Genomic DNA, 57671 nt, shown 5'->3' on the forward strand with positions numbered 1-57671 from the left:
GCGCAGACACTTGGCGCTGCGAGCGACCGCTCGCAATGACCATATAATCAGCGATGCTGGATTTACCTGCCAGATTGATGGAAGTGATTTCTTCAGCCTTGTTGTCGTCAAGGTTGGAAACCGCTATTTTCAAGATGTCCTCGGCCACTAGGGCCTGGTGAGGTTCAGTGACGCCAAGCGTCTCCGATGATGCCTGCAACTAATTTTCCTTTCTATCAAAACCCGACAGCCATTTTTTACCGAGAAGCTGACGAGCCTGCGTGGCCGAGGCGGGGTGACGTGGCATTGTCACGAACGCCCAAGCCGGTGACCGGGAAGCCTTAAGTTCCTGAGGTGTTTTACGAAACTGAGCAAAACACTTGGCGAACCGGCTGTTTAACCCACGGACAGCATACCCCGGACGGTCAAAAACCGCAATGGGAAGCGACGTGGCAATGTCTTTCCAGCGGTGCCAGCTATGGAAGGCGGCAAGATTATCTGCCCCCATCACCCAGATAAACCGGGTTTTCGGCATGGCGCGCTGGAGCGCCGTTATTGTGTCTGCGCTGTAACGTGTGCCGAGACGTTTCTCGACATCGGTTACAATCATGCGTGGATGATGGCCTACCATCATACTCACGCTTTCGCATCGGCGGTTGAAAGCCGCCATGGTATCGTCGGCCTTTTGCGGGTTGCCGGGGCTGATCATGAACCAGATCGCGTCTACCTCCAGCCGCTTCAGGCACTCGCGGGCGACGCGCCGATGTCCTTTATGCGCCGGGTTGAAGCTGCCGCCGTAAAGCGCCACTGTACGCCCGCGCCAGCGCGCGGCTTCAGGCAAAAGCGTATATGAGGGCCGGGAGGTCAAATCTCAAGGTCTTGTCTGGCCGTCACCACGGACCTGATATTTGAAGCTGGTGAGTTGTTCCAGCCCCACCGGGCCGCGCGCATGAATGCGTCCGGTGGCGATGCCGATTTCGGCGCCCATACCAAACTCGCCACCGTCGGCGAACTGTGTTGAGGCATTGTGCATCACGATTGCACTGTCGACCTCGCTCAGGAACTGAGCGGCGGCGCGGGCATCTTCGGTGATAATGCTTTCGGTGTGGCCTGAGGAATGCTCCGCGATATGCGTGATGGCACCCTCGACACCGTCGACAAAGCGGGCTGAAATGATGGCATCCAGATATTCGGTGTTCCAGTCGTCGTCTGATGCGGGCTTCACCCGATCATCCAGCATCTGCATGTCAGCGTCACCGCGGACCTCACAGCCTGCGTCAAGAAGCGCGCCTATCACAAAAATCGCAATGGCTTCGGCGCCCCGGTCTACCAGCAGGGTTTCTGCCGCGCCACAAATGCCGGTGCGCCGCATTTTGGCGTTGACGGCAATGTCTTTGGCCTTGCTCGGGTCGGCAGCACCGTCGATATAAACGTGGCAGATGCCTTCAAGGTGCGCGAAGACCGGGACGCGGCTCTCGTTTTGTACACGCTCGACAAGGGATCGCCCACCCCGTGGCACGATAATATCAATCACGCCAGACATTGTAAGCATCTCTCCCACGGCCGCGCGGTCGCGTGTGGGTACAAGCTGGATGGCGTCTTCGGGCAGTCCGGCTTCCTTTAGTCCCGCCACAAGGCAGTCATGGATCGCACGGCTTGAATTCAGGCTTTCACTGCCACCGCGCAGGATGACGGCATTGCCAGCCTTGAGGCACAGGGCACCTGCATCCGCAGTCACATTGGGACGGCTTTCGTATATGACACCAATCACACCCAGTGGCACGCGCACACGGGCGATGTTCAGGCCGTTGGGGCGGTCCCACGCGCCGATCACGTCCCCGACCGGGTCCTTGAGTGCTGCTATATCCTCAAGGCCCTTGGCAATGGCCTTGATGCGGTCCTTGTTCAGCACAAGGCGGTCAATCATGGCGTCGGAAATGCCTTTATTCCTGGCAAATTCAATATCGTCAGCATTTGCTTTTATAATATCTTTTGCATTTGTTCTGAGCTTGGCGGCGGCCGTGCGCAGGGCCGTGTTTTTGGCGTCCGTACTGGCAAGGGCAAGCTCCCGCGCGGCGGCTTTGGCTTTCCTGCCCATCTCGGCCATCATTTCGGGAATGTTTTGTGTGTCGTCCATGATGGTCTCCTTAAAGTAAAACGAGGTCGTCGCGGTGGATGAGCGCGGAGCGGCCCACATGGCCAAGCACCTCATAAGCGTCCTGCATCGTACGGCCCTGCATTAAAAATGCGTGCGCGGCGCTATAGGATGCGAGGCCTTGTCCGACAATGTGGCCGTCGGGGCCAATAAATGCAACAAGGTCCCCCCGTTCGAAGGCACCGTCTACTTCTTTCACACCCGCAGGCAACAGGCTTGCCCCTTGTTTGAGCGCCTTCACAGCACCGGCGTCTACATGAAGGAAACCTTTGGGTGCCATCAGGGAGGCGATCCACTGCTTGCGCACGGTCAACGGGTCGGTGGTCGCCGGGAAAAGAGTTGAGCGTTCGCCGGCTTCAAGTCGGGTAATTGGCTGGTTCGCATGGCCGTTCATGATGATCATGGAACAACCTCCCGCGAGGGCGATCTTGGCCGCTTTTAGTTTGGTGATCATGCCGCCGGTGCCGGGGGTGATGGCGGCGGGAGGGCCTGCCATGGCTTCAACTTCCGGTGTGATGGCATCAACACGGTCGAGGAAGCGCGCGTGATCGTTTGTGCGCGGATCACTTTCGTAAAGTCCGTCAATGTCGCTAAGCAGGATGAGCGTATCAGCGTTTGCCATTTGGGCCACACGGGCGGCCAGGCGGTCATTATCACCGAAACGGATTTCTGCCGTGGCAACCGTGTCATTTTCGTTGATGACAGGAATAACACCACGTTCCACCAGTGCTTCCACGGTATTGCGGGCGTTAAGGTAACTGGGGCGGTTCTCAAGGTCATGAATGGTCAGCAAAATCTGGCCAATGACCATGCCTTCGGCACCAAAAAGGCTTTGATATGCCTGGGCAAGGCGAATTTGACCGACCGCAGCCGCAGCCTGCGCTTCTTCAAGACGGGCAGGACGGCGACTAAAACCAAGAGGCTCAAGGCCCATGGCAATCGCACCCGAGGATACGAGAAGAACCTGTATGCCGCGCGCTTTCAGCCGTGCGACATCTTTTGCCAGCGCTTCCAGCCACGCTGTGCGCAGTTGCCCGGTCTCGCTGTCCACAAGGAGGGCCGAGCCGATCTTGATCACAAGGCGGCGGGATTTCTCAACAGTTGCAGGGGCCGAAAGCGGGGTCATGACGGACAAGCCTTAGATGGGGGACCACTCGTCGCCGGTTGCCGGGCTGTCGTCGTCATTGCTTGTGTGGCCTTCGTCTTCAGTGGCACGCTTGACTTTGTCTTCCCTGACTACATCCCACAGGGCAGACAGCACTTCTTTGACACCTTCGCGGGTCACGCCGGAAAGGGTCATCACCGGCTGGCCGGAGGCGTTCTGCAGCGCGAGGCGCTTTTCCTCAAGCTCTTCCTCTTCCACGGCGTCGCATTTGTTAAGGCCGATGATTATCGGTTTATCAATCAGGTCGCCGCCGTATTGCTCAAGCTCAGCCATAATGGTCTCATAGGCGCCGACAACATCCTCTTGTGTGCCGTCGATGAGGTGCAATAGCACGCCGCAGCGCTCCACATGGCCAAGGAACCGCGTGCCAAGGCCAACACCTTCGCTTGCGCCTTCGATCAGGCCGGGGATGTCCGCAAGGACAAATTCGCTTTCGCCAACACCCACCACACCAAGCTGCGGTGCGATCGTTGTGAAGGGGTAATCGGCGATTTTTGGTTTGGCGCGGGAGACAACGCTGAGGAAAGTGGATTTACCAGCATTTGGCATGCCGAGAAGACCAGCGTCAGCGATCAGTTTCAGGCGGAAGACAACGTACATTTCTTCGGCTTCGCCGCCTGGTGTGGTGCGGCGCGGTGCCCGGTTGGTACTCGATTTGAAGTGCGTATTACCAAGCCCGCCATGACCACCCTTGGCCAGGATCACACGGTCGCCAACCTTGGCGAGGTCCGCGATCAGGAATTCCTTGTCTTCGTCAAAAATCTGTGTGCCGACAGGTACCTTGAGTACAAGGTCCTGACCATTAGCGCCGGTCATGTTTTTGCCCATGCCGTGCTGGCCCTTTTGCGCCTTGTGGTGGCGCTTGTAGCGGTAGTCCACAAGGGTATTCAGACCAGTGACAGCTTCCACGATGACATCGCCACCTTTGCCGCCGTCACCGCCGTTTGGCCCGCCGAATTCGACAAACTTTTCCCGTCGGAAGGAAACACAGCCGTTGCCGCCCTTACCGCTTTGGATGAAAATTCTGGTCTGGTCTACAAATTTCATGGGCCGCTTTTATCAGATCACAAGGATGTGGGAAAGGCACATGGCGCCTGGTACCCGCAATAATTTCTAGAGTTTGGTGCAATGTTTTTGCACCGGCTTGTTGTTCTTAGTTTGGCATTTTCACGGAAAAAGGCGGACCCGAGAGCCCGCCTTCTCCAAAATCAACGGCATGTATGCCGGGGATTAATTCTCGATGGAGACGAAGGCGCGACCGCCCCGGCCTTTGGAGAATTTTACGTGGCCTTCGGTCAATGCGAAGAGGGTGTGGTCTTTACCCATGCCTACGTTTTCACCCGGATATACTTTGGTGCCGCGCTGACGAACAATGATATTGCCCGCAAGAACCGCTTCACCACCGAATTTTTTTACACCCAAACGGCGACCAGCACTGTCACGACCGTTACGGGAACTACCACCAGCTTTTTTATGAGCCATCAGAGTACTCCTTTATCTAATCGGGCCGTGTCTTACTCAGCCGCTGCTTCTTCAGTCTTCTTCTTCGGCGCTGCTTTCTTGGCAGCTGCGCCAGCGATCTTCGTCACACGCAGAACCGTAATTTCCTGGCGATGGCCTTTTTTACGGCGATAGTTCTGACGGCGCTTCTTTTTGAAGACGATGATCTTCTTGTCTTTCTTTTGCTCCAGTACCTCGAAGGTCACTTTGGCGCCTTTTACAAGTGGCTCACCAACTTTGATGCCCTTGTCGTCGCCAACCATAAGGATTTCGTCGAGGCTAATGTTTTTGCCAACTTCGCCATCAAGCTTTTCAACCTTGATAACGTCGCCTTCGGCAACACGGTACTGCTTACCGCCTGTCTTTACGACTGCGAACATAAATGTTCCTTTCTAATGTACGCCGCAGACAACCGGGTGGACCAAACCCTTTGAAACGTCCCACACTTTGGGCGGTTTCCGCTGGCTTTTTTCAAAGCAAAAGCGGCGGAAAGGAATCGATGCCTTCCGCCAACTCGCGCGCAATATACGGATATGAGCGAATGAGTCAATAAATTAAGCGGCTGAGGGCTTGGCTGGCTACGCTGAAGCTGCGCCATGTTTCATTGGACAACCCCCACTTGGCGATACAGGTTATAGATAAGAGCCGAGGAGATAAACAATGGATACGGTAGTTGGGGCGGTGGTGCAGGCTGGCACCCCGCTGTTTGACAAGAAGAAGACCTTTGAGAAGCTTGCTGATCTGGTCGGGGATGCAGCGCGACGGGGCGCAAAGCTGGTGGTATTGCCGGAGGCTTTTGTTGGCGGCTATCCGAAGGGGCTTGATTTTGGTGTGCATCTTGGCTCCCGCAGCGCCGAGGGCCGGGATATGTTCAAGCGCTATGCCGAACAGGCGATCACTGTACCCGGGCCCGATGCAGACGCCATCGGCAAAATTGTTGCCGCGTCAGGTGTATTTCTTGTTGTTGGTGTGGTGGAGCGCGATGGCGGCACGCTATATTGTTCGTCACTCTATTATGCGCCAAGCGGTGCGCTGATAGGTAAACACCGGAAACTGATGCCGACAGCGCTGGAGCGGGTGGTCTGGGGTTTTGGAGACGGCTCCACCCTAGCGGCACCGAAAACGGATATCGGCACACTGGGTGGTGCCATCTGCTGGGAGAACTACATGCCGCAACTGAGGCTGGCGATGTACGGCAAGGGTGTTGAGTTTTACTGTGCGCCCACCGTGGATGACCGGGCGGTGTGGTTGCCCACCATGCAGACCATCGCGCTTGAGGGACGCTGTTTTGTGCTTTCCGCGTGCCAGTATCTTGTGAGGGCTGACGGCCCGGCAGACTATCATCCCGTTCAGGGCGATGCGCCCGACACGGTGCTGATCGCGGGCGGTAGTTGCATCATCTCCCCGATGGGCGAGGTGCTGGCCGCGCCTGTTTTTGGCCGGGAGATTATTCAACTCGCCGAGATGGACCGGGGCGAGATCATCCGGGGAAAATATGACCTTGATGTAGTGGGGCACTATGCGCGCCCCGATGTCTTCCACCTTTCGGTCAATGAAAAGCCATTAAAGGTGGTGGATTAAACCTTAACCAGAGCAAATGGTCAGCCCAGTGTGTCCCGGAACAGCCGCATCCAGTTCTGGCCCAGCAGTTTTTCCATATCGCCCGTGGAATAGCCCCGCCGCTCCAGAATAGGTAGCACGTTGCGGAAGCGGTCAGGTGTGTCCAGCTCAGGGATCCATGACGGCCACTGCACGTCATACACTGGCTTGAAGCTTTTGAGCCGGGGCTCATACCAGTTCTCGCGGGTGGCCCAACTGGCGATACCGCGCACCGGGAAGTCGGTGGCAAGGCCAACATGGTCAATGCCCATAACCTTCACCGCATGGTCGATGTGGTCGGCATAGGTTTCAATCGTGGTCTCAGTGCCTGGCTTTTTGCCAAGAAAATAGCCGAGCGCCGCGATGCCTGCCACACCGCCTTTATCGGCAAGTTTTTTCAGCGCGTCATCTTCTTTGGCGCGCGGATGGCCGGGGCGCAGGCTTTCACACATAGTGTGGGTGAAGGCGATGGGCTTTTGCGAGACAGCAATGGCGTCAAGGGTGGTCTGTTTGCCTGAGTGCGAGACGTCAACCAGAATGCCCAGCTTGTTCATGCGCTCAACGACGGCGACACCAAAGTCGGATAAGCCGACGTTGGTGCGTTCTGTACTGCCATCGCCGACAAGGTTCCGGCTATTGTAGGTCAATTGAAAACAACGCATGCCCATCTCGTAAAGGATATCGATATTATCGACATCTCCTTCGAGCATGGTGGCGTTCTGGAAATTCATCATCACCGCCAGACGGCCGGTTTTTTTGGCTTCCAGAAAATCGTCGGCCTTGAGCGCGAACATATAGCGCTCCGGGTGCTCATCCACGCGCTGGTGCCATGCCAGCAGTTCATCCAGAGCGACCTTGAGCGACTTCCGGTTCAGGCTGGTAATAATGCCCGTGTAGCCCGACTGTTCGACAGCGGCATATTCTTCATCATCCCACTTGCGCGCAAAACTCAGGGTGTCTACGACAATGGCATTGTCATAGAGCGCCTTGAAGTCGGTTCCTGCGGCTGCAAAGGCTGCCCGCGGCGTGAGTGCAGCAGCGCTGGCGGCTGCGGCACTGGCTAAAAAAGTGCGGCGATCAAACTGCATTATCGTCTACCCCCTAGTGTGTTTCCCTCGTCAGGTTCGGCGGCAGGCTGCTGTGTGTCAAGGGGTATGAAACAAGGGCGACTCATGCCGCCCTCTTTGTCTTGTCTCTTGTTAAGTTTATTCAGCCGCTTTGGCGAAGCCTGTGAGGCGTTCCTTGGCGGCGAAATATTCGTTCGCCAAGCGCTCAACCATCTTGGCGGCAGGCACAATTTCCTTCACAGCGCCAATACCCTGGCCACAGCCCCAGATATCTTTCCAGGCCTTGGATTTTTCACTGCCGCCGGAGCCAAAGCTCATCTTGGACGGATCGCTTTCCGGCAGGTTGCGGGGGTCAAGGCCCGCAGCCTCAATGGAAGGCGCAAGATAGTTGCCATGCACCCCGGTGAAGAGGTTCGAATAGATGATGTCATCGGCGCCATAGTCAACAATCGCCTGCTTGTAACGCTCATCCGCGTTGGCTTCTTCCGTCGCGATAAAGGCGGAGCCGATATAGCCGAAGTCTGCGCCCATGGCTTGGGCTGCAAGCACAGCACCGCCCGTGGCGATGGAGCCCGAGAGCGCGAGCGGGCCATCAAACCACTCACGAATTTCCTGAATGAGTGCGAAAGGCGACAGGGTGCCTGCGTGCCCACCAGCGCCAGCAGCTACGGCGATCAGGCCATCCGCGCCTTTTTCGATGGCCTTTTTGGCGAAGCGGTTGTTGATGACGTCATGCATAACGATACCACCATAGGAATGCGCCGCGTCGTTGACTTCCTTAACCGCGCCAAGCGAGGTGATGATCAGCGGCACTTTATATTTCACGCACATCTCAACGTCATGCATCAGGCGTTCGTTTGACTTGTGCACAATCTGGTTCACGGCGAAAGGGGCGGCCGGTTTGTCAGGGTTGGCCTGATTATAGGCGTCCAGCTCCTCGGTGATGCGCTTAAGCCATTCCTCAAGCACATGCGCCGGGCGCGCGTTGAGCGCGGGGAACGAGCCGACGATACCGGCTTTACATTGCGCAATCACCAGATCGGGGTTCGAAATGATAAAAAGCGGGGACCCGATCACCGGAATCCGCAAATTTGAAAACTGTTTCGGTAGCGCCATGTCTGTGCCGTCCCTTACCTTTGAAATAACCTTGTCTTGAGCGTGACGGTAGCGTGATTGCCGCGTACGTCAACTTGCCTCAGGGCGAAAATAGTTTCTTGGACTATATAGTCCAGTAAATAATGACAGTATCGGGCGGATATAGCTCCTTCTGGCCAAGGGCAGAATGCCATGCTAGGCAGAATGCTGACACGTAACCGGGGTTGGCAACAGGGTTGGGTATATGGTCAGCAACAGGCTAAGGGGTTGGCAGCGGAAGCTATTTGCGCCGGTTGACGGTGCATCGCTCGCCGCCTTTCGTATCCTGTTTGGTGCAGTTATCCTCTATGAAGCCTGGCGTTATGACGCCCATAACTGGATAGCGGATAAGTTTCTCTTTCCGGCCTTTCGCTTTAGCTATCATGGTTTTGGTTGGGTCGACCCATTGCCGCCACTCCTGATGTTTTGGGTAACCAAGCTGTTGGCAGTATGCGCCTTTCTGGTCATGGTCGGGCTTTTTTACCGTGTCGCCGCGACAGGTCTTTTGATACTGTTCAGCTATATCTTCCTGCTCGATAAAGCGCAGTATCTGAACCATTTTTATTTCACCATCCTGCTGGCTTTCATTCTTGTTGTTGTGCCCGCCCACCGCACTTGGTCGCTTGACCGTATGCTAGGGCGCGTGGTGGGGTCTGACGCCATGCCCGCATGGGCCTTGTGGCTCGCACGCGGGCAGATGGAAATCATGCTTTTGTGGGCCGGGCTCGTGAAACTGAATGGCGACTGGCTGCGCGGTCTGCCGCTGCATGACTGGCTGGCAAAAGACGCGGAAGATTTTTCCGGCATTATCGCAGACCTTCTGCGGTCCGCTGATTTTGGGGTCGCTGCGGCGTGGGCCGCTGCATTGTTGCACATCGTCGGCGCACCGCTTCTTTTGGTGCCGCGCGTGCGGGTGTTGGTATTTTTCATCTATGCTGGTTTCCATGTTTCCAACCATTTTTTATGGCAGATCGGTATTTTCCCATGGCTCACTATTGCGGGCACGCTTTTGTTCCTGGATGCGTCATGGCCGCGAAAGCTATTTGGCCTTGCAGGCCATCAAGCCGCGCGCCTGCCAGAACTTGGCGCGCCGTTTCATGTGCGGCCGGTGGTGACCGTATTCTTCTGTTTGTGGCTGACCTCGCAGGCACTGCTGCCGCTCAGGCCCTATATATATGACGGCACTGTGGCGTGGAACGAGCAGGGGCACCGCTTTTCATGGCGCATGAAGCTGAGGGACAAGGAGGGCGAGATCGCATTCATTTTGGTGGACCCGCGGTCGGAGAAGCGCTGGCACGTTGACCTTGACGACTTTCTCGACAACAGGCAGGTGCGCAAGATGGTGGCCAGACCTGATATGATCCTTGAGTTTGCCCATTATCTCCGGGACTATTGGCACCAACATCATGCTGTGCAGGATGTGCAGGTTTTTGTGCAGTCCTTTGTGTCAGTAAATGGTCGGCCGATGGAGCGTTTCATTGCGCCTGACCGTGACCTCGCGGGGGTGAAGCGCACCTTCCTGCGGCAGGATGACTGGATTGAACCTTATTCAGAGGACCGCACACAGAGGGTGATTCCATGAGCGAGGCGCCCGTTATGCTTTATGACGGTGTGTGCAATCTGTGCAATGACAGTGTGCGCTTTGTGCTCGCCCGTGACACGGACAACAAACTGCGTTTTGCGTCCATCCAGTCCACCGTTGCGGCGCGCCTTTTAGCTGGGTTTGGCGTTCAGTCCAAGCTTGATACCATATATCTGATTGCGGATGGCAAGCTTCATGACCGATCAAGTGCTGCGCTGCGCATATGCGGATACCTGGGCTTCCCCTGGCGGTTGATGACGGTTTTCCTTATTTTGCCAAAGCCACTGAGGGACGCAGTGTATAATTGTATCGGCCGCAATCGCTACCGCTGGTTTGGCCGTACTGACGCCTGCCAGATACCGACTGAGAGTGTGCGAAAATATTTCCTCGACCTTTCGGAAGATTAGCGCTTGAAAGGGGTAGGGGCTTGGAGTAGGGTGCGCGCCGCTGCCGCACCCATGGTGCGGCCATGCCCCTTATGCGGAGAGTTGCCAGAGCGGTCGAATGGGGCGGTCTCGAAAACCGTTGTGCGTGCAAGCGTACCGAGGGTTCGAATCCCTCACTCTCCGCCATTATTTTCAGCTAAGAAATTTTAGAAATGCCCAGAATCCGCAGATTTCTGCGGTTTATTTTCTAGCGTTTGCCAAGACACTTCAATAAACCTCACTCAGGCCAACACATTTGTGGGTCTGGAAAATGCCTGTTTTTGCGATCTTGCATGAAAATCTAGGGAGGTAGAAGGGCGGCCGTTCCATGGGTTGACTGGCACTTGGAAAGTGGAAGCATTAATCGCAGGGTGGTTAAGAAGCCCGATTGCATTTAACATGAGTGTTATATGAAGCATCATTTCGTACCGCAGTTTCTCCTGCGCTCGTGGGTTGGCGAAGCCGCCGACAGCAAGCTTGAGGTGTTTAGGTTGGACCTTCCTCGATATCCTTCGAAACGTACAGGTACTAAATTTACAGGATACGAAGACGATCTTTACGCTCTATCAAAGAACGAAATTGCGGGGATGCAAAAGCAGGACCTCGAAACGCGCTTTCATATGGCAATTGACGATAAAGCTGCAAAAATTCACCAGAAACTGATTGAACAAGGTTTCAAGTCGCTTTCGTCGGAAGATAGAATAGAGTGGGTGCGTTTCCTTACCTGCCTATTGGCGCGGCAACCAGACATTATACACGCCCTAAAGGCACAGGCTGCTGATGTGTTGATCGGCTCATTACAAAATGCACCCGAAGAATACGACGAGTTGGCACTCGAGAATGCCCCGGCTTGCTTGCTGGATTTCACCGAACAAAATTTTCCGGGCCTAATTGAGAACTTTGGGCTTTCCTTTTATCACGAAATCGCTGGTAGTGTGAAAGCGGGGCAGGCGATCTGTGACATGAAATGGTGGCTGTGGGATTTTTCAGGAGTAGGTTTTGATCTCGTGTTATCGGACCGGCCTTGTATTCTTACAAAGGGTATATCGGAGCCTGACACAATTCTGGCGCTTCCCATTTCTCCTCAAAAAGCCTTCATTGCGGCGAAGTCTGATAAAGTTGCTGGCCTATTGAGGAAACAGGACCCCAAAGGACTGGCTTCGCTGCTAAATGAGTCCTCTTTCTATCAGGCTAGAAAAAGGGTCTACGCGAGAAATGACCGGCCGCGGCGCTTTTTTCTAAATCGGTCACAAGGACGCACAGCTACGGGCAACGGCTAAGAATATGACTGAGGGGCCCAAAAGAGTGCGATTCCTAGAATGGAGTTCGAAAAGCCTTTAATATCAATATATTATAATGCGCGCATGCTCTGCCAGGCTGTGGGTCTAAATGTGGGGCTAAAAATCTAAATCATTGATAATATTTGGCGTGCTAAAAGCCTCACTCTCCGCCGTTTATTCCTTTTATTACTTGCCGCGTGCCGGCCGAACAGCTGCCGGCCGCTTTTTCGCCGTTTCTGCGCCGGATGTTGGTCGGTTTATGGCCGTTATCTCGCCTTACTTTCCGTGTTTTCCGGCGTCTTTCGTCCGTCTTTATGCTTTCTTAGCATTCGCCCATATCTGTTCCCATCGAATTCTGACTCTGTCGCCGATAGCTTTAACTCAGCTCACGTGCTCATGGCATATACCACCGAAGACGATGAGCGCGTGAATGACAGAAGGAGAAAAGCGATGCTTTATAAATCTACAACTGCTCTTGTAACTGCCGGTTTCATGTTTGCTGCATCTGGTGCGGCGTTGGCTGGTGACAAAGAATATTCGATGATCGAGCAACTGCCTGAGAAGGGCAAGGTGATGATCACAGCCACTGTAGACGACGTAGACAGTAACACCGAGTTCACGATCCGTGATGGTCACGGTAAAACTATCGATGTTGAGGCAATGACTGCCCTCACCATCAAGGAAGGTGACCGGGTTACTATCGTCGGCATGATGGACGATGAGCTCGCAGGTTTCGGTCAGGAAATCGACGCGACCAGTGTGACTGTAATTGATGCCGCCGATGAAATGGCCCATGCTGCTGATGACAGGCATACCAGCCTTGAGGCATCGCTGGAAAGTACCGTTAACTTCAGTTCATCCGAGACTGAGTTCGATACGGTCGATGCTCTTCCGGATGAAGGTATGGTAACCATCTCTGGCACGGTTGACGAAGTCGACATCGAAGATAACAGCTTCAAGCTGCGTGGTCGTAGTGGTGAGACCATTGATGTACACCCTTCGCAGCCACTGACGGTAAAGCAGGGTCAGAAGGTTACGGTTACCGGCGTGATGGACGATGAAGTTGCTGGTATCGGCGAACAGATCGTCTCTGCTAAAATCACGGTTCTGACCCAAGGGTAGGCTTGGAGCATAACCATCTCATAGGTGCCGGGCAGCGTTGCTGTCCGGCATCTTTTGGCGCCCCGGTACAGGGAATTCGGGCGCATTATGCTATCCACTTTCGGCCGGATGTGGATGATGGGAAACACACCAACGCAAGGGGGCGAGTGTGGCGGAAGAATCTTCAACCGGGGGGGTGATCGGTAAATATTCACCCATTTGGGCACCCATTTTTGTGGTGTTTATCGTGGCCGCGTTTTTCCTCAAGGTTAACCTTGAGCCCAAGATCACACCGGATTTCTTTTTTTCGTCCGATAGCGAGATTTTCCAGAAAAACCAGACCATCAGGGATGTCTTCCCGGCGCAGCAGCAGATTTTGCTGAATGTCACCACGGCGGGCAGCATTGCCGACCCCAATTTCATTGAAAAAATAGGTAGCATTACCAACAGGGTCAAGGCGATTGAGGGCGTTACAGATGTGCAGAGCATTACAAGCGGCCCTGATGACCTTGAGGCCGCCCGCGAAAATCCGCTTTGGCGTCGCTTGCTGATTGGTGAGGAAGAGAAGTCCAGCTTTGTAATTGCTTTTGTCGATACAGAAGAGTTTGCTCCTCTGGTCCGCCAGGTGGAAAAAATCGCGGACGAAGAAAAGAACCGGTGGTTCGATATCCGCATCTCCGGTTTGCCTTACATTGTGGAGCAGATTCGCCGCAATCTCACCCGGGATATGAAAAACTTCACCTCAGGCGCCATTTTGTTGAGCGCCCTTGTCCTCTTTGCAATTTTTCGGTCCATCAGGGTTGTGGTAGGGGCACTAGTTGCGTGTGCCTCTGCTGCAATGCTGACGCTGACAATACAAAGCCTAATGGGAATTTCCATCGGCATCCTGACCGCGAACCTCGGTATTATTGTCTTTGTGTTAACCTTGTCGCATGTGATTTTTCTCACATCAAACTGGCAAAACGAGGAGGGGGAAAACACGGCCCAAAGGCGGTGGGGTACAATTGCACACACCTTGCCCGCATCTGGCTGGGCGGCACTGACAACACTGCTCGGCTTTTTCAGCCTCGTGTTCGTGGAGGCCAAGCCTCTTAACCAACTGGGTGTCGGCGGCACCATCGGAGCGCTTTCGGCTCTCATGTGCGCATATCTCATCTTCCCGGCGTTCCTGCATGAGGGCGTTAAAGATAAAGATACATCGCCAAAGGTGATAAAAAAAGCGAGGTCGTTCAAACGTGCCCCTGTTGTAATTTCCCTAGTGACATTTGCTGCGGCGATCGGCCTTGGCGTGCCCGGATTTACGGCCCTGGATACAGACCCAAGTCTGCTGTCCTACTTCAAGGAAGATTCGGAGCTGCATGAAGGTATATTTTATGTCGACGAAAATGGTGGCAGTAACCCGCTCCTTGTTGTCGTGCGCAGTGAAAACCTGGAAAAGCTTGACGAAAGTGAAGCCTATGACCGCATGTGGCGTTTGCAGACAGCCTTCTCGGAGCATCCTTCTGTTGGTTCGGTGATTTCCCTGCCGGTGATCATGGCTGAGGGTGATGAGCATTGGCTGGGGAGCCTGCTGCCATGGAATGTGCTGCTGGACATACTGTCAAAACCTGAATACGGCGCGGTTGCCAAAAGCTTTGTCACAGAAGACAGGACGCAGGCGCTGTTTATGTTGCGGATGAAAGAAAACGGCAGGAACAGAGATCGACTGCCCATCGTGGCGGATATTGAAGAAATTCCTCTCAAATACGGTTTCGAAGTAACTGCAACGGGCGGCACCTACTATCTGCAGGGTGAATTGGCAGAGTCTGTTGCACGCAGCATGACAGTGGGTGTTGTTACGCTCATTATTATGTTTGGGATTATCGGGTTCGTTGTGTCCGGATCGTTCATGGTCTGTTTAGGCGTGGTTATATGTGCGCTTTGCGTGTCCGCTATTGTACTGGGCACACTGGGCGTATTCGGCATCCCGGTGGATATCATATCTTCGCCGGCGATCAACATATGTCTCGGGCTTATAGTGGATGACATGATTCACCTGACTGTTACCGCAAAACGGCACCTCAAGGAAATGGGAGGCAGTATGCGACAGGCTGGAGTGTGGCAAAAAGCCTTGTCCACACAGGCTCGCCCCGCGATGGTTTCAACGCTGGCGATTATGATCGGGTTTTCAGTCTTTGCCTTGTCAGATTTCCCGCCGTCGCAGCGGTTCGGACTTGAAATCGCCTATGGTGCAGTGCTCGCGGTTGTGATGGCGCTGGTGGTGTTTCCCTACATTGTGCAGTTTGGCTATAAGCGCAAAAAGGAGGGTTAGGCAGAGGTGTCGTCTGCCTTTCCTTCTTCGTCGGTATTATTTGGGGAGCCATTCTGCTTTTCCCTGGGGGCGCTTTGAGCTTCCTTAGAAGCTTCCCTGTAGGCGTCGTTGAAGTTTACCGTGCCGTCTTCATCCTTACTAAAGGCTTTTCCAAAGGCGTTTTTGAAGATGCTGAAGAAAGCTGCCCACATATCTTGATCGGGGTCTCCGAGATCACCCTCAATAGGCACGCGTGCTGCAAATTGATCCTGCGGTTGATTTTCGAACAGTTCAATAAAAAGCGACGCCACTGCCTCCCACAAAATATTGAACGGGTTCTGATCCTGATCAAGGTCGATGAGGGCAATATCAGTCGCGACCGGTTTTACGTAACCAACAACATGACCATCGGCTGCCGCTAATTCTGCAAATATACCGACTGTGCCCTTACTGAAATCCAGAAGGGCATATTCGCGCGCATAATCATTAAACGCTGTGAGGTCCGCGCCGCGCAGCTCAAGACCAAAATCAAAATCGGGGGTGTCTTTGAGGAAGTTCATATTGCCGCCCATGCGCAAATCACCACCTCCTACTGAGGTGCCATAGGCGTCCACTCGCGAGGGAAGTCTGTTTTCTCCATCCCTGACGTTGCGCAGGTTGGTAATGGAAAGCACGATATCTTCGATATAGAGGTTAATGGTTGGCTCGGCGGTATAATCAATGTAGGCGATGCGGCCACCATGGACCGTCAGCCTGTTAACATCCAGCGGTGATATAACATCTACAAAGGCTGGCCAGCCTGCGCCCTGACCGGTTTGGTTTTTGGCAAAGTTCAACTTAATGTCATATATATCGACCTCGGCCACCACTCGCCCCCTGATCAGAGAGCCCCAGTCGAGCGCCAGATCAATGCTTGAGGTGGAAAGGAAAGGTTTATCGATGCCCCCCGTTGTTTTCGAGATATCCATGCCGTGAATCTGATATGCCCCACGCCAAAGTGATACTCCCACGCTTTCTACCGAGCCGCTGTAGTTTTCCAGCTGGGAGATTTCCGCGTTGATATAATCTCGCAGCCAAAAGGGAAGATAGATGCGAGAGGCTATCGAAGCGAAGGCAAAACCAATGATCACACCTGCGAGAATTTTGTGTCGCAAGACAAACTGCAAGGGGTTGGCAGACACAGTGAGGCCCTCATTCTTGTTCATTGAATTAAAGCTTTACCAAACGCGAAACCTCCTTGTTTCTCCATTCGAAATGATAGTCCGGGACATAAAGGTCGCATCAAAAGCCTATCTCGCGCGCGTCGTTTATTGCCTTTTTATGCCTCAGCCCAGCGACGGTATCGGATACTGATCCGTTCATGTGTATCAAAGGATTTCAACTTGTCCGGTACCACGCCATGCCGGGCGTTCAGCTTACTGTTCCGCAGGCTTCCAGCCGCATTAATACAAAGGGCGGAATGATAGAGAGGAGAAGTTCTGATGATGACAAGAGACCAAGCCCAAGAAATATGGGACTATATCAAAGGTACAAAGGTTGCCATGATCACCAGCCACGATGAAGGCATGCTCCGCGCGCGCCCCATGCGGCACGAGCAGGATGAATTTGATGGCGTGTTATGGTTTTTTACTGCCAAATCATCCGACAAGGTGAGCGAGTTTGCCAGCGATGATCGCGTATGTGTGACCTACGCCGACCCATCAAGTTCAACCTATGTTTCCCTTTCCGGTTTTGTCCAATTCTCAGATGACAAGGCGCTTATCGACAAGTTCTGGAATACAGAAGCCTCTGCATGGTTTCCTGAGGGGAAAGAGGACCCGAATGTCATGTTGATGGGCGTGCAAGTGACACAAGCTGAGGTCTGGGACTCTGCAAGCAACGTGATGGTCAAGCTTTATGAGCTTGCAAAGGCGAAATTGACCGGCGAGACACCGGACATGCACGATAACCGTAAATACGGATAACCCAAACGATTGGAGGTAAGAATGACAAATGCTGACAAACTTAAAGGCAAAAAGATTGCGTTTCTGGCTACTGATGGTTTTGAACAGGTTGAGCTGACGCGCCCGTGGGAAGACCTGCAGGAAGCCGGTGCTGAGGTTGAACTGGTTTCAATAAAGGACGGTAAAATTCAGGGCATGCATCATGACAAGTTTGGCGACGAGTTCAGCGTTGATAAACTGGTGAAGGATGCAAAAGCCGGTGACTATAACGGCCTTGTATTGCCGGGCGGTGTGCACAACCCTGACAGCCTGCGCGTGGATGAGCAGGCTGTAGCCTTCGTCAAAGAGTTTTTTAAACAGTCCAAACCTGTGGCTGCAGTGTGCCATGGCCCATGGGTGTTGGTTGAGGCAGACGTCGTGCGTGGCCGCAAGCTAACATCCTGGCCTAGCCTGCGCACGGACATCAAAAACGCTGGCGGCCAATGGGTCGATGAGGAAGTTGTGGTTGATAGTGGCCTGGTCACCAGCCGTAAGCCCGATGACCTCGATGCTTTTTGCGCCAAGGCGGTTGAAGAGTTCTGCGAAGGCAAACATGACGGGCAGACGGCGTAAGCAATTGCGGCAAAACCGAAACGACAAAAGGCCCCGTCACGGGGCCTTTTTTATTGGCAGGCTCAGGCAGCTTTGTCGTTTTCTTCACCTGCAGGGGTGTCGTCTGCCGCAGGGTTTTCATCTTCATCTTCATCTTCATCTTCATCTTCGGACTTGGGCGCTCTTGCCTTGTCGCCAAAATCGATTTTGGCATCCTTGATGTGCAGGTCGCGCTGTGGGAAGGGGATCTCGATACCTGCATCTTTCAGGTTATTCCAGACAGCAAACATGACGTCGCTTTGCGCGCGCCATCGCCCGGAATGCACGTCGTCAATCCAGAAGGTCAGCAGGAAATTCACCGAACTGTCACCGAACGAGCGCAGGAAACATTGTGGCTGCAGATCGTCGTCTTTTGACGCGCCGTCATACTCTGTGGCTGCGGCCAGAATACAGTCATGCGCTTCCGCCAAATCGGCACCATAGGAGACACCCACAGGTACATCGACCCGGCCTGTATTCGCCGTGTGGGTGAGGTTGGCAACCCGGGAAGTGATGAAATCCTCGTTAGGCACCATGACCTCCTTACCGTCGAAGGTCTCTATGACGCTGGCCCGCGCGCCCAGCTTGCGCATGTAACCGAAGGTGCCATTGTCCATTTCGACAAGGTTGCCCAGTGTTACAGATTTTTCGCTCAGCAGTATGATGCCGCTGATGAAATTGGAGGCGATTTTCTGCAGGCCAAAACCAAGGCCGACACCAAGCGCACCACTGAACACGGTCAATGCCGTGAGGTCGATACCGATCAGGTCCAGCGATACGATAAACAGGATGATGTAGAGTGCGATATCGAACAGCTTTACCAGCAGTTCCTGCGTCGAGACGGTCAGGCCGTCTTTTCGGCGGATATATTCCCCGCCGGACTGACTTAGGAACTTACCCATCCAGAACAGAACGCTGAAGAAGACAATACCTTTGACGATTGTGTAGGCGGATATCTCCACCTTGCCCACGTCAAAGCTGGCTGCCTCCAGAGCCTCAATCACCTGCCCGAGTTCGTTGAAGGCATGCAGGAAAGCGGCGGGCACGAGAATCCACATGCCAATGGTGCGGATTAGCGGGCTGTTCACCAGCGAACGAATGGCCGTCCACATCAACCAGATGGTGGCGAGACGGGTTGCCGTCTCCAGTATATCTGCGGTCTCCATGAACCGTAGTGCGAGACGGGCGGCCGCAATCAGCAGGATCACGCTGATTGCCGGTGCGATAAGGGCGGCAAGCCTTGGCGCGATCTTGCGGATGGTGCGGATATTGGAACGATCACCCTCGATAGGTTCCGCGATCTTTTTCTGCGCCAGCCTGCCAATCAGCAGGGCCAGTGCAAGGATGCCGACAATGATCGCGAACTGGGTATAGGTGTGGGGTTGCTGTATGTATGCCAAAAGCCATGCCTGAGCGTCGCTTGTGTGGTTGCTCATTTCGGCTATGTAGGAATTGATACTGCTGCTGTCTGCTTGTGCCATGGGTGTCTCCTCTGGCGCGAAAGTATAGAGTTCAAGTCATCAGAGCGGGAGACGGGGCTTCTGGGCAGGGCATCAAGAACCCATAAAATTCAGCAGTTCGTTGCCGTATCCCGGCATGGGGTATGCCACGCCGGGAGAAGAGAAAGACGTTAAGTCTAGGCGGACTGAAACGCTGCGACAGCCTTGCGGCGTTTCAGGCCCACGATCTGTGCACCGGCAAAGCCAAGGACCACAACGGCCTGTACTGTGATAAAAGCAGACCCCAGCAAGGTGGGCGCGGGGTCTATGCTGGCGAGTAGTAAAAAACTGTCTGCCCCCCACACAAGGTTAAGCACAGCAATGGGCCAAACGGCGGCTGGTTTGATGTCCCTGCGGGTGGCAACAAATGCCAGCACTGCGGCCCAGGGAATGAAAAACAGGCCGCAGTATAACAGCAGGTCGGAGGGCAGCCCCAGAAGGCTGGCCAACGTGTTTGCTGCAAATACCAGCAATAAACCGGTTGCGGCGCTTGTAGCGGCGTCGACAAGCAACGCCCATTTCAGAAGGGAAAAGTTTTGTGCTATCTGGCTCATGTCAAGCTCCTTTGGTTTGAATTTGAGCCATCTTCCCCTGCGCAAAACCGTGTGTCGATTAACCCGGAGGTAATTGAACGCAAAATAAATACCCGTTACCACTGGAACTACGGGAGAAAACCGGGTCACAGACGCGAGGACGGCCATGAGCACGACAGAGAACAAACAACAGCGATTTGGCGGGCAACTCAAGGTATGGCGCAACCGTCGTCGCCTGAGCCAGCTTGAATTCTCCCTCGACGCAGAAATATCGCAAAAACACCTGAGCTTTATCGAGACCGGGCGCTCAACCCCCAGCAGGGATATGGTTATCCGCCTGACCGAATGCCTTGATATACCGCTCAGGGAGCGGAACACTTTGTTGCTTGCCGCCGGATACGCACCGCTTTATCTGGCACGGGAACTGGACGATCCATCGCTTAAGGCTGCGCGGGAAGCAATCGACCTTCTGCTGACCAGCCATGAGCCTTATCCGGCAATTGCGGTGGACCGTCACTGGAACATGGTGGCCTCCAATGCCGCAATCACCCCCTTCCTGTCGGTGGTGCGAGAGGCTTCGCTTTTACAGCCGCCTGTCAATGTGCTGAGACTTTCGCTGCACCCCGGCGGGCTGGCACCCTTTATCAGCAACCTCGGCAGTTGGAAGCGCCATCTGCTTGACCGCCTTGGGCACCAGATAGAAGTCACCGCAGACCCGGCTCTGTCGGAGTTGTGTGCTGAGCTGGAGACATATCCGGCGGGAGATGGTGCCAGTGATGATGCCAGTGGTGATACCAGTGGTGAGGCGCTGGAATACAGTGATGTATTTGTGCCGTTTGAGCTTGATATGCCCTCCGGCAAGCTGGCTTTTTTCTCAACAATTACTGTCTTTGGTACGCCTGTAGATGTCACCTTGTCGGAGATCGCCATCGAATCTTTTTTCCCCGCAGACGCAGCAACCCGCAGTGCTTTAGCGGGAGCCCAAGCTTGATCCGATTTTATTGTTGAATAATTGTTCAATTTCACGCGGGCTGACAAAAAAGCGTCATGGCTTTACCGCACAGTGACATCTGCTAATGGTAATAAGGCTCGCCTTTTTGTGCGGGTATTGCAGGGAGAGCGCTGTGCGTGTGATTGTGTCGATTATTTTATGTATTGTGTTGGCTCATCAGGCTTGGTCGGATGACCGCAAGACCGAGACGGTTATCCTCATCACCATTGACGGCATGCGCTGGCAGGAAGTCTTTCGTGGTGTTGATAATGCCTTTTTTGACCAGCAGGAGTTCATCGCCTATAAAAAGCATCATGGCGACTTCAAACAACAGTATTGGCGTGACAGTTTAAACGAGCGCCGCGCGGCTCTGATGCCCTTTTTCTGGGGTACCATCGCGCAGGACGGCCAGCTTTATGGCAACCGGGACAAGGGCAGCAAGGGTGAGCTTGGCAACCGCTATCATTTCTCCTACCCCGGTTATAGCGAGATTTTGACAGGTATTGCCGACGATGATCGCATCACCAGCAATGACAAGATTTTAAACCCGAACCGGACCATCCTTGAATGGTTGAACCACATGCCTGAAAACAACGGCAAGGTGGAAGCCTTTGGCTCTTGGGATGTGTTTCCCTACATCGTGAATGAAAAGCGGGCAGGTGTGCCGGTTAATGCGGGTTTTGAGGCCTATAGTGGCAGCGGTGCGGAAGTCGCCTTCCTGAACAAGTTGCAGACTGAGGTGCCCAGCCCGTGGGATACAGTGCGGCTGGACGCTTTCACCATGGGCTTTGCCCGCGCGGCACTTGCCCGTGAGAAAATGAAGTTCCTTTATATCGCGCTGGGCGAAACCGATGATTTTGCCCACGAAGGGCTATATGACCAATATATCCGCGCGGCACACCGTAGCGACACCGCAATCGCTGAACTGTGGGCATGGGTGCAATCCGACCCGCGCTATGCCGGTAAAACCACCCTCCTGATCACCACAGACCATGGCCGGGGCAGTGATAGCCTTGCTGCGTGGAAACACCACGGGCGTTTCCCCTATACCAAAGAAGACGGCACACAGGCGGTGAGCGACTTCAAGGGTGATGACCAGATTTGGATGGCGGCGCTGGGGCCAGATACGCCCGCGCTGGGTGAACTATCCGGCGGGGAGACCGTGAAGCTCAATCAGGTTGCAGCCACGGCTGCAAAACTGCTTGGCTACCGCTTTGAAGACAGCCATGAAAAGCTTGAGGCAGGCGAGCCCATCAGTGCGATGATTGGCAAATGAAAAAAAGCGGAGCCCCCATGCCCGGTGGCTCCGCCTCACCCCTGTGGCACAAGGCCGATACTAGAGGCGTCCCTGGGGAGAGAGTTGATCCAGCAACAGGGATTTTTCAAACACCGGCTTGCCGTCCACGTCGCGTGCCTGCAGCACGATATGCGGGTTGGGTACACGCCAGTCTATTTCAATAATGCCAAAGTTGGCTTTGGTGAACATGCAACCGGGCAAGCGGTATGCGTTCGGGCTCATGTTATACCATGTCTCGGTCAGGCCGCTTGAGGTGAAGTCATACAAGGGGTAGGGCACATGCATGTCATCCTGCCGTGATATTTCCGCCCAGTGGGTGTCTCCGCTGATAAACAGCACGCCGTTTGCTTTCGTGTCGCTGATCAGGTTAATCATGCGCTGGCGCTCATTCGGGAACAGGCTCCAGGCTTCCCAGCCGGGGAAGGTGGAGATGAACTGCAGGCTTGAGCCGATGATACGCAGCCTTGCAGGCTTTTTCAGTTCACCCTCAAGCCAGGCCCATTGTTTTTCCCCCAGCATGGTAGCACCTGCGCGGGTTGTTGGCAGGTAGGGGCCAAACGCCATCTGGTCCCGACGCTTGAATTCTTCTTTCGTGACGTGGGTCAACTCTGTCCGGTTCCAGCGCAGGTCCAAAAGGATCACCTGCACTCGCTGGTCTTCGGGGCCATACATGTGGGAGGTATAGATGCCGTCGTTATCGCGGCGGCGCAGGCTGTCTGCGGGTTCGTTCCAGAAGTCCAGAAACAACTCCCTTGAGCGCTCCTTTTCCGGGTATTCTTTGCCTGCATCGTTTTCGCCATAGTCATGGTCGTCCCATGTAGCGATGAGCGGGGTCTTCGCCTTGAGGGTTTTAAACCCGTCAATCTCGCCAAACTTTTTATATTTGTCGGCCAGCACTGCCATATCGCGGGTGTCGCCGTATATATTGTCGCCGAGAAAGATAAAAAGATCGGGGTCAAGTGCATTGATCGGTGCCCAGATGGGCTGGGGTTTATCCTGATTGGCACACGAGCCAAACAGTATGCGGGATACACCCTTTTCAGTGATCTCTGCGTCCGGCGTTGCTGCCTGAGCAAAACCAAGCGGCGCCATGGCGGCGGCGCCTGCTGCTGCACTCATTAGTTTAAGGCTGGTTCGCCGTGTGATCATAAAATCCTCCCGGTTTTGGATGAAGTGGGCGCCCCGGCCTTAAGGCCAGGGCGCCCCCAAGTCGCTGGATGTTAGAACTTGAGCGTGAGGTTGGCGATAACCTGACGGTCGGAACCGATGAAGTAGGAACCCGGCGTGCCGCCACCGAGATAGTTCTTGTCGGTCAGGTTTGATACATTCAGGCTGATATCAATGGTCTGGATGCCAGGAATGACATTCTCGTCCACGGTATAGCCGATCCATGCATCAACAAGGGTGAAGGACGGCAGTTCCTGCGTGTTGGCGAAATCGCCGTAACGCTCGCCCACATGCTTGGCGGAAACACCCGCGCGCACACCTTCGTTGTAGTAGCTCAGTGTACCGACAAGCTGGAACTCGGGCGCGAGCGCGACCTTGTTGCCTTCTATGACCTCCGCTGTCGTTTCGGTGTATTCAGAGTCGTTGAGCGTCAACGAGCTATAGATGTTCCAGTGTTCGGCAAAGTCAGCGGAAATGCTTGCCTCGACGCCCTTGGATTCGATACCGCCCACGTTCAGGTAGGTGCCTTCACCTTCTTCAAGATAGTCAATGCCGCCAACCGGGTCACCGGCCGACACAAAGGTGATGCGGTTGTTGAACTTTGTATAGTAACCGGTAACCGTCGCGCGCAGCCAGTTGTTGCTGAAACGCACACCGAAGTCATAGTTGTCGGCTGTTTCGCCTTCGAGTTGTGGCACGTCAGGGTTGGTTTCGCTGGCGCGGCCTTCAATGACACCGTCTTTGATCGCCGCAAAGTTCTGCGAGAAGCCGGCAAAAAGCTCAAGATCGTCGGTGACATTATAGATAGCACCGGCGCTGAAGAGAATATCGGAATCGGATTCAAGGCCCAATTCCGGTTCTGCGCCGAAGTTGTCTGTGCGTGTGAGGTCGACGAAGAATTTTTTAACTCCACCACGCAATGACAGGTCACCCAGATCAATGGTGTCTTCTGCATAGACCATCAGGGTGTCTGTTTCAAATGAGCGGTCATACTGGCGCCAGTAGGCGATATCGTCATACTCGATGCCCACTGTGGGATCAATGATGCGGTGCCAGTCGCGCCACTCGTCACGGTCGGACTTCTCAACCCAGATACCGGCGCGGATCGTGTTGATGTCGCCGAGGCGGTATGCGGCATCCGCGGTCGCGCCATAGCGTTTTTTACCGTAGTGGGTGTGACGGTAGGAGCTGTTCGGCCGTGCACCGGCTTCATAACAGGCCGGGTTGTTGGCAGGGGCCCCGCCGCCATAAGGAAAGCTAAGTGTTGCAGTGCAGCCGTCGATTGGCGCAAGCGGGGTACCGTTGCTGTCGGTATAAATATAGGAGCCAACAGCCGAGCCACCATAGATGGTCCCGTTTGCCTGTTCTTCACCGCCACCAACCGCAATCATGTAAGGCGGGGCCCAGTCACCGCGGCCTGCATTCTCGTGATAGTAGGGTGATACGCTGAAATCGAAGTTTTCGCCTTTGTATTCGGCTTTCACATAGGCAAACCAGTTTTCGCGCAGGGTGCCCCATGCCGGACGGTAGACCTGATCAATATAAGGCACGCCGGTAACCGTGTCGGTCAGGCGGTCCCAATCAGGGTCTTCCTCAAACTGGGCGAGGGAAATACGCTGGAAATTGTTCTCGTGTGTGTCGTCCCATGACAGGCGGCCGGTGAAGGTCCAATCGTCCTGCTCGGAGACAATCTTCGCGGCGAAGTGGTCGCGCGTGGAGCCACCCGCGTTACCAATCCAGGCGTCGGTCGACTGGTTGGAATAGCTGAGGTAAGCCGTTGTGCCCGGCGCAATTTCGCCTGTGTCATAGCGGAAAAAATAACGTTGGGTATTGTTTTCCCCAATGCTGAGGCTGGCCCAGAAACGTTGCTCTTCAGACGGGGCACTGGATACAAAGTTGATCGTGCCGCCCAGTGCTTCATGGGATGGTGATGCGATATCGGCAGTACCTTGTGACACTTCAGCGCGCGAGAGGTTTTCGCTGTCGATATAGCGGTTGGCCTTGGCACCGCCGCCATAGTTGGAGTTGCCGTTTGGCAAGCCGTCGATGGTCATGCCAACCTGTTGTTCCGAAAGGCTTACGGTGAAACCCCGGATTGACAGCGTCGTTGACCAGTCATCGGAACCCAGTGCGCCGCCTTCGGCGACAAAGATACCCGGCAGGTTGTCAATCACGGAAAGAACGCTCGCAGCATCCGGCTGCTGATCGAGCATGGTGCTATCGGTGGCGTTGTTTGCGAAAGTGGTTTTCTGTGCGGAAACAATGATTTCCTCGAAATCTACTGCGTCCGTATCGGCTGATGTGGAGGCATCCTGTGCCTGTGCTGCGGTGGAGAGGACCAGAATACTACAGGCCCCCAGCAGCATTTTTTTTGTCATATGAAATGTCATAATTCTCCGCCCTGTTTAATGGTATGTATTAATATTAACTTTTATTGAACAATCATTCAATAAAAGTTGGCAGAGGCTTTAATGCCCTGAAATCATTACGGTTTGGTGACGGAATTATGAGCGATTAGCAAAACTTTGGTGGCTATGCTAAACTTCTGTACGCGTTGATGAATTAGACGCAGGCGCGTTTTGCAGCGCGAAAATTCTGTGCAGCAACTGTGCAACAAAACCCGCATTTTGCGACAAATCTGTGCAAAGTCTGTGCAATGAAAGCAGACTCAGCTGCACACTTGGCCGCAAGCTCCGCGCGCGGGTGTTACAGGCGATGTACTGCGACGAACCGATCAATCGCAGTTTCGATCTGATGGAGAATACCTTCAAGGTTGGCGGCCTCGCCACTCACAGTGGTCCGCAGCCAGAACCCGTCAATGAGGGAGGCAATCATCTCAGCGCCTTCTGGCACGGTGTTCTCTTGCACCAAGTGTCGGAACTCATGGCGCAGGTTGGAAAGCAGGCGTCTGTTATAAATGTTCTGCAGTCTTTTGAGCTGTGGCGAGAAGGGCACCTGCGCCCAGAAGGAAAGCCAGGCGCGCACGATCCCCGGCGCATACTGCTCATTCGCAAAATTGGTGGTGATGATGACCGACAACCGTTGCCGTGGCGTCGTGGCGCTTTTGAGTTGTTGGGTAAACGCGTGATGCAGGTCAAAAAGAAGATAAGCCATGGACGCTTCAAGCAGACTTTGCTTTCCGCCGAAGTAATGAGAGATGATACCCACCGAAAGCTTGGCTTCCTTGGCTATCCTGCTGACGGTCGTTTCAGAATAACCTACCCTCGCGATGGTGCGAATGGTTGCGTCGATCAGTTGTTGCCGTCTGATCGGCTGCATTCCCACTTTTGGCATTACGTTTACCTAACCACTATTGATACTGTTGATTATGAGTGCTGCCACAGTGGGCTGCGATGGTCAATTATGTCTATCAGTACTTACTCGGCTTTAAGGCTAAGCCGGGCAATCTGCGGGCACAATGTCGTTGCCTGAAAGGGCTACGCAGCGTTATATGGTGCCGCGAATGGCCTTGACGGCGTACGGAGCAGATAATGGCGGTCAAACTCTATCTTCACATCGGGCATCTCTATGGAAGCAGCGGCCACATCGAGGCGTTGTTATGCGCCAACCGGGATGTTTTAAAGGCGCGCGGTTATGGTGTGTGCGATAGCCAGCTTCTGCTTAGCGGCAAGCCGGGGAGCTCTGCATTTTTTTCGCCGTATCTTGACAGCGACCCTTCGTCGCCGTCACTTTCAGCCGTTTTTCGAAACTTGCGCGCGTTAGCGGATGCGCAGGGTCTGCAGGCTGTAGTGTTGAGCGCGCCCAACCTTGCTGTACCGGGGGGCGCAAAGTTCGTGGCGGCATTGCGCGATTATTTCGACTGTAAGCTGCTTTATTATTTCAAGCGGCAGGACGACCTTGTGGTCGACTGGTGGATGCAGGGGGATTTTAAAACCGGAGAGGGCCTGAATGCCTATATCAACCGGCTTGTTACGACCCATCCGCGCTGCCATTATCGGAACGCGCTTGAGGAGTATCTTGACCTCTTTGGTCATGACAGAATGCGTGTTCAGTTTTTGTGGCACAAGGTCCTGAAAGGGAAAACCCTGGCGCAAGATTTCTGGCATGCGCTGGGTCTTGATGCGGAAGGTTTTATCGATGCGCCGGAACCCGCGCCACTGGTAAGCAGTTATCTTGGTGCTGCGCTGAAGGAAAGCCCGTATCTGTTTGAGGGCAGCGATGATGAAGAACTGATTGATTTCATCCGGTCCTACGTAGAAGGCGATCCGGTCCACAAGGTCAACCCACTGGATGTGGAGCCTCGGCGCGCAATAATGCAACACTTCCAGCCGGAAAACCGCTGGCTCAAGGAAACCTTCTTCGCCGATGTTAAAATGCCCGGATGGAACGCAGTGACGGACACAGACGACAGACTCTATGATGTTTCGCCGGCCGGAATGACCGAAATCATCAATATCCAGCTGGCGATGCTGAAGGAACTGCAGCAAGATGTGTCACGGATCAAAAAGAGAATGGGCCTCAAATAGAAGCCCATATTGTGGTTCCCTGCTCGGCAGATATTAACGGCTGCCTGCCTGCCGAATCATCACACTCTGGCCGGGCATCAGACGCTCCGCCCCGCGGATGACCACTTTATCGCCAACCTCGACCCCGCCTTTGAGCGATACCCAAAGCCCGATGGCCGCGTCAATTTCTACCGTGATCTGCTCTGCCTTATTGTCCGGTGTAACCTTGTAGAGATAGCGCGAACCGCTTTTCAGCACGATGGCGTCGCGCGGTACGGCCACGGCTTCGGTTGCGGTACCCTTGGGCAAGCTTACCTTTACCGGTGTGCCGATCATCCATATATCGGCCTTTGCCGTCAGGCGTACTTCCACCATTCGGGAGACCATGTCGCCCACCGGCACAACCGTGCGGATCGGCAGCATGCGGCTGGTAAGACCATCATGCACCGTGACGATATCGCCAGCCTTCAGGTGTGGGGTGATGGTGATCGGGGCAGGGATGACAACCTCGACATTTTCGGTATCAACAAGCCTGAGCAGCGGGTCGCTTATGTTCATATATTCGCCGATATTGGCAAGGCGCTGTACGACGTGTCCGGGAAAGGGCGCCTTGATCTCGGCGCGGGCGAGGTCGCCTGTTGCTTTGTCTGCAGACGCCCGCGCATCTGCGATTTCCTCGCGCAGCATGGCATGTTGGGCTGTGACTTCCTGAAGCCGGGCTTTCGACGCATTGTCGCTTTTTGCCAGTTCCTCATAGCGCTTCACATCCTGTTCGCGAAACGCCAGGTTGGCTTTCAGCCGTTTGAGGTTGGCTTCCGCCCGGCGGGCGGCAACGGTTAGCAGGCGGTCGTCAATGCGGGCGATTACATCGCCTTTTTTAACCTGCGTGCCGACCTGAGCGATCCATGAAAGCGGGCCTTCAACCTCAGCCGCAATGCGGCTGTCATTCAGGCTGATAACGGTGCCTGACACCAGCATCTCGGGTGCCATCATACGCTTTTCAGCCACTGCAACCTCAACCTGGGCTGGCGGCATTTCCTGCATGCCCTGGGCGTTGGCGCCAAGGGATGCCGTGAGGGCAAACAGCACACCCATGCCTATTGCCTTTGCGGAAGAACGTGAAATTGTCATAGCCATCGTAAATTCTTTTCTTTCATTCATATCGGCAATCATATCGGTCACACGGTGCCATGTTTATTTGCCGCTTCGGCGTGCCGGTCAGTTATGCTGTCGTCGCCGTCAATGTCGGCGCCCTCAGCCGTTGCTGTCTTGCCGGGTGTCAACTGCAAAAGACTTGGCAGCAGTACGAGGGTAAAGAGCGTTGAGACACTCATGCCGCCGACAATAGCCGCGGCCATGCCACGGTAAATTTCGCTGCCCGAGCCGGGGAACAGCAACAGGGGTGCCATGCCAAAGAGGCTGGTCAGCGTGCTCATGAAAATGGGCCTAAGTCTGAGGCGTAGCGCCTGACGCACGGCATCCACGCGGCTGAATCCCCGGCTCTCGGCGCGTCTGGTCTGTTCCACCAGCAGAATGGCGTTATTGACCACAAGGCCCAGAAGGATGATGAACCCGATCATGCCCAGAAGGTCAAGCGGCTGAAAATTGATCAGGTTCATCAGGTTGATCGCCAGCACACCGCCCACGCAGGCCAAAGGAATGGCGATAATCACCAGAAGCGCGTCCTTGAGCGATTTGAACAAACCCGCCATGATCAGGATCAACAGGCCAAGCGCCATCAGGAAGTTCCCGCTTAAGGTGCCGATGGCACGTTCAAGGTCTTCCGCGCTGCCTGCATAGGTGATGGTGCTGCCGGGCGGTAACATGGCCTGAAGCTGTGGTTCAACGTCGGTCCTGAGGGTCGTGATCAACTCCTCAAGTGACATGCCTTCGGGCGGGTTGACAGACAGACTATATGCCCGCGCACGGTCGAACCGCGCGATAGTGTTAGGGCCGAGTGTGATTGAGATGGTGGCCAATTCACCCAGGGGCACAAGCCCGCCTTTGGGTGTCATGACCGGCAGGTCGGCCATTTCTTCCGGGGTTTGGAAGCGTTCGGACTTGAGGTAAATATCCAGCCGGGAGGTGCCGTCAAAATATTCGCCCAGCCACGCACCTTGCCCCAACTCCAGCACCACGGATGTCAGGTCGCTGCGCGTCCAGCCCACTTCTGCCAGTCGTTCGTCATTGGGCTCAAACCGAAGTTCCGTGGCTTCGGCGAAGGGGTCGGGCATCGGGTTGGCTGTTGCACCGGGGATGGAACCCATGACAATACCCATGCCCGCCATCGCGGCATTCTTGACCGCGTTCAGGTCGGTGGACATCATGCGCATTTCAACGCTGTTGGTGTCGTCAAAGCCGCCAAACAGGCTGCGGCGCATGGTGAACCCGAACATGTCGGGAATGCCGGAGATGATCTCGGTCTGTACGATGTTTTGCAGCGCGTTAAGGTCCGTACCGTCCTCACCGTTCAGCGCCAGCCAGCCGCCGGTCGCGCCGGGGAAAGACCAGAAAAAATAATCCCGCACCTTGGGGGATTTTTCACCCTTCAGGTAAGGCTGGATACGGGCATCGATCACCTGGGCGATTTCCTTGTCCGCGGTTTCCACATTGGTTCCGGGTGGGAAAAACAGGAAGCTGTCGACGGTGTCGCGTTTGACCGGCGGCAGATAGTTGCTTGGGGGCCAAAGTGTCACTGTCAGGCTTATCGAAACGATAATCAGGCTGGCAACCCACGCGAAGCGCTTGCCTTGTGTGTTGGTCATGGCCATCAACTTGTCGGTGATGCGGTCCCACACGGTGATGCCGGTTTCAGGCTCCGGCAGGTGACGCATCCAGAAACGTGCGGTGGTCGGCAGTATGGTAACGGCCACAAACAGCGATACACTGACGCCAATGGCAATGGTCATTGCGAGGTCGGCAAACATCTGCCCTTCAGCGTCCTTGAGGAACATGATGGGAATGAAAATGGCGACCGTCGTTGCGGTGGAGGCCAGCAAAGCGCCCCATACCTGTGAAGCCCCCTTCTCACTGGCTTCAAGCGGACGTTCGCCGCGTTCCCGCAAGCGCACGATATTTTCCAGCACCACAATGGCGGCGTCCAGCACCATGCCTGAGGCGAACGCCAGCCCCGCCAAGGATATGACATTGAGGGTGCGGCCGGTCAACTCAAGCACGAGGAAGGTGGTCAACAGCGAAACGGGGATCGCAAGTGCGATCAGCATGGTAGCACGCCACTGGCGCAGGAACAGCCACAGCACGACAACAGCCAGCATCATGCCAATGACAAGGTTGCCGCTCAGGAGGCTGATAGACCGGTTGATATAGAGGCTGGGGTCAAACGAATATTGCGCCTTAAGGCCGCGCTCGGCAAAGGGGCCGGCGTTCAATTCGTCCAGTTTCGTTTTTACCCCTTCAAGGGCCTGCAGCACGTTGGCGTCGTTGTTCTTGGAAATGCTCAGGCGGAAAGACGGGTTGCCGTTCTGGTAGATAAAACCGTCGGCGCGGCCGATGCCAATTTCCACCCGTGCCACATCACCAAGGCGTACGGGCAGCCCGTCCCGCCACTCCAGGATCAGGCCGGCCAGTTCATCGGCGTCATAGCGGCCTTCCAGGCGCACGGTATATTGTTTGCGGCCCACATCGACAAAGCCGCTGGATACATCGGCGGAGCGGCCAATGCGGGCGGGCACCTGTGCGATATCAATGCCCAGTTCTGCCGCGCGGTAGGGGTCGAAGATGATCTGAAGTTGTTCGCCGGTACCGCCGCTGCCGTCATCAAATTCAATGCGCGATACACCGTAAAGTGATTGCAGTTCCGGTACGATGGTGTCGCGAATATAACGTCTGTTTTTGGCAACCTGTTCTTCGCTCAGGTCTGCCATCTGGATGTAATAGTCAATGAGGGTGTCGTTGGCGTCACCCCATTCCCCCATCATGATCTGGGGTTTTTCGGCGCTCGCGGGCAGCGGGCGCAAACGATTGAGGCGGCTGATCACCTCAATCAGCGCGGTGGTCATATCGGTCTCAAGCGCAAACTCAAGCTGCATGAAACCAAAGTTCGCCATGTTCCACGATACCATCTCGGTCATGCCGGGGGTGCCAACCAGCACCTCTTCAACCGGCACGGCGATCTCTGATTCCATTTCGGCGGGGGAAGCACCGGGCCATGTGTTGACGACCGAGATGATCGGCTTCTGGATCTGCGGCAGAAGCTGCGCTGGCATGCTGCTGACCGACATAACGCCAAGCAGCATCAGAACCGCTGTCACGATTGCAACGGCGGCGGGGTTATTCAAGCTTTGGCGTGTCAGTTTCATGGTTGGTCCCTGTCGTGTATTTTTTTATTTTGAATGCTGAAAAGTTCTCTATTCGTTCTTTTCTGGCAAGTTGTTTTTCTCAACCAGCGCTTAAAAAGACAGACATTCCCAAACACTGTTTGAAAAATGTCACGCTTTTAGGTGTTTGGACAAGCGGTGTTGTTGCCAGGTGCGGTAGCAACAGACATTGACCCGGTGGGCTGTGCGTCCTAAGGCTATCGGGGGGCATGTTATTGCCAGGGGACCGAAAGTGACAGAGGACGACCCAATCGGGAGTGCGAGCAGCACGGAAACAATAGCCGCAGCGCTCTTGCATCAGTTGCGCACGCCGCTTTTAACCATCAAGACTTTGAGCGAGCTTATCCCGGACAGTGCGGAGCAAGGTGCCGCGCTCAGGGCCGATATCAACCGGCAGGTAGACAGGATCAATGCCGAGCTGGACGCCTTCTGGGCGCAACTTGCCGGTGATGCAGCACTGGAAGAAGCCGGCGCGCCGGCTTCGGTGGCGGGCACAACGGCTTCTTTCCGGATACTTTATGTCGACGACGACCAGATACACCGGGATATCGGCCTCAGGCTGCTGGAGAAACTGGGGCATGAGGTGGTTGTTTGTGCCGACGGTGTCAGCGCGCGTGACCTGTGCGAAAAGCAGGATTTTGATATCATCTTCCTGGACGAATATGCGCCGGTGATCCGTGGTACCGACCTTGCGCGCGGCTGGGCGGATGCCACCGGCGGGCATGCGCCGCCCTATATGGTGGGTATGTCCAACGACCCCCGGCTCGGACGTCTGAAGCAGGCGTGCCTTGATGCCGGAATGCAGGATTTTATGGCAAAGCCGGTGACGGCCGAGAAGCTGGCAAACGTGCTGGCGCTCGCTGAAACACGGTTGCAGGCCGGCGCTTAACTGGCAGATGCCCGGCGCGAATTAACACCCGCATCGCGGGGCTTCATGCGCTGGGCGGCTGGCAACATCAGGGTGAATTCCGTTCCGACACCGGGCTCGCTGGTGGCGCGGATGGTACCGTTATGACTTTCAATAATACGCTTGACCACGCCCGTGCCCACACCGGTGCCGCCGGATTTGCGGTTGCCGCTTTCACCGTTTTGCCACAGCGCAGCCAGCCTTTCGGCATCCATACCGACGCCATTGTCGCGGATGCGGCAGCCGATCTGATCCTGTGCCACGTCATGCCATGTCTCTATAGTGACGCTTGAGCGCGGCTTGTCGAGCGCCTGGAACGCGTTCGACAGCAGGTTCGACAGCATGATGCTGATTTCCTGCTCATAGCCATCCATGGGTGGCAGCGGGTTGAGGGTCGCCTTCACCAGACCCGCATGGGTCGGGAAGCTGGCGATCACGTCCTCAATGACCTCATTGGGGTTGAAGCGCGTCAGTATCTTCTGGTGCTGGCCCTTCAGCATCCGGGTCATGGTTGTCACGAGGGCGTGGCCTTTTTTTACCTGATCGAGGATTTTTTCCTCACGCTCTTCGGGGCTAAAGGCGTCACCCGCCAGCAACAGCGCCTCAATATTGGAGAAGGGCGTTTTGACATCATGGTTATATTCGTTGAGACGGGAGACCACGGTCAGTGTTTTCTCGGCATCATTCAGCCCCTTCTCCAGACGGGTCATGGAGACAAGGTGATCAAGGGTCGGGGCCACCTCCGTTGCGAACCAGGCCATGAGGCGAATATCGTCATAGCTGAATTGTTCGATTTTGCCGGGTTTACCAAGAATGATTAGTCCGATCTGTTCATCGCCGCGTTTAATCGGGACGCACGCGCTAATATGACGTTTGGCGAAGTCATCCTTCAGCGATGGCTTCGCTTCATCGTAAAAAAGCATATCTCTAAGATCGCTCAGTTTACTTAGAAAGGTGGCGTCTCCATCCGGGGTAGGAGACAAAACCGGGCCGCAGTCACTGAAGCGCAGGAACTGGTTTTTATCATCGCCTTCATCAAAAGACGAAGCTTTCAGTTCTATAGTATAACGCTCAACCTGAATGAGCTTGAGGAATACCTCGTCGGAGAGACTCTGGAAAGCCTTGGGGCTGGAACAGTTTTTCAGACCCCTCAAGACCCAATTGGTTACAAACTCATAGTGGTATGGCGGTTGAAGGACGTAACGCTCCCGCAAGTTGGTGATACGTGCAGCAAGCCAAGGGTAGCTCTCCAATGCAGCGAACAGCGTGAGAATTCGTATAATTGTCACCTCACTTGCGCTCAGGCCGGATTTGGCAATGCCTATTTCAAGTAGCGCAAATCCAGCTGCCAATACCATGAGCGCAATAGCCTTGGTGATCCCGCTTTGAATGGCGGCACCCAGCGTGATGACATGGTGTCGCAACAGGGCATAGGCAAGGATCGAAAGTCCCAGAATATTTCCAAGCATACCAAACAACTTGGAATGTTCGAAGCTGGTCACGCCGAGTGTTGTGCCAATGATAATGGCCGCCATCAACCAGCGGATACGCTGCTTCTCGCGGAAAATGGCGGAGCGCAAAGCGCGCAATGTCAGGGCAAGGCTGATCAGGCCGCCAATAACAAAGTTAACCTCATGGACGCGAGAGAGCGTATCAGCAGCGGTCGTGAACCCACCAGGGCCTGCGACCAGCGTGCTTTGGAAAACAGAAAGGTTACTTACATACAGCAGTGCGCTGGTAAGTGCCGAGCCACCGATGATCAATTGTAGCGGCAGGGTAATTTTTGTACGGGTTATCTGCGCGAAAAAAAGCATCATGCAGGGCGCTATAAAAAACATACCGAAGCGAAGCATGTGAAATACGGGAGCCAATTGTGCGACATCGTCGATGCTTGATGCGAGATAAAGATCAAGAGACCAGATACCAAAACATAACCATAAAAGAGAAAAGGTAAGCGCTGGCCGGCTTTTGCCAGACGTACGAAGGACATAAAATGCCACTGCCATGTCGATCAGAGCGACTATCAGATAGCCAGTCATTCGTAGATCCCTTTATCTCTAGCTGCGAATGCACAGTATACGTTTAATATATCACCAAAAGTTTAATACCCGATGTTTGTACATGTATCACGTGTTTTTTACACCCATGAGAGTGCAGGTCCGCTCGCGCGGGTTATATGGGGTCAGGGCCCCGCAGGGCCCTGACGAGATAAGTTAACACAGACCAAAGCGGCGCAACGTTTTATATTTGGGGTCTGATGCTACCAGCTTCCGGGCTCTGCCCAAGTCACAGGCCATCAGCACGACATCAAAATCCAACGCGAGCGAACGTTTCACACCTGAAATCGGTTCAAATTGCATCCCGCGGTAAAAGTCGATCTGTGAAGCACGGGGAGAGGTGACGATATAATCGGCACCGACTGCCAGCGCTTTATCGAATACATTCTTGAACAACTTGAACTTCAGGCGCAACGCTTTGTGCTGGAAGGTTGGGTGCACGACGAACTTATTGGATTCGACCACGCTTGCACCGGGCGCAATGTGGGCCTCCATTTCATCAGGAAAAAGTTCCTGTGCCGGAATGCCCAAATGGGGTTTTTCCGGGTGATAAACGCATGCGCGAATCGACCCTGCTGGCATGCCCTCAATATACTCAATGAAGGAATGACAATTAGGTGCCCCATCATAAGGGTCGGTAAAAGCGGCCTGCTCGTTGGCTGCAATGGAAGCTTTATCGAGATACGCAGTATAACGCAGTTCAAAGATTTCTTGCGCAGCGGATTTTGGTTGGTGTTCAGTCCTCATGGAAGTCTCCTGTTTCAGCTTTTGAAAAATGAACCGAAGGCGATTTCTCACCTGCAGGCTATTTTAAGCTGTAAGGAAACTCATGGTTACAGGAATGCTCTTAAAGGCCGTATTTTATGACAATTTTCGAAGGAACAGTGGAAAGATACAGGGAGTACTATCTTCCATTTACGGGAATTTCCCAACTGGGAAGGCGCAGGTGAACACGCTAAGTCCGAGTCGGTTGGACGCGCTTGTTTTGGCAAAAGGCAACTGAGCCCGTCACTTGAAGGGGTATTTTTTACATGACAGTTGCGCATCAAACCTGATGCAGGTGAATGCGCAACTGCGTTCTTTGGCTGACATGAGGGGAATATCAGCAAGCTACCCTCAGTGTTAATGGCATAGAGTGCTCAACCCCTATGTCGGTTCTGCCACTCTTCAACTTCTTTTTCAGCGGCCTCACGTGTTTTACCGTAGCGCTCCTGAATGAGACCCGCCAGCTTTGTGGCGTCGCCCTCAATTTGATCGATCTCGTCGTCTGTCAGCTTGCCCCATTGTTTCTGGGCGTCACCTTTCAACTGTTTCCATTTACCTTTTAAGATATCTTTGTTCATTAGCTGTCTCCCGATCTGAAGTTGCGCCCAGAGCGTATCGTGCTCCCTTGGGCATAAGGACAGAATGTGTTGCTCGGAATTAGTTTTAAATCTGATTGAAGGCATAAGATATAAAGGCGCCGTTAACTGGTGCGTGGTGGCAGCCGGGTTGACGTATCCTTTATGCAAATGCTGTTATTCCGATATCGATAGCTGACGTGGTCCCGGGCATTTTAGGTGGGCTTACGATCCCCATTTATTCAGCGATGTAATCAGGAGACACTTCATGTCCAAGACGGTATCAGCAACCTTTAAAACCGCAGTGGCCGTACGTCAGGCAATCCTCGAACTGGAGGCTGCCGGCTTTACGGAAAAACAGCTTAGTATAGTGGCTGCCGACAATTCTATCGGCCAGTCTTTTAATGTAGAACGCGAAAGTAAGGCCGCCGAAGGTGGTGCTATTGGCGGCGTTACAGGTGGCGTTATTGGTGCCATCGCCGCAGGGTTGGCAGCCGTCGGTTCCGTTGTGATACCTGGTGTCAACCTCGTGGTATATGGCACCTTGGTTGCCGCAGCGGCGGGTGCTGGCGTTGGAGCCGCGGCGGGCGGCCTCGCCGGTTCCCTCATTGGCCTTGGTATCCCGGAATTTGTTGCCAAACGCTATGAGGATGAAATTAAAGACGGTGCCATCCTGGTTGTGGTTGAGGCAGAGGACAGTGACGAAGCCAAGAAAGCCAAGGATATCTTTGAGCGCGGTGATGCCCACAATGTGTCGGGTTAATCGGTCTGCATTGGCAGGAAAGAGCCTATAGGCATCAAAACGCCCGCACCACCCTGTGCGGGCGTTTTATTATTATCGGTTCTAGCAGGAACCTCCAGTTGACAGTTTTTTGCCCGAAAGGCGGTCGTTCCGTTGAGTTCCTGGTGGTTCTCGGTCTGGCCGGCAAAGTCGATGACGCTGCCATGTATCTTGTTAATCGTGTCATCCGGCAGCATCATTGCTCTGAGCCTTTTACGCGCCGCTGTCATTGGCAATCAGGGCGATTGCCTTGTAAAATTGGCCAGCGGCAGGAACGTTGGCAGTCCTATCTCGGCTGAAACCTTGCCTATCGCAGGGAAGGTTTATGAACATGGTGGCCCTCTTCTTGCGCTGCGAGAGCTCTGGGGGCAGGGGGCGGGCCGGCGGCTCACCGCCGGACCCATGTTGCTTCTCAAGGGATATCTTGCGATCAGAAACTTGCGCTGAGACCCAGGCGTGCACGGGTATCGGCTGCACCGAACGCGTTGAGGCCAGCCCAGTCATTGCCGGTCAGGTTCTGCCCGGTAACCGAAATGGTCCAGGTGTCGTTCAGGGCATAAGCCACACGTGCATCAAGTGTCAGGTTGCCCGGAAGGTTGACGAGGTCGTCAACAGTCGCCACGTTGAAAGGTGCAGGCATCTGCGTGGTTTTGGAGCGGTAACGCGCCGCCATGAACGCTTCCCATGGACCTTCATGATACGACAGTGTAGCGTTGACCTTGTGGGCTGGTGTGCCGTCACCCATCGCAACCACGTCATTGAGACGGTCCGAGGCGAAATCCTCTTTCACGTCGGTATAGGTATAGTTCAGCATCCAGCCGAGAGCGGAAGAGAACTTACCATCAACCGAGGCCTCGACCGTATAGGACTTGAAGTCGCCAAGCGCGTTGTCGATGACCGTTGGGATCGGTGTTCCAACTGCGCTGCCGGTGTTTAAACCGTAAGCTTGGAACCTTTTGGTCTTGTTGGCGCTGAAGACAAGGCTTGCTTTCCCGCCGATAGACTCGACGCTTCGGTTGAATGCCAGTTCATAGGACGTATCCGACCCGGGGCTTGTTTCTTCATCTGGCCGGAAGCCGAGATAAATGGCGCCGATCGGAATGGCATACATGGCAAGAGAGCGGGCTGCCGGGATATGGATACCGCGCATCGCACTGAAACGGACGCGTGTTTTATCGTCGATTTCATAAGCCAATGAGGAGTTATAGCTCCATTCCGAGAACTTGTTAGCAAACGCGTCTGTGTCGAAATAGAAGACCGGGTCGTCGGCAGGTGTGTAGTCCATCGCCATCCGGTCGAACCTGACAGCATTGGTCGCTGTCAGCTTCTCTGTGATGGCCCATTCCCACATAGCGTTGGCGGAATAGACATCATAAGCCGTGATAGCGGAAACGCCGTTCAAAATTTCAAACTCGTTCCGGCGGTATTCGGCGCCTACGCGAACAGTGTTTTGAGCGTTCAGTTTCACCATATCCTCAAGTTTGGCGACAAGGACGGTGTCGTTCATGACGAAAGGCGCCCCGGCTGACAGATAGTCGTGGGTCAGGTCGTTATAATAGACCTGTGCCTTGACAAGGCCTATCGAACTGTCGATGGCCAGTATTCCGTTGATACCTTTCAGTTCGGTATCGGACTGAATGACACGTCCCAGGAACCCATGCTCAACCTGCTTGGAGCGGCTATAGGTATAATCAGCAGAAGCCCGTACATTGGAGGCGACCTGCCATGTGAGTTCACCAGAAGCATTGTAGCTTTTCGCGGGTTGGCCCGACAGCGTGAAGTTGGTTGCAGGCTGGCTTATTCTCGCCCATTCGTCTTCCTCGCGGTAACCTGCGGAAAGGCGCATCCCGACCTTGTCACCTAGCTTGGTGGCCAGGGCAAAGGAGCCAGCAATCTGGCCTTTGTTGCCGTAGTTGGCTGAAACAGTGGTTTTGGAGTGGGCGAGCGGATCAATCGTAATGATGTTTACCACACCGGAAACGGCATTAAAGCCGAACAGGGCACTGTTTGGGCCACGCACCACTTCTACCTGCTGAATTTCCGACAGCTCGACACCGATCAGAGTCCAGTCCGTGTAACCAAAGTGGTCAAGGTAGACCTGCCGTCCGTTTACAAGCACCAGCAGGCGCGGGCTAAGCGGGATATTGGCGCCGCGAATCGTTACATCGCTCTGGCCGGTTACATAGTTGTTTACGTCGATCCCGGCGTAATTTTGCAGCACTTCCGGCAAGGTAGTGGCACCAGAGCGGCGCAGTTCGTCGGCTGTGATGATAACCATGGAAGCCGGGGCTTCGGAGCTGCGCTGTGGTTTACCTGTGGCGCTGGTTGTTACCGGCTCGCCAAACAGTTCCTGCAGGTCGCCGTAGTTCACGGACTGGCCATAGGCGGTGCCGCCAAGGCTCATTGGCGCCATTACCGACGCGGTCAAAATCAGTTTTTTCATATTGAATAACTCCTGGGGAATAAATATTCGTGGGGGCTGAAGGCGTCTCAGCGCTCTTTCACCATCATGAGAAACGCGGCACCGAACTGCAGGTTCGCAGCGGCGGACGCAGCTTTGCTGACCACGATTGAAACTTTCGGCTTGGACTGGACGCCCACCACACAGCGGTCTGTTTCGACACAGCTCATGTCATTGGAGATTGTCAGTATGGCGTTGGTTGCTGCGGCAGACGCTACCGATGACATGCCGTCACCCACGCCGTGCGCCAGAAAAACAACCCGTGCGGTTGCCAACGCCGCTGTATCATTCAATGGCACCAGCTTTGGACGTAGTGTGCCGTGCTTGATTTTCATGCCATCGCCCAGCGCGGCGGCAATGGTGTCGGCATCAGCTTTTGACGCGGCATTTGATGGATCAAATACGATAGCTGTTGCTATATCACCGGTGAGTTCAGGCTGGACAAACGCTGCTGCTTTTGCGCCTACCTGCACGTCACGCTTGGTTGTTTCAGCTTGGGCGATACCCTGAAACCCAATCAGGATAGCTGCCAATCCGACAGTTTTTGCGGCAGGGCCCTTTAACATTTTTATCATTGGATACACCTATCTTTATAATCAATGTGTACCCCTCGAGCGCCCTCCTTCTAGCCACCTGATATATAAAAATTAGTTAACGGCATGAGAATAATGCCCAGCCTGCCAACAAGGTCCTATCCCCCCCCTTTTTTTTCTGAACGTCTGCTCATATCGGGCGTGACGCCTGCGAGCAACTCCTCCGGAAAAGGTAGGCGTCTAAATGCTTTGAGCCCTAATTGAATTTACGGTAGACAAGGTAGGGTAATAGAAAAGTATGGACCGACCATTTTACAGAGTGCAGGAGTTGACGTGAACCGAGATATTGCTATTAGTTGTGCTGTTACCGGATCTGGTGACTCTGTTTCGAAATCTCCCCATGTTCCGATCACACCAAAACAGATCGCAGACGCGTCGATAGAGGCGGCAAAAGCCGGTGCGGCGATAGCCCATATACATGTGCGCGACCCTGAAACCGGCGCTGCCAGTCGTGATCTTGAGCTGTACCGGGAAGTCGTCGACAGGATCCGGTCCGCTGACACAGATGTTGTCATCAACCTTACAACAGGCATGGGCGGGGATCTCTATCTGGGGCCTGATGAAGATCCTCTGGCCTTTACCTCCGACACCGACCTGGTTGGTCAAGCCACCAGACAGGAACATGTTGAGGAATTGCTGCCCGAGATATGTTCGTTGGATTGCGGCTCGTTCAATTATCCCGGCGGAGATTATGTGTATGTTTCCACGCCCAATATGTTGGAAACAGGCGCTGCCCGGCTGCAAAAAATCGGCGTGAAGCCTGAGCTTGAGGTTTTTGATCTTGGTCATATTGCCTTTGCTAAAAACTTGCTGAAAAAAGGATTACTGGACGCGCCGCCACTGTTTCAGATTTGTCTAGGGGTGAAATGGGCGGCAGAGGCAACACCAAAAGCATTTATGGCTATGTCCGATCATTTGCCGGAGAACTGTAACTGGTCAGCTTTTGCATTGGGTGCAATGGAAATGCCGATGGTAGCCCAGTCAGCATTGCTGGGGGGCAATGTGCGCGTGGGTCTTGAGGACAACCTCTATCTGGAGCGGGGGAAATTGGCAACCAATGCACAATTGGTAGAACGGGCGCGGAATATTTTGGAAAATATGGGCTGTGTCGTTCAGTCCCCGCAAGAAACCAGAAATGCATTTAGCCTGCGCGGGGCAGACAAAAAGTTTGAACTGAAAGCAACTGGCTAGGATTGGCGATGACATACCCGCTATACAGAACGATCGCCCATCCCCAGCAATGTGACGTGATGGGGCATCTCAATATTCGCGAATATATGGCGATGTTTGATGAAGCGTCCTATCAGCTATTGTTCGATATCTTCGGTTGGACGGGGGAAGACGCTTTGCTTAAAGGGGTCGGCTTCGCCGACGTCAAGCACGAGATTGAGTACAAGGCCGAGGTGTCGGCCGGTCAGCCGGTCGTCATTACCGGAAAACTGACGCGCATCGGCGGTAAGTCTTTGGCTCTCTCTTATGAGATGACCAATCAAGCCAGCGGTGAACTGGCGGCAACATTGGCTTGCGTTTGTGTGTTATTTGATACCAAAGAGCGTAAAGCCATGGCAATTGAAGGCGAGTACCGCGCCATGGCAGAAGCCTTTTTGGCAGGTGAGCAGGCCTGAGCTACTTTTGTTTTCAGCTCGCCGCTCGGTCACACTTCATATTCCGGCTCGGCTTCCCCGTAATTCCATCGGGTGAAACCGGCCGGGTCATGTTTGAAGTGACTGGCGATCAATCGATGGTAACAACAATATTCCCAATCACGGCGCCGCTTTCAACGGCCAGGTGCGCGCCTGCTGTATCCTCGATAGAAAATTCATTGGCGATCGCGTGGGTCACCTTGCCGCTTTCAAGCAGCTTGTTGATGCCTTCAACTGTTTTTTGTCGATCTGTTTCGCTGAGGAGATAGATCAGATACATGCGCAAGGTAACGCCCTTGAACATCATAGGGTAAAACGGCAAGGTTGGCGTTGGGTCATCCATGGAGCCATATGTCGCGATCACGCCGTTCGGTGCCAAAACCTCATTGGTGACATCCAAGTTGCCGCCAAACTCCACTTCAACTACGCGGTCGACGCCCTCACCACCTGTAAAGGTGCGAATAGCAGTAACCACATCGTCTTCTTTGTAGTTCACGATCAGGTCTGGGCCCGCGGTTTTGGCGTGGGCAGCCTTTTCAGGCCCGCTTACCGTGGTGATGACTTTTGCGCCGCCCAGTTTGGCAAACTGGATGGCGTAGTGGCCAACTGCACCGGCGCCACCAGTAACCAGAACAGTTTTTCCGGTGACATCGCCATCAGCGAAAACACCAAACCAGGCGGTGCTGGCCGGTATGCCGAGGCAGGCGCCTGCCTCGAAAGAGGTGTTGTCAGGAAGGATGGGCGCCTGCGCGGAAGGGACGACGATATATTCAGCACATGTGCCAAATGGTCTCGCCCAGGCCCCATTCCAAATCCACACCCGCTGACCAAGCCTGCCTGCATCAACATCTGGGCCTACCGCGTCTACGATCCCGGCTCCGTCTGAATGGGGAATGACCTTGGGGAACTGCAATTCACCGCGGGCGCCAGCCCGTGTTTTCACATCGGAAGGGTTCACGCCAGAAGCATGAAGGCGAACACGCACCTCTCCAGACTTTGGTTCGGGCAAAGGCTGATCACCAACTGTAACAACATCTCGCGCATCGCCCGTGCGCTCATACCATGCGGCTTTCACAGTTAAATTCCTTTCAGATTATGGAGCGACAGGCCCTCCGTGTGACCATCAAGCCCGATTGCCTGGCCAGATATGCGGCGTCCGGTTGGCCCCGTGAGAAATTGCACCATTGCGACAATGTCGTCTTTTGTTACAAACGTCTTCAGGGAACTTTGCGATTGATATTCGCGCCGGACATCCTCGATTGAGAGGTTTCTTGCTTCAGCATCCTTGGCGATCACCCGGTTGATGCGGTCACCCTCCACGCTGCCCGGGCAAATGGCGTTGACCCGAATATCGTCCTCGCCCAATTCCATTGCCATTGTTTTTGTCAGGCCAATAATACCCCATTTACTGACGGCGTAAGCACTTCGCATGGGGAAGCCAAAAAAGGCTGCGTTGGAGGCGATGTTGACAATGGAACCGCCACCCGCGTTTCTGACCATCGGAATGGCCAGGCGGGAGAAGTAAAAAAAGCTGTTCAGGTCAATATCAATGGTGTCGCGCCAGGCATCAATCGCGATGTCCTCAATTTTTGCGGTCGGGCCAGCGATGCCTGCGTTATTGATCAATATATCCAGCCTTCCCGTTTCCTTCTTTATCAGGTCGAAGAAGCTTTGAATGGCGTCAGTGTCCCGGACATCTGTTGTCATTGCGAAGGCTTTTGGGTTTTTGGCTTTGAAATCGGCAACAGCCGCAGTGTCAACATCGCACACGAAGACATTCATGCCATCGGCAATGAAGCTCTCTGCAATTGCCCGACCAATACCGCTGGCACCTGCACTGATTGCAACCGTTTTTGTCATTTGCAGTGGGTCTCTCGTTGCTCGCATGACATGGAAGGCCTGAAAATTCAGGTGAGAGGCGAGGTACCCCCCCACCGTCCCATGGCTATTTAATGCTAGTATTTGTATCCTAGGGAAATGAACAGTGTACGCGGCCGATTTGTTGTGATCCGCGAGTCAAAGTCTGTTGCATTTCGATATATCTGAGCGCGCGTGTCGGTTATATTTCGTGCCTCAAGTGTGACGGTCCACTGGTCTCTCTGGATGCCGGTCGACAGGTTCAAGATACCATAGCTATCCTGTTCTTGCCGGGAAGCGACAAACAAGTCGTTGTAAGACGTGTCCACGTAGCTGGCATCTGCTTGGGCAAAAAATAACCCTATGCCGGTATCCGTTTCATATCTCGCAGTCAAAGACCCTTTGAAACCGGGCGCAAACGGCAGGCCTGTTCCGGCTGGCGCATCTGCGGGTGTTCCGGCAGGCGCGGAAACATTCTGTGTGAAATCATCGGTTAGCTCGGCATCGAGAAATACAAATCCGCCGTTCAGGGAAAATTCTTCTGTGATATATGCCGAAAAGTCTACCTCAACGCCCATTGCCCGGGCATCCCCCGCATTGTTCGTGAGACCCAGGGGTGACTCGCTTGGATCAAATCGGGTAAGCTGAATATCTTGCCATTTCATATAAAAGGCGGCCCCGTTTAATCGGATACGGCCATCTAATAGGCTCGACTTCCAACCGATTTCGTAGTTGTCGACAGTGTCGGGCGCATAGGTGAGAGGGATATTGCTGGTCGCTGCCCTGTTGGCGCCGCCGGGCCTGAAGCCTTGTGAGAAGGTGGCGTACGTCAGGAAGTCGTCGTTGATGGTGTAGGTCAGGTTTGCCTTGAACAAACTTTGCGTATCTTTTGCAGACACATCGACAGCCGGACTGGCGGTAAATACCGTACCAACAAACCCGTTCAAAGACGTTTTAGTCTCGCTGTAGCGATAGCCAAATGTTGCCGTAAGAGAGTCGTTTATGTCGTATTCAATCTCGCCGAAGCCCGCTATTTGCTTGTCGACGCGGTTCTGGTCAGTAACAAAATAAGCATCCGAAGCGGTGCCGGGGGAGAAAGATATCGCAAAACCGGGTTGAATTTGAGGAATTCTATATTCAAAAATATAGTCAAGCTCCTGCCTGTCATAAAAGAAGCCAACGAGGAATCTGAGTCGTTGATCTTCATCCGATAACAGTCGAAATTCATGGGTTTGTCGTGTGAACTTGCTGTCATTCTCAAACTGGATCCGGGGATCATTACAGTTGAAAAACTCATACCCGTAGGAAACGTATGAGTAGGCATACTCGCATGTGTAATAGTCGATGAAGGCGGAGTATTCTGCATATTCAGAATAGTCATTAACATACTGGATGTCGCGGTCCAGGTATGACCCTGAATATACCAGGTTCAGATCGCCAACCTTGCCCTCAAGGGTCCCGCTGAATTGCATGAATTCGTCGCTGTAAGAGTCTTCAAAGAACCGCTCGACCTCCAAATCGCCAACATCATCGGGGTCGTGGTCAAACACGCCCTGTGTGCGCTGGTCCTGATACATGCCTCTGATGGTTGCCGTCCAGTTGTCGTTCAGGTCAATGCCAAGCGCCGCCCGTGCGCCGGTTTTCTTTTCGGTGTTAAAATCTTCTTCCGCAAACGCGGCATTATCGACCGTTATGCCACTTCGAGTGAAGGTCCGCGTGGCGGCGACATTGTCAATATATCCAGCATTTTCCACCTGCCACCCGACAACACGCAACGCGACGCTGTCGTTTAGTGGCACGTTCACAAACCCTTCAAGGCTATAGCCTTCACCACCATCTTTCACAGAATGACCGCTGACATCAAAACCAGCCGCAAACCCCGTAACATCTGGAGCATTTGTCACGATGCGCAGGGTGCCGGTTTCCGAACTTGCGCCAAAAAGGGTACTTTGAGGGCCGGACAGTGCTTCGATGCGCGCAACATCATAGACCTGGATATCAAGGTTGCTACCAATTGTGGTAACGGGTTGCTCATCAAGATAGATGGCAGCACTTGGCGCTGTGCCTGCCGGATTACCGTTTCCGCCATCGGACAAGCCGCGGAAAAACACCTCCGATTGGCCGGGGCCGAGTGCCAGGAAAGACACGCTGGGGAGGGCTGCAGCATAGTCTGCAAAGCTCTGGATGTTTCGCTGCTCCAGTGTCGATTGATTCAAGACACTAATGCTGACAGGAACTTCCTGTAAATTTTGGGATCGTTTTTGGGCTGTGACGACAATTTCTTCGAAAACAAAATCGCCTGCATTGCTGTCTTGCGCGTTCGCCATACCCGGCAGTATTGCCGAGGCACCTGTCAAGGTAGCCAACGATATGCCTGACCTCAGCGCGTTTTTGGTGTGTGCATAAGCTGTCATTTTGAGCGCCTTTATGGCGCTTTCCGAAAATTGTTTCACTGGTTTCCCCTCCCTGACCTATGACCCGTAACCGGCTAAAAAAGTAGCCAACAACAATTCATTGGTATCAAAGCAATAGTGTTTGAACAGGGAGGCCAAGACAAAAGATTAATCGTCATGAAGTGATGAGAAAAATTCATCTATAGGATTGGACGTAGTGGAGTTTGGAAGAAATTAGTGTCTTAACTATATGGAAAATAATAATTAAGTAGTGAGCCCCTTGTCGACCAAGGCAATCATAAATTACCTTTTGTAATCATTAATCAGTTCTCCAAGGAACCCTTTAAGCGGCGCCAGATGCGGCTCAAAATGGTGCCAGCGGCCTATACCTTTGGCGTTGATCGGTAGGCGAACCTGTTCGGAGCTTGCGGTTTTGACTGCTCTTTTGGTCTCATGGAACGACAGGCATGCATCTTCAAAAGGCAATCCGCAAAACGTGAGCATACGCCGAATTTCCTCTTCCGGACTGGCGATCAGGTCCTCATTGATCACCCTTAGAATACGCCCAGGCAAAACTTTGTCCCAGTGGCGCATCAGATGGATATAGTCCTGATAGTACCGGCCTATTTCCTGCAGGGAATAGGTGAAATTTTGTCCGCGGGCGAAAAGCTGTTTGAAGCCGCTGAAACAACAGTCCATCGGATTTCTGCGGGCGTCGATAATGATTGCGTTGGGCAATATCAGGTGTATCAGACCTATATGGGCAAAGTTGTTGGGCATTTTATCAATAAAGTAGGGGGCGCCGCTCCGGTGAACCTGCGTGCGCTCCAGATACTCTTCGCCCAGTGCCGAAAAATCCTGAAAGGGCAGTTCCGCCAGCACTTCCGGGTAGCGGCTTTCCTCCCCTTCCTTTTCCTTACCTGAAATACGGCGCGCGATAGAAATAATATCAGGAAGTTCCTGCGTGCCCTCTACCATTGAATGACTGGCCAGTATCTGCTCGATTAAGGTGGACCCGGCTCTGGGCAAGCCGACAACAAATATAGGGCCTGTCTTTTGTGTGCCACTGCCCGCCCGGCCTGCCAGGAATTCCGGTGTGAAAAGCGTTCGTTGAGCTTGCATCTCTGCATGTTTCGCGTCTGCACTGTACCTGATAGTGCGCCGCTTGACGGCATTGCCTCGCTTGTAGTGCAAAAAAGCCTCGTCATACTCGCCGCGATCCTCAAGGGCCTTTCCAAGGGCAAAGCAAAGATGGAAAAAGTCGTTGCGATCGATAGTCTGGCTTGCTGCAGCCTGACGCATATCGTCAATCTGTTTGGGGGCAAACTCATAGGTCTTGAGATTGGCAAGGCTCCAATAGGCGTCACCGAGCGTAGGCTCGCAGCGGGCTGCATTTTGGTACGCCTCTACAGCTTCTTCCTGTCGCCCGATGGTTTTTAATGTATGCCCCAGGCTCATATGAATTCGGGCATTGTCGGCGCGTCTTTCGGCAGCCAAGGTGAAGTAGGTAAGCGCGTCTTCGTGGCGCCCGACCTGAGCATAAATATTGCCTCTTAAAATCGCGTAGCCGATATTGCCGGGGTCTATCTTCGCAAGCTTGTCCAATTCCTGCAGGGCGCTTTCATAGTGTTGTTTTTTAAAAAGCACATTGGCGTAAATGGCGCGTGCCCTGTTAAAGTCGGGCGCGAGTTCGAGGCTGCGTCTGAGCAGTTTTTCCGCATCGGTAAAGGCACCCACCTGTACTCCGATATCAGCTAGCATACTCATGGCATTCACATTGAGCGGATCTCGCTTCAGCACGGCTCTGCACAGGGGTTCAGCTAACCCCAGCTTACCGGCAATCATATGCTTGCCGGCCTCCACAAGGTCTTTGTCACCTGCCATATGCTGCAAAGCGGTCAGGCGTTCTTCGTGTTCAAAGCTGTCGTCCAATTCCATTTCCCGGTATCCGCAATATTTGAGAATAACTTGTCACCACGCAGGCGGTTTGACAAGCGGGCAGCTGACATCTAATTTGAGAAAAATTCAAGCATAGTATATAAGTTTGACGTTAATCCCGTTCTCTGGAGAGTGCATGACCCGAAAGCTTCCCCCATTAAATGCCTTGCGGTCGTTTGAAGCTGCGGCTCGTCTGAATTCTTTCAAAAAAGCAGCAACGGAACTCAATGTAACCCAGTCCGCTATTTCCCATCAGATCAAACATTTGGAAAACGCACTGGGAGTTGAACTTTTCGTCCGGCAGACACGGTCTATTGCTCTTACCCAAAGCGGTAAGGCCCTGTTTCCCTTCGTCGAGAAAGCACTTGATCTGCTTGAGGAGGGAGTACAGAAAATAAGCCGGACCGAGCACGATAATATATTGATTCTACAATCCTATTCTACGCTGTCGGTGCGTTGGCTGTTGCCCAAGCTGGACCGTTTTCGCGTCAAGCATCCCAATTTGCAGGTTCGCTTGATAACGTCGCAGTGGGATCCGGACTTTACCGAGCAGGATATTGACCTTGCGATCATGATCGGCACACCTGAAGCAAACAACATGCGTTACGACTATTTGTTCAGCCCGTGCCTGTTTCCTGTCTGCAGCCCCAAGCTTCTAGCCGGAGATAGCCCACTCAAGGCCCCAGCGGACCTGGCGGCTCAAACTATTCTGCAGGTGTATCCCTCGGAAAATGATTGGCGGGTTTGGCTTGAAGCCACAGGCACGGAAGGAATTGACCTGAACGCAGGACTGAGCTTTGACAGCTATGATCACGCCTTGAAAACCGCGGTTCGGGGAGCAGGGGTGGCACTGGCCATGCATCCCTATGTTTCTGAAGACTTCGCCGCGAACCTTCTGGTGAATCCGTTCCCTGAGTATGAAGTGCCCGCAACGGGGCATTGGTATCTTGTTTACCCCAAGGCGCGTACAAACAGGGAGAAAATCAAGGCTTTCAGGCTTTGGCTTCTCGATGAAATTAATGCCGACCCAGATTTACTCCCCCTTCGTACCGAGGTGCCAGCGATGTAATGCATGAATAATATTCATGCGATTGGGAGAATTTATCGTTTGTGGTTGGTGGAGAAGATTGTCACTCAATAGATTGGGAATCGGAAGGGGAGAAGAACAACCCATGAGGGTTTGGCAACTGACATGGTCATTTGCTCTGGCGCTGTTTGTGCTTTCGTCTTGCTCTTCTTTCTATGAAAGATCAGATGCTCCATACGTGCGTGGAAAACAGCCTGTGGTCCAATTGCAGGCGACGCAACTTTTGGGAAAGCAGCGTTCCAACCAGATATTTGAATTTAAGGGTATTCGCTTTGCCGAAGCGCCGGTAGGGCCTCTTCGTTGGCAACCTGCTGTTGCCCATATGCCTTCAAAGCCTCACACGGATGCAACCCGGTTTGGTCCCGCCTGTCCGCAGAACAATGGCACGGCCGAATGGTACCAAAGTGTTGCAGAAAAGTTTGGCTTGTCGGCTGAAGAGTCCGCAAAACTCATTCCAGACCTGTCCCATGTCTCGGAAGATTGTCTGTTCCTCAATGTCTGGACGCAGGAAATCCGGGACGTGAAGCTACCGGTGATGGTCTGGATTCATGGCGGCGCCAACCTCAGCGGGCATTCATTTGAGCCCAATTATAGCGGCCACGTGTTGGCGGAACGCGGCGTTGTCGTGGTCTCTTTGCAATATAGGTTGGGAACCCTTGGGTTTTTGCCACTTCCTTTTAAAGGGGCGGTGGGAAGCAGCGGCACCAACGGTATGAGTGATTTGATCACCGGCCTTGGGTGGGTGCAGGAAAACATAAGAGCCTTTGGTGGTGACCCAGATAATGTGACTGTCTTCGGCGAATCCTCTGGCGGTGGCAATATCGCGGCTTTACTGCGAAGCGCAAAGTCAGAAGGCTTGTTCCATAAGGCAATTATCCAGTCAGGGGCGATTGGTCCGCAACCCGTGGAAACGATAGAAAATGCAACAAAGGCAGCAGAAACAGCGTTCAGGCACGCCAGGGTTTCGAGCGTGTTTCAGGCCAGGCAACTGCCCTGGCAATCCCTCATCAACATTCGCCCGGAAAACTATTATCATGCGCCGCTTGCGGACGATATTTATGTTCGAACGGAACCGCGGCACAATGCCGGGGTACCGGTTCTGATCGGAAGCAACCTGAATGAATGGTTGATGTATTATTCCAGCGCGGCACAGGCTCTGGAAGATGCGTTGGACGCATACACCAAAAGGGATGCAGCGCGGGCTTTTGTTGAAAAACGATTTGAGACAGCGCTGGAGCAAGCTGATTATCTGGACGCAAAAGCTGATTTTTTCTGTCCCGGCTTGACCATTGCCCGACAGGCAAACCAGGCGGGTGGCCAAGCGTATGTTTACGAATTTTCCCGCAAGCGACCCGGCAGCGAGCAGTTGAAAGCCTATCATGGAGCGGAAATCCCTTATGTATTTGGGACGCATGATGCGTGGTTGCCGACGACAGAGGAGGACCGAAACCTGACCGAAGTCATGATGTCTTACTGGGTGAATTTTGCGCGCACCGGCAACCCTAATGGATTGGGCCTCCCTGATTGGCAGCCCTATCACAAACAGGCTCCCTATATTCAGGAACTCGCTGATCTGATTGATGAATTACCAGCAGAGGGCTCAGCCATTTGTGCCTTTTTGGACAAGGAAACGGAATGACCGCTGACAGCCCCAAACCAATCGACAAAACAGTATTTTCATTGGCCGCCGTCACCACGCTTGGGGTCTCCGTTCCGTTGCTTGTCTTTGGGGATATGCTGGAGACAGGCATCACCGACCTTTACAATATTGTCGCTACGGAACTGGGGCTCCTGTTCCAATGGGCGGCGATTGGCTCCATGGTTATCTTGGCCTGGCTGGCTTTTGGCCGGTATGGCAGGATTAAATTTGGTGATGCCGACGATAAGCCCGAGTTCTCAACCGTCAGCTGGATCGCCATGCTTTTTTCTTCCGGTGTAGGGGGCGGGCTCTTGTATTGGGCTGGTGTCGAATGGGCATTCTATTATGAAAATCCCCCATTCGGGGCAGAGCCGAAATCAACCGAGGCCATTAAATGGGCCACAAGCTATGGTTTGTTCCATTGGGGCTTTACGGCATGGTGTATCTATGCGTTGCCCACGATCGCGCTTTGCTACAGCTTTTATCTGAGGAAAATTCCGTTTCTTCGGCTTAGCGCAGCGGTTATGGGGGAAAAGAACTGCAGCAGCTTTGCTGGGCGTCTCGTGGATTTGTTTTTTATGCTCGGGCTTATCGGTGGGGCCGGGACGGCACTGGCACTGACAACACCCATGATTTCAGCATCACTTGCGGAACTGTTGGGGACCGAAAGAACCATCTGGCTCGATGTTCTGTCTGTCAGTATATGTGTGTTGCTGTTTGGTGTTTCCGTCTACATGGGGCTGGAGAAAGGCATCAAAAAGCTGGCGGATGCCAATTTTCTGCTCTCTCTGCTTTTGCTTGCTTTTGTTCTCATCGCAGGGCCAACCGGTTTTATCCTTGCAATGGGTACGGAAAGTATAGGTACCATGGTGAATAATGTCTTCACTATGATCACCTGGACCGATCCGGTTGAGAAAACCGGATTTGTTGGCAGTTGGACAGTGTTCTACTGGGCGTGGTGGATCGCTTTTGCGCCCTTTGTAGGGATCTTTGTAACGCGGATTTCAAAGGGGCGAACAATCCGGGAAATTATCTTTGCCATGTGTGTTTTCGGCAGTATGGGCGCTTGGGCATTTTATATCGTACTCGGCAATTTCGGGCTGGAGCTGGAACTTTCTGGCGCGTTGCCGGTGGCAAAGATGATCGCCGAGGACAGCCATGCAGCGGTGCCTGCAATGATCATGCAGCTCCCTTTTGGCACGTTTGCCCTTGTGGTTTTCACTATCGTTACGATTATCTATGTCGCTACCACCTATGATTCCGCGAGTTACACGCTGGCGTCTGCTGCAACCAAAGAACTGCACGCCAGCGAAAACCCAGGGCGTTGGCACCGGTTGTTCTGGGCCGTTGTGCTGGGGATACTGCCGATTGGGTTGATGTTTATTGGCGGTACCAAGGTGGTTATGTCCGCTACACTCCTTGCCGCTCTTCCCCTGATGTTTGCCGGCGTCTTTATGTGCCGCACCTTGATGAAATGGCTGAAAGAAGACTTCGGTGAACTCTGAAAATCTTTGACCAGTTTCTGTGGCGACGGTTGCCTTGCCGTTGTTAGTCCTCAGAACGCAGGCATCTATGACACTGCCTGCAAAGTGCCATCTGAGCCCTGATTGGGTCCAGTATGAGGCTTTATTGTCCGGCCACAGCTTTGCCTGCCATCCGAGATGGACTTATTCGACCGTAACTGACTTTGCCAGATTTCGGGGTTGGTCGACATCCGTGCCTTTTTCAACCGCAGCATAATATGCCAGCAGTTGCACAGGTATGGCATAAATGATTGGCGCTACCAGCTCGCCTGCGGTTGGCATTTCAAAACGCGCGAACATGCCTTCCGCCTCACTCGCCGCATTGTCTGACAGCAGAACCACTTTACCTTGTCGCGCCATGATTTCCTGCAGGTTTGAAACGGTCTTGTCCAGCAGTTCATCTTTAGGAGCGATACCAATGACTGGTACATTCTCGTCGATCAAGGCAATCGGGCCATGTTTGAGCTCTCCTGCGGCATAGCCTTCCGCATGTATATAGCTGATTTCCTTCAGCTTCAGTGCCCCTTCCATAGCTATGGGAAAGTGGATACCTCGACCGACAAACAGCACGTCGCGTGCATGAGCAATAGACCGTGCAATCTCCTGCAGTTTTTCGTCGTGGTGCAACACCTGGGCCATCAACTTGGGAGCGGTCTCCAGTTCGGAGACCAAGGCGTCCTCCTGGGCTTCATCGATTTGCCCCTTCTCGGCGGCCAGTTTTATGGACAGTGCCGCGAGCACGCTCAATTGGCAGGTAAAGGCCTTCGTGCTTGCTACCCCGATCTCGGGGCCTGCATGGATGGGCAACACAACGCCAGCCTCGCGGGCCATTGTGGAGCCAAGGACGTTCACGAGCACCATTATATGCTGGCCGGCTGCTTTGGCATGCCGCAATGCAGCGAGGGTGTCCGCTGTTTCACCGGACTGGGAGATGAAGATGCAAAGCCCACCTTCTGTATATACCGGATCGCGGTACCGGAACTCAGAGGCGATATCAACTTCAACAGGGACACGCGCGTACTTTTCGATCCAATAACGGGCTACAAGTGCCGCATAATAACTGGTGCCACATGCTACAAGAGTGACCTTCGATATCGTCGCTAAATCAAAGGGTATTTCGGGCAGCTTGATTTTACCGGCATTCGGATCCAGATAGCGACCAAGCGCCTGGGCAACTACGGTGGGTTGCTCAAATATCTCTTTCTGCATGAAGTGCCGATGATTGCCTTTATCTACCATTGTGGCTGCGACCTGGCTTAGGCTTACAGGGCGTTCGACGGCTTCACCCTCGGCATTGTATACTTGTACCGCCTCTCGGCTGAGCACTGCCCAATCACCTTCGTCAAGGTAGATAAGCCGGCTGGATAGGCCCGCCAGCGCCATAGCATCGGAGCCAAGGTAGTTTTCTCCGGTACCGAGCCCGACAACGAGAGGGCTGCCTTCACGAGCGCCAAACATCAGATTGTCCTCCCCCTGCAAAAGGACACACAGGGCAAAGGCGCCTTCGAGACGGCTCAAAGTCTTTTCAAACGCATCTTTGGGAGGCATGCCTTCTTTCAGGTGGCGGGTCATCAGGTGGGCGACAACCTCGGTATCTGTTTCGCCCTCAAAAACCGTACCGGTTTCCAGAAGTTCTGCCTTGAGGCTGCGGAAATTCTCAATGATGCCATTGTGTACGATGGCTAGCCGGTCTGTCATATGCGGATGAGCATTGGCTTCAGTCGGTTCGCCGTGGGTCGCCCAACGTGTATGGCCGATGCCACTGTCGCCAGTCAGGCTGTTTTCTGCAAGCTTGGATGCCAGATTTTCGAGTTTGCCGGGTGCACGACAACGTTGGAGTTTACCTTCATGCAAGGTAGCTATACCCGCACTGTCGTATCCTCGATATTCAAGTCTCCTGAGGCTCTCAAGGATGCGCGGTGTTGCCGCTGTTGTACCGAGAATGCCAACAATACCGCACATGAATTACTTTCCCTTCCTGGAAGCGAGAGAAGCTTTTTTCTCTGCCTGAGTATTGCGAAAAGAGGCCGCATACCCTTCTTTTTGGTGTTGTTTGCCGCGGGCGACAGCAAGCGCATCTGCGGCCACATCGGCGGTAATGACGCTACCTGCAGCCACGAGCGCGCCAGCACCGATGCTAACGGGCGCGACAAGTGCTGAGTTTGAGCCAATAAAAGCGCCCGCGCCGATGTGGGTCTCAAACTTGAGAAATCCGTCATAGTTGCAGGTGATGGTACCTGCGCCGATATTGGCATTTGTGCCGATATGGGCATCGCCGATATAGGATAAATGGCTGACTTTGACGCCTGCCTCCAGTTTTGCCTTCTTGATCTCGACAAAGTTGCCAATTTTAGCATCTTCGCCGATATCGGCGCCGGGGCGTAGCCGTGCAAAAGGACCAATACTGGCACCGGATCGCACCTTCACGCCCTCAAGGTGCGAGTATGCCTTGATGGTCGCGTTTTCCTCAACCGTTACGCCTGGTCCAAAAAAGACGCCGGGCTCAACAGTAACGTCTGCAGCGAGCTTGGTGTCATGGCTGAAATATACGGTTTCGGGATCAGTTAGGGTAGTGCCAGCAGCCATAGCTGCCGACCTGCGTTTACGCTGAAATACGGCCTCAGCATGGGCGAGGTCCTCGCGGCTGTTGATCCCCAGCACATCTTCTTCCATGGCTTCAACCACAGCGACTGCCCGGCCGTCCATCCGTGCAATTTCAACGAGGTCGGTCAGGTAATACTCTCCGGCAGCGTTCTTGTTGGAAAGCTGGTCAAGCCAGGAGAAGAGCCGCGCGCCATCAATGAGCATCATGCCCGAATTACATAGATTGACCGCCCGTTCAGTGTCAGTGGCATCCTTGAATTCAACGATGCGCTCCAGATTTCCATCGGAATCGGTAATCAGTCTGCCATATTTTGCGGGGTTTTCGGGGCGGAATCCTAGGACGACCAGCCCGACTTTGTCCTCCTGACGGGCGGCTATCATACTTTGCATCAGACTCGCAGGGATGAAGGGCACATCGCCATATAGAACAAGAACATCGCCGCTATATGTCTCCAGCAGTTCACTTGTCATCATAACAGCGTGACCAGTGCCCAGTTGCTCAGCCTGGGCGACAATGTCGCAATCCGTCACGGCAGCTTCAACCTGATCGCGCTCGGCGCCAACCACGATGACGGTTTTCTCCGGTGCCAGTTTTCGCACGGTATGCAGTAGATGCTCCAGCATCGGTTTATTCCCGATCGGATGCAAAACCTTGTGCAAACGGGATTTCATCCGAGTTCCCTTGCCCGCGGCAAGGACAACAACGGCGATTTCGTGCTTTGGCATCATCGGCTCCCTGAATGCACAATTATTTCCCATCTAACATGTCTTGGGCATCAATGAGATGCCAGCTGGATGGCACACCGCGCTTTTTAGCCTGTTTGTCTTTGAAGCGCCAATAGGCTTTAAGAAAAAAGTGTTCGAGATGCCCCACAGCTTTAAGACCAAAGCCAGGCAGTGGGTTGAAAGGGTTGTGCCGGCTGTATGCCCATATTTCGGTACGGCCTTCGCCATTTTCAGCTTGGCCACGCCCATGGAAACCATTGGTGTTGGCGATGACGAGGGTGCCTGCCTTTGCTGTGATCCCCTCGGGGGAGGGGAGACCCATAGCGTTGAGGTCTTCCGCATTAGCCCGAAAAGACCCCTTTTCCGAGTAACCATCGTGTAACGTTCCCGCCGTGCATGAGCGACGGTATTCCCATCGGAAGCGTGCGAGGGTTAATTTGTGCGAGCCTTTGACGTATGTGAATGGCCCGTGCCTGTCTTCCACATCGGTCAGAAATAACCAAGCCTTCATCGTCGGATGGAAGGTGTCAGAGTGCATGGTCTTCTGAGGGTCGGCCCCACCTTCATGGTATCCGTTTCGGATACGCTGAATGTAAAGTAGCGGTGCTACGGCTTTTGCCCCGGCGTATGAAAGCAGGTTGCCAAACTTACGGTCATTGGCGAGGTGGCTTAGATGTGGGCGCGGCGCCAGGAAGGCGCTGTCCAGTAAAATTCGTTGCGTGGCAGTATTACCCTGCACCATTTGTCTGGCCTCGCCTGTTACACTGCAAAGCTCTTCTTTGATACGGCTGAGGGTTTTCTCATCTAGAAAGCCAGGAACAATGCAGTAGCCGTCGCGCGTATAGGCTTGCCGCAGACCGCACGGCATTTTCCGGTGTAGCAGCCCCCAGCGGATGTGCGTGACGAGCCGGGCAGTCAAGACCCGAATCATGTGCAGGCCGAGTCTATTCAGCAGGCGGGAGCCAATCAGCGGGTTAGCCTTGAAAGACTTCCCCTGACCGAAAAGGCCTAAAACCCATAGAGGCCACATGTATATTTTGAGGATTCGGGGCATCAAAGTCTTTCGGTTAGTCTGGGGGTTATTAAACTTTTATACCTTTTAACCGCTGGGCTGGCGTACGCAACCTGCCATTTTCCTTCCCTCACGTTAGGGTGTCGTATTGACAGTTTCTCTTTGGTCGGAGTTGCATTCGGTGCAAGGTGCGCGAGCAGACGTCTCTGAGAAGTATTAGACATGCGGATGTTTTTTTTGCTTAATTGCCATAGCAACAGCAAAACTGGGGGTTTTATGTTTCTCATCCAGGCGAATATGCCAGGGTTTCGCCAATCATGTACGTCTGATGGAGGTAGGTGATGGGAATCGTGCACGCAGATCTGCTTATCCTTATTGGCATTATTCTTGTGCCGGTGACCTTGCTAGCCAAGGTGCGGCGTTTTACAGGCCTTGACAGGGGGCTCAAGCTTATTCTTCTCGGTTCGGTCTTTCTTATGGCTGCAGCCATGGTGGACTATCTTGAAGAAACCACACTGAAGCCGCATATGGACGCGCTGGCCAGCAAGGATGCATGGAATCTGTTTGTTGCCCTGTTCGGGTATGTCCCGGGTCTGTTTTTGACAGCCCTCGGCTTGTCTCGCTGGTTTAAAGTTTCGCTGCTATGGCAGGAAGAGGTCAAGAGACGCAAGGCCGCAGAAGCCGAGTTGCGACGCCGAACACAGCAGTTACAGATCGCGGTGGAGGAAGCTGAACGTGCGAGCCGGGCCAAGACGGAATTTCTCGCAAAAATGAGCCATGAACTGCGGACCCCGCTCAATGCGATTATCGGCTTTTCCGAAGTTATGAACATGCAGATGTTTGGCCGAATCGGTGAACGCCGGTATGAGGAGTATAGTCATCTGATTCACCGAAGCGGTAAATTGCTTCTGGATATAATCAGTGACATTCTTGATCTTGCAAAAGTGGAAGCGGGCAAGCTGGAGTTGGA

The 57671-nt window shown here is 53.8% G+C and carries 49 protein-coding genes and 1 tRNA gene (1 of these 50 running past the window's edge); 20 read left to right on the forward strand and 30 right to left on the reverse strand.

Features of this window, described 5'->3' with window-relative positions; genetic code table 11:
- The 7 genes from ACN0VM_RS11725 to rplU all read right to left on the reverse strand — a co-directional run.
- Positions 1–148 (reverse strand): RsfS/YbeB/iojap family protein (locus ACN0VM_RS11725; RefSeq protein ID WP_417451126.1); only part of this gene is annotated, 148 nt, incomplete at its 3' end.
- Between the two features lie 51 nt (positions 149–199).
- Entirely contained in the window at positions 200–847 is a 648-nt protein-coding gene (gene nadD / locus ACN0VM_RS11730) for a nicotinate (nicotinamide) nucleotide adenylyltransferase (RefSeq protein ID WP_417451073.1), read from the reverse strand.
- Between the two features lie 3 nt (positions 848–850).
- Entirely contained in the window at positions 851–2116 is a 1266-nt protein-coding gene (locus ACN0VM_RS11735) for a glutamate-5-semialdehyde dehydrogenase (RefSeq protein ID WP_417451074.1), read from the reverse strand.
- Positions 2117–2126: 10 nt separating this feature from the next.
- Complete coding sequence (gene proB, locus ACN0VM_RS11740; protein ID WP_417451075.1) at positions 2127–3260, reverse strand: glutamate 5-kinase; 1134 nt, start codon at positions 3258–3260, stop codon at positions 2127–2129.
- 12 nt (positions 3261–3272) lie between these two features.
- Complete coding sequence (gene obgE, locus ACN0VM_RS11745) at positions 3273–4346, reverse strand: GTPase ObgE (protein WP_417451076.1); 1074 nt, start codon at positions 4344–4346, stop codon at positions 3273–3275.
- A gap of 183 nt (positions 4347–4529) precedes the next feature.
- Positions 4530–4781, reverse strand: a complete 252-nt coding sequence (gene rpmA / locus ACN0VM_RS11750) for a 50S ribosomal protein L27 (RefSeq protein ID WP_417451077.1) — start codon at positions 4779–4781, stop codon at positions 4530–4532.
- A gap of 32 nt (positions 4782–4813) precedes the next feature.
- Positions 4814–5179 (reverse strand): 50S ribosomal protein L21, encoded by a 366-nt coding sequence (rplU, locus tag ACN0VM_RS11755; RefSeq protein WP_417451078.1) that lies wholly within the window; start codon positions 5177–5179, stop codon positions 4814–4816.
- Between the two features lie 280 nt (positions 5180–5459).
- On the opposite strand from rplU, the gene ACN0VM_RS11760 reads away from it, so the two are divergent.
- Positions 5460–6380 (forward strand): carbon-nitrogen hydrolase family protein, encoded by a 921-nt coding sequence (locus ACN0VM_RS11760; protein WP_417451079.1) that lies wholly within the window; start codon positions 5460–5462, stop codon positions 6378–6380.
- Positions 6381–6400: 20 nt separating this feature from the next.
- On the opposite strand, the gene ACN0VM_RS11765 is transcribed toward ACN0VM_RS11760, so the two are convergent.
- Together ACN0VM_RS11765 and ACN0VM_RS11770 are read right to left on the reverse strand one after the other, a co-directional pair.
- Positions 6401–7486: a dipeptidase gene (locus ACN0VM_RS11765; RefSeq protein WP_417451080.1), complete on the reverse strand. Its 1086-nt coding sequence runs from the start codon at positions 7484–7486 to the stop codon at positions 6401–6403.
- A 117-nt stretch (positions 7487–7603) separates the two neighbouring features.
- Complete coding sequence (locus ACN0VM_RS11770) at positions 7604–8581, reverse strand: NAD(P)H-dependent flavin oxidoreductase (protein ID WP_417451081.1); 978 nt, start codon at positions 8579–8581, stop codon at positions 7604–7606.
- 223 nt (positions 8582–8804) lie between these two features.
- Here ACN0VM_RS11770 and ACN0VM_RS11775 point away from each other — a divergent pair, with 223 nt between their 5' ends.
- From ACN0VM_RS11775 to ACN0VM_RS11800, 6 genes are all read left to right on the forward strand, one after another.
- Positions 8805–10181 carry an HTTM domain-containing protein gene (locus ACN0VM_RS11775; RefSeq protein WP_417451082.1) on the forward strand — a complete coding sequence of 459 codons (1377 nt, stop codon included), beginning with the start codon at positions 8805–8807 and terminating at the stop codon, positions 10179–10181.
- Positions 10178–10588: a thiol-disulfide oxidoreductase DCC family protein gene (locus tag ACN0VM_RS11780; RefSeq protein WP_417451083.1), complete on the forward strand. Its 411-nt coding sequence runs from the start codon at positions 10178–10180 to the stop codon at positions 10586–10588. The genes ACN0VM_RS11775 and ACN0VM_RS11780 overlap by 4 nt, the downstream gene beginning before the upstream one ends.
- 75 nt (positions 10589–10663) lie before the next feature.
- Positions 10664–10753: transfer RNA gene (locus ACN0VM_RS11785), tRNA-Ser, on the forward strand.
- 263 nt (positions 10754–11016) lie between these two features.
- Complete coding sequence (locus ACN0VM_RS11790) at positions 11017–11886, forward strand: DUF4238 domain-containing protein (protein ID WP_417451084.1); 870 nt, start codon at positions 11017–11019, stop codon at positions 11884–11886.
- A gap of 450 nt (positions 11887–12336) precedes the next feature.
- Positions 12337–13008, forward strand: coding sequence for a hypothetical protein (locus tag ACN0VM_RS11795; protein WP_417451085.1), 672 nt, complete (start codon positions 12337–12339; stop codon positions 13006–13008).
- Positions 13009–13156: 148 nt separating this feature from the next.
- The gene (locus ACN0VM_RS11800) at positions 13157–15298 is read left to right on the forward strand and encodes an efflux RND transporter permease subunit (protein WP_417451086.1); all 2142 of its coding nucleotides are present in this window, start codon (positions 13157–13159) and stop codon (positions 15296–15298) included.
- Here the strand turns inward: ACN0VM_RS11800 and ACN0VM_RS11805 are convergent.
- Positions 15295–16482 (reverse strand): DUF748 domain-containing protein, encoded by a 1188-nt coding sequence (locus tag ACN0VM_RS11805; protein ID WP_417451087.1) that lies wholly within the window; start codon positions 16480–16482, stop codon positions 15295–15297. The genes ACN0VM_RS11800 and ACN0VM_RS11805 overlap by 4 nt on opposite strands.
- Before the next feature lie 276 nt (positions 16483–16758).
- Here ACN0VM_RS11805 and ACN0VM_RS11810 point away from each other — a divergent pair, with 276 nt between their 5' ends.
- A complete protein-coding gene (locus ACN0VM_RS11810; protein WP_417451088.1) occupies positions 16759–17241 on the forward strand; it encodes a pyridoxamine 5'-phosphate oxidase family protein in 483 nt (160 codons plus the stop codon).
- A 21-nt stretch (positions 17242–17262) separates the two neighbouring features.
- Entirely contained in the window at positions 17263–17832 is a 570-nt protein-coding gene (locus tag ACN0VM_RS11815; RefSeq protein WP_417451089.1) for a type 1 glutamine amidotransferase domain-containing protein, read from the forward strand.
- A gap of 62 nt (positions 17833–17894) precedes the next feature.
- Here ACN0VM_RS11815 and ACN0VM_RS11820 read toward each other — a convergent pair whose 3' ends face one another.
- Together ACN0VM_RS11820 and ACN0VM_RS11825 are read right to left on the reverse strand one after the other, a co-directional pair.
- A complete protein-coding gene (locus ACN0VM_RS11820) occupies positions 17895–19331 on the reverse strand; it encodes a mechanosensitive ion channel family protein (protein WP_417451090.1) in 1437 nt (478 codons plus the stop codon).
- Between the two features lie 155 nt (positions 19332–19486).
- Positions 19487–19903 (reverse strand): hypothetical protein, encoded by a 417-nt coding sequence (locus ACN0VM_RS11825; RefSeq protein ID WP_417451091.1) that lies wholly within the window; start codon positions 19901–19903, stop codon positions 19487–19489.
- Positions 19904–20048: 145 nt separating this feature from the next.
- On the opposite strand from ACN0VM_RS11825, the gene ACN0VM_RS11830 reads away from it, so the two are divergent.
- Complete coding sequence (locus ACN0VM_RS11830) at positions 20049–20873, forward strand: helix-turn-helix domain-containing protein (protein ID WP_417451092.1); 825 nt, start codon at positions 20049–20051, stop codon at positions 20871–20873.
- Between the two features lie 133 nt (positions 20874–21006).
- Positions 21007–22149 (forward strand): phosphoglyceromutase, encoded by a 1143-nt coding sequence (locus tag ACN0VM_RS11835; RefSeq protein WP_417451093.1) that lies wholly within the window; start codon positions 21007–21009, stop codon positions 22147–22149.
- A gap of 60 nt (positions 22150–22209) precedes the next feature.
- On the opposite strand, the gene ACN0VM_RS11840 is transcribed toward ACN0VM_RS11835, so the two are convergent.
- The 3 genes from ACN0VM_RS11840 to betI form a co-directional block, all read right to left on the reverse strand.
- Entirely contained in the window at positions 22210–23319 is a 1110-nt protein-coding gene (locus tag ACN0VM_RS11840) for an alkaline phosphatase D family protein (RefSeq protein ID WP_417451094.1), read from the reverse strand.
- 71 nt (positions 23320–23390) lie between these two features.
- A complete protein-coding gene (locus tag ACN0VM_RS11845; RefSeq protein ID WP_417451095.1) occupies positions 23391–25715 on the reverse strand; it encodes a TonB-dependent receptor domain-containing protein in 2325 nt (774 codons plus the stop codon).
- Positions 25716–26043: 328 nt separating this feature from the next.
- A complete protein-coding gene (gene betI, locus ACN0VM_RS11850) occupies positions 26044–26631 on the reverse strand; it encodes a choline-responsive transcriptional repressor BetI (protein ID WP_417451096.1) in 588 nt (195 codons plus the stop codon).
- Positions 26632–26828: 197 nt separating this feature from the next.
- On the opposite strand from betI, the gene ACN0VM_RS11855 reads away from it, so the two are divergent.
- Positions 26829–27824, forward strand: a complete 996-nt coding sequence (locus tag ACN0VM_RS11855; protein WP_417451097.1) for a hypothetical protein — start codon at positions 26829–26831, stop codon at positions 27822–27824.
- A gap of 33 nt (positions 27825–27857) precedes the next feature.
- Here ACN0VM_RS11855 and ACN0VM_RS11860 read toward each other — a convergent pair whose 3' ends face one another.
- Both ACN0VM_RS11860 and ACN0VM_RS11865 read right to left on the reverse strand, forming a co-directional pair.
- A complete protein-coding gene (locus tag ACN0VM_RS11860; RefSeq protein ID WP_417451098.1) occupies positions 27858–28940 on the reverse strand; it encodes an efflux RND transporter periplasmic adaptor subunit in 1083 nt (360 codons plus the stop codon).
- Positions 28941–28981: 41 nt separating this feature from the next.
- Positions 28982–32122 (reverse strand): efflux RND transporter permease subunit, encoded by a 3141-nt coding sequence (locus ACN0VM_RS11865; RefSeq protein WP_417451099.1) that lies wholly within the window; start codon positions 32120–32122, stop codon positions 28982–28984.
- Between the two features lie 250 nt (positions 32123–32372).
- On the opposite strand from ACN0VM_RS11865, the gene ACN0VM_RS11870 reads away from it, so the two are divergent.
- Positions 32373–33029 (forward strand): response regulator, encoded by a 657-nt coding sequence (locus ACN0VM_RS11870; protein WP_417451100.1) that lies wholly within the window; start codon positions 32373–32375, stop codon positions 33027–33029.
- On the opposite strand, the gene ACN0VM_RS11875 is transcribed toward ACN0VM_RS11870, so the two are convergent.
- The 3 genes from ACN0VM_RS11875 to ACN0VM_RS11885 all read right to left on the reverse strand — a co-directional run bounded on the left by ACN0VM_RS11875 (position 33026) and on the right by ACN0VM_RS11885 (position 36447).
- Entirely contained in the window at positions 33026–35086 is a 2061-nt protein-coding gene (locus tag ACN0VM_RS11875; protein ID WP_417451101.1) for an ATP-binding protein, read from the reverse strand. The two genes, ACN0VM_RS11870 and ACN0VM_RS11875, sit on opposite strands and share 4 nt — an antisense overlap.
- A 174-nt stretch (positions 35087–35260) precedes the next feature.
- The gene (locus ACN0VM_RS11880) at positions 35261–35851 is read right to left on the reverse strand and encodes an N-acyl amino acid synthase FeeM domain-containing protein (protein ID WP_417451102.1); all 591 of its coding nucleotides are present in this window, start codon (positions 35849–35851) and stop codon (positions 35261–35263) included.
- Positions 35852–36243: 392 nt separating this feature from the next.
- The gene (locus ACN0VM_RS11885) at positions 36244–36447 is read right to left on the reverse strand and encodes a CsbD family protein (protein ID WP_417451103.1); all 204 of its coding nucleotides are present in this window, start codon (positions 36445–36447) and stop codon (positions 36244–36246) included.
- A gap of 265 nt (positions 36448–36712) precedes the next feature.
- Here ACN0VM_RS11885 and ACN0VM_RS11890 point away from each other — a divergent pair, with 265 nt between their 5' ends.
- Entirely contained in the window at positions 36713–37207 is a 495-nt protein-coding gene (locus ACN0VM_RS11890; protein ID WP_417451104.1) for a hypothetical protein, read from the forward strand.
- On the opposite strand, the gene ACN0VM_RS11895 is transcribed toward ACN0VM_RS11890, so the two are convergent.
- From ACN0VM_RS11895 to ACN0VM_RS11905, 3 genes are all read right to left on the reverse strand, one after another.
- Complete coding sequence (locus ACN0VM_RS11895) at positions 37204–37425, reverse strand: hypothetical protein (protein WP_417451105.1); 222 nt, start codon at positions 37423–37425, stop codon at positions 37204–37206. The genes ACN0VM_RS11890 and ACN0VM_RS11895 overlap by 4 nt on opposite strands.
- 230 nt (positions 37426–37655) lie before the next feature.
- On the reverse strand, positions 37656–39668 hold the full coding sequence (locus ACN0VM_RS11900) for a TonB-dependent receptor plug domain-containing protein (protein WP_417451106.1): 2013 nt from the start codon (positions 39666–39668) through the stop codon (positions 37656–37658).
- 47 nt (positions 39669–39715) lie between these two features.
- Positions 39716–40261, reverse strand: a complete 546-nt coding sequence (locus tag ACN0VM_RS11905; protein ID WP_417451107.1) for a hypothetical protein — start codon at positions 40259–40261, stop codon at positions 39716–39718.
- A 291-nt stretch (positions 40262–40552) separates the two neighbouring features.
- On the opposite strand from ACN0VM_RS11905, the gene ACN0VM_RS11910 reads away from it, so the two are divergent.
- Together ACN0VM_RS11910 and ACN0VM_RS11915 are read left to right on the forward strand one after the other, a co-directional pair.
- The gene (locus tag ACN0VM_RS11910) at positions 40553–41470 is read left to right on the forward strand and encodes a 3-keto-5-aminohexanoate cleavage protein (protein WP_417451108.1); all 918 of its coding nucleotides are present in this window, start codon (positions 40553–40555) and stop codon (positions 41468–41470) included.
- An 8-nt stretch (positions 41471–41478) separates the two neighbouring features.
- Positions 41479–41904 (forward strand): acyl-CoA thioesterase, encoded by a 426-nt coding sequence (locus tag ACN0VM_RS11915; RefSeq protein ID WP_417451109.1) that lies wholly within the window; start codon positions 41479–41481, stop codon positions 41902–41904.
- Between the two features lie 109 nt (positions 41905–42013).
- Here ACN0VM_RS11915 and ACN0VM_RS11920 read toward each other — a convergent pair whose 3' ends face one another.
- From ACN0VM_RS11920 to ACN0VM_RS11935, 4 genes are all read right to left on the reverse strand, one after another.
- The gene (locus tag ACN0VM_RS11920) at positions 42014–42997 is read right to left on the reverse strand and encodes an NADPH:quinone reductase (protein ID WP_417451110.1); all 984 of its coding nucleotides are present in this window, start codon (positions 42995–42997) and stop codon (positions 42014–42016) included.
- Positions 42998–42999: 2 nt separating this feature from the next.
- Positions 43000–43782, reverse strand: coding sequence for an SDR family oxidoreductase (locus ACN0VM_RS11925; protein ID WP_417451111.1), 783 nt, complete (start codon positions 43780–43782; stop codon positions 43000–43002).
- Positions 43783–43877: 95 nt separating this feature from the next.
- Positions 43878–46232 carry a TonB-dependent receptor gene (locus tag ACN0VM_RS11930; protein ID WP_417451112.1) on the reverse strand — a complete coding sequence of 785 codons (2355 nt, stop codon included), beginning with the start codon at positions 46230–46232 and terminating at the stop codon, positions 43878–43880.
- A gap of 243 nt (positions 46233–46475) precedes the next feature.
- A complete protein-coding gene (locus ACN0VM_RS11935; protein WP_417451113.1) occupies positions 46476–48110 on the reverse strand; it encodes a tetratricopeptide repeat-containing sulfotransferase family protein in 1635 nt (544 codons plus the stop codon).
- Positions 48111–48246: 136 nt separating this feature from the next.
- Between ACN0VM_RS11935 and gcvA the strand changes: the two genes are divergently transcribed.
- The 3 genes from gcvA to ACN0VM_RS11950 all read left to right on the forward strand — a co-directional run bounded on the left by gcvA (position 48247) and on the right by ACN0VM_RS11950 (position 52341).
- Entirely contained in the window at positions 48247–49179 is a 933-nt protein-coding gene (gcvA, locus tag ACN0VM_RS11940; protein ID WP_417451114.1) for a transcriptional regulator GcvA, read from the forward strand.
- Between the two features lie 214 nt (positions 49180–49393).
- On the forward strand, positions 49394–50836 hold the full coding sequence (locus ACN0VM_RS11945; RefSeq protein ID WP_417451115.1) for a carboxylesterase/lipase family protein: 1443 nt from the start codon (positions 49394–49396) through the stop codon (positions 50834–50836).
- Positions 50833–52341: a BCCT family transporter gene (locus ACN0VM_RS11950; RefSeq protein WP_417451116.1), complete on the forward strand. Its 1509-nt coding sequence runs from the start codon at positions 50833–50835 to the stop codon at positions 52339–52341. The genes ACN0VM_RS11945 and ACN0VM_RS11950 overlap by 4 nt, the downstream gene beginning before the upstream one ends.
- Before the next feature lie 162 nt (positions 52342–52503).
- Here the strand turns inward: ACN0VM_RS11950 and glmS are convergent, their stop codons facing one another.
- The 3 genes from glmS to ACN0VM_RS11965 are packed head-to-tail and all read right to left on the reverse strand — an operon-like array spanning position 52504 to position 56620.
- Positions 52504–54321, reverse strand: coding sequence for a glutamine--fructose-6-phosphate transaminase (isomerizing) (gene glmS / locus ACN0VM_RS11955; RefSeq protein WP_417451117.1), 1818 nt, complete (start codon positions 54319–54321; stop codon positions 52504–52506).
- A 3-nt stretch (positions 54322–54324) separates the two neighbouring features.
- Positions 54325–55689, reverse strand: a complete 1365-nt coding sequence (gene glmU, locus ACN0VM_RS11960) for a bifunctional UDP-N-acetylglucosamine diphosphorylase/glucosamine-1-phosphate N-acetyltransferase GlmU (RefSeq protein WP_417451118.1) — start codon at positions 55687–55689, stop codon at positions 54325–54327.
- Between the two features lie 22 nt (positions 55690–55711).
- Positions 55712–56620 (reverse strand): phytanoyl-CoA dioxygenase family protein, encoded by a 909-nt coding sequence (locus tag ACN0VM_RS11965; RefSeq protein ID WP_417451119.1) that lies wholly within the window; start codon positions 56618–56620, stop codon positions 55712–55714.
- 431 nt (positions 56621–57051) lie between these two features.
- Here ACN0VM_RS11965 and ACN0VM_RS11970 point away from each other — a divergent pair, with 431 nt between their 5' ends.
- On the forward strand, positions 57052–57671 hold the 5' portion of the coding sequence (locus ACN0VM_RS11970) for a sensor histidine kinase (protein ID WP_417451120.1). Its footprint extends 484 nt past the window's final position; only the first 620 of its 1104 coding nucleotides appear in the window; its start codon is at positions 57052–57054; its stop codon lies beyond the right edge, outside the window.

Source organism: Kordiimonas sp. (assembly GCF_048260245.1).
Taxonomy (GTDB): domain Bacteria; phylum Pseudomonadota; class Alphaproteobacteria; order Sphingomonadales; family Kordiimonadaceae; genus Kordiimonas.

Coding starts and splice junctions, on each gene's coding strand:
- ACN0VM_RS11735 (WP_417451074.1), bottom strand. CDS start 2,116: ATGGACGACACACAAAACATTCCCGAAATGATGGCCGAGATGGGCAGG.
- proB (WP_417451075.1), bottom strand. CDS start 3,260: ATGACCCCGCTTTCGGCCCCTGCAACTGTTGAGAAATCCCGCCGCCTT.
- obgE (WP_417451076.1), bottom strand. CDS start 4,346: ATGAAATTTGTAGACCAGACCAGAATTTTCATCCAAAGCGGTAAGGGC.
- rpmA (WP_417451077.1), bottom strand. CDS start 4,781: ATGGCTCATAAAAAAGCTGGTGGTAGTTCCCGTAACGGTCGTGACAGT.
- rplU (WP_417451078.1), bottom strand. CDS start 5,179: ATGTTCGCAGTCGTAAAGACAGGCGGTAAGCAGTACCGTGTTGCCGAA.
- ACN0VM_RS11760 (WP_417451079.1), top strand. CDS start 5,460: ATGGATACGGTAGTTGGGGCGGTGGTGCAGGCTGGCACCCCGCTGTTT.
- ACN0VM_RS11765 (WP_417451080.1), bottom strand. CDS start 7,486: ATGCAGTTTGATCGCCGCACTTTTTTAGCCAGTGCCGCAGCCGCCAGC.
- ACN0VM_RS11770 (WP_417451081.1), bottom strand. CDS start 8,581: ATGGCGCTACCGAAACAGTTTTCAAATTTGCGGATTCCGGTGATCGGG.
- ACN0VM_RS11775 (WP_417451082.1), top strand. CDS start 8,805: ATGGTCAGCAACAGGCTAAGGGGTTGGCAGCGGAAGCTATTTGCGCCG.
- ACN0VM_RS11780 (WP_417451083.1), top strand. CDS start 10,178: ATGAGCGAGGCGCCCGTTATGCTTTATGACGGTGTGTGCAATCTGTGC.
- ACN0VM_RS11790 (WP_417451084.1), top strand. CDS start 11,017: ATGAAGCATCATTTCGTACCGCAGTTTCTCCTGCGCTCGTGGGTTGGC.
- ACN0VM_RS11795 (WP_417451085.1), top strand. CDS start 12,337: ATGCTTTATAAATCTACAACTGCTCTTGTAACTGCCGGTTTCATGTTT.
- ACN0VM_RS11805 (WP_417451087.1), bottom strand. CDS start 16,482: ATGAACAAGAATGAGGGCCTCACTGTGTCTGCCAACCCCTTGCAGTTT.
- ACN0VM_RS11810 (WP_417451088.1), top strand. CDS start 16,759: ATGATGACAAGAGACCAAGCCCAAGAAATATGGGACTATATCAAAGGT.
- ACN0VM_RS11815 (WP_417451089.1), top strand. CDS start 17,263: ATGACAAATGCTGACAAACTTAAAGGCAAAAAGATTGCGTTTCTGGCT.
- ACN0VM_RS11820 (WP_417451090.1), bottom strand. CDS start 19,331: ATGGCACAAGCAGACAGCAGCAGTATCAATTCCTACATAGCCGAAATG.
- ACN0VM_RS11825 (WP_417451091.1), bottom strand. CDS start 19,903: ATGAGCCAGATAGCACAAAACTTTTCCCTTCTGAAATGGGCGTTGCTT.
- ACN0VM_RS11830 (WP_417451092.1), top strand. CDS start 20,049: ATGAGCACGACAGAGAACAAACAACAGCGATTTGGCGGGCAACTCAAG.
- ACN0VM_RS11840 (WP_417451094.1), bottom strand. CDS start 23,319: ATGATCACACGGCGAACCAGCCTTAAACTAATGAGTGCAGCAGCAGGC.
- ACN0VM_RS11845 (WP_417451095.1), bottom strand. CDS start 25,715: ATGACAAAAAAAATGCTGCTGGGGGCCTGTAGTATTCTGGTCCTCTCC.
- betI (WP_417451096.1), bottom strand. CDS start 26,631: ATGCCAAAAGTGGGAATGCAGCCGATCAGACGGCAACAACTGATCGAC.
- ACN0VM_RS11855 (WP_417451097.1), top strand. CDS start 26,829: ATGGCGGTCAAACTCTATCTTCACATCGGGCATCTCTATGGAAGCAGC.
- ACN0VM_RS11860 (WP_417451098.1), bottom strand. CDS start 28,940: ATGGCTATGACAATTTCACGTTCTTCCGCAAAGGCAATAGGCATGGGT.
- ACN0VM_RS11865 (WP_417451099.1), bottom strand. CDS start 32,122: ATGAAACTGACACGCCAAAGCTTGAATAACCCCGCCGCCGTTGCAATC.
- ACN0VM_RS11875 (WP_417451101.1), bottom strand. CDS start 35,086: ATGACTGGCTATCTGATAGTCGCTCTGATCGACATGGCAGTGGCATTT.
- ACN0VM_RS11880 (WP_417451102.1), bottom strand. CDS start 35,851: ATGAGGACTGAACACCAACCAAAATCCGCTGCGCAAGAAATCTTTGAA.
- ACN0VM_RS11885 (WP_417451103.1), bottom strand. CDS start 36,447: ATGAACAAAGATATCTTAAAAGGTAAATGGAAACAGTTGAAAGGTGAC.
- ACN0VM_RS11890 (WP_417451104.1), top strand. CDS start 36,713: ATGTCCAAGACGGTATCAGCAACCTTTAAAACCGCAGTGGCCGTACGT.
- ACN0VM_RS11895 (WP_417451105.1), bottom strand. CDS start 37,425: ATGATGCTGCCGGATGACACGATTAACAAGATACATGGCAGCGTCATC.
- ACN0VM_RS11900 (WP_417451106.1), bottom strand. CDS start 39,668: ATGAAAAAACTGATTTTGACCGCGTCGGTAATGGCGCCAATGAGCCTT.
- ACN0VM_RS11905 (WP_417451107.1), bottom strand. CDS start 40,261: ATGATAAAAATGTTAAAGGGCCCTGCCGCAAAAACTGTCGGATTGGCA.
- ACN0VM_RS11915 (WP_417451109.1), top strand. CDS start 41,479: ATGACATACCCGCTATACAGAACGATCGCCCATCCCCAGCAATGTGAC.
- ACN0VM_RS11925 (WP_417451111.1), bottom strand. CDS start 43,782: ATGACAAAAACGGTTGCAATCAGTGCAGGTGCCAGCGGTATTGGTCGG.
- ACN0VM_RS11935 (WP_417451113.1), bottom strand. CDS start 48,110: ATGGAATTGGACGACAGCTTTGAACACGAAGAACGCCTGACCGCTTTG.
- gcvA (WP_417451114.1), top strand. CDS start 48,247: ATGACCCGAAAGCTTCCCCCATTAAATGCCTTGCGGTCGTTTGAAGCT.
- ACN0VM_RS11950 (WP_417451116.1), top strand. CDS start 50,833: ATGACCGCTGACAGCCCCAAACCAATCGACAAAACAGTATTTTCATTG.
- glmS (WP_417451117.1), bottom strand. CDS start 54,321: ATGTGCGGTATTGTTGGCATTCTCGGTACAACAGCGGCAACACCGCGC.
- glmU (WP_417451118.1), bottom strand. CDS start 55,689: ATGCCAAAGCACGAAATCGCCGTTGTTGTCCTTGCCGCGGGCAAGGGA.
- ACN0VM_RS11965 (WP_417451119.1), bottom strand. CDS start 56,620: ATGATTCGGGTCTTGACTGCCCGGCTCGTCACGCACATCCGCTGGGGG.